This is a genomic window from Chryseobacterium sp. T16E-39 (assembly GCF_002216065.1).
Lineage (GTDB): Bacteria > Bacteroidota > Bacteroidia > Flavobacteriales > Weeksellaceae > Chryseobacterium.
Genome location: NZ_CP022282.1, coordinates 3,517,690 through 3,575,360 on the forward strand (window position 1 = coordinate 3,517,690; position 57,671 = coordinate 3,575,360).

At 34.7% G+C, this 57,671-nt stretch carries 54 protein-coding genes (1 of these 54 running past the window's edge); 11 read left to right on the forward strand and 43 right to left on the reverse strand.

Annotated elements, in window-relative coordinates; genetic code table 11:
* From CEY12_RS15935 to CEY12_RS15985, 11 genes are all read right to left on the reverse strand, one after another.
* On the reverse strand, window positions 1–1,449 hold the 5' portion of the coding sequence (locus CEY12_RS15935) for a T9SS type B sorting domain-containing protein (RefSeq protein ID WP_089028630.1). It extends 813 nt beyond the left edge of the window; 1,449 of the gene's 2,262 nt are visible here — the first part of the coding sequence; the start codon lies at window positions 1,447–1,449; its stop codon lies off the left edge, out of view.
* A 175-nt stretch (window positions 1,450–1,624) separates the two neighbouring features.
* The gene (gene rnhA / locus CEY12_RS15940; RefSeq protein WP_089028631.1) at window positions 1,625–2,101 is read right to left on the reverse strand and encodes a ribonuclease HI; all 477 of its coding nucleotides are present in this window, start codon (window positions 2,099–2,101) and stop codon (window positions 1,625–1,627) included.
* A 30-nt stretch (window positions 2,102–2,131) separates the two neighbouring features.
* A complete protein-coding gene (gene dnaB, locus CEY12_RS15945) occupies window positions 2,132–3,718 on the reverse strand; it encodes a replicative DNA helicase (protein WP_089028632.1) in 1,587 nt (528 codons plus the stop codon).
* A gap of 157 nt (window positions 3,719–3,875) precedes the next feature.
* A complete protein-coding gene (locus tag CEY12_RS15950) occupies window positions 3,876–5,945 on the reverse strand; it encodes a T9SS type B sorting domain-containing protein (RefSeq protein ID WP_089028633.1) in 2,070 nt (689 codons plus the stop codon).
* 113 nt (window positions 5,946–6,058) lie between these two features.
* Entirely contained in the window at window positions 6,059–8,164 is a 2,106-nt protein-coding gene (locus tag CEY12_RS15955; RefSeq protein WP_089028634.1) for a gliding motility-associated C-terminal domain-containing protein, read from the reverse strand.
* A 35-nt stretch (window positions 8,165–8,199) separates the two neighbouring features.
* A complete protein-coding gene (locus CEY12_RS15960) occupies window positions 8,200–8,808 on the reverse strand; it encodes a tetratricopeptide repeat protein (RefSeq protein WP_089028635.1) in 609 nt (202 codons plus the stop codon).
* A gap of 88 nt (window positions 8,809–8,896) precedes the next feature.
* Window positions 8,897–10,132, reverse strand: coding sequence for an MFS transporter (locus tag CEY12_RS15965; RefSeq protein WP_089028636.1), 1,236 nt, complete (start codon window positions 10,130–10,132; stop codon window positions 8,897–8,899).
* A 92-nt stretch (window positions 10,133–10,224) separates the two neighbouring features.
* Window positions 10,225–10,587: a hypothetical protein gene (locus CEY12_RS15970; RefSeq protein ID WP_089028637.1), complete on the reverse strand. Its 363-nt coding sequence runs from the start codon at window positions 10,585–10,587 to the stop codon at window positions 10,225–10,227.
* 69 nt (window positions 10,588–10,656) lie between these two features.
* Entirely contained in the window at window positions 10,657–12,156 is a 1,500-nt protein-coding gene (locus CEY12_RS15975; protein WP_089028638.1) for a GH3 auxin-responsive promoter family protein, read from the reverse strand.
* Between the two features lie 126 nt (window positions 12,157–12,282).
* Complete coding sequence (locus tag CEY12_RS15980; protein WP_089028639.1) at window positions 12,283–12,555, reverse strand: hypothetical protein; 273 nt, start codon at window positions 12,553–12,555, stop codon at window positions 12,283–12,285.
* 185 nt (window positions 12,556–12,740) lie between these two features.
* Window positions 12,741–13,136: a hypothetical protein gene (locus tag CEY12_RS15985; protein ID WP_089028640.1), complete on the reverse strand. Its 396-nt coding sequence runs from the start codon at window positions 13,134–13,136 to the stop codon at window positions 12,741–12,743.
* A 250-nt stretch (window positions 13,137–13,386) separates the two neighbouring features.
* Between CEY12_RS15985 and mfd the strand changes: the two genes are divergently transcribed.
* The 6 genes from mfd to pth all read left to right on the forward strand — a co-directional run bounded on the left by mfd (window position 13,387) and on the right by pth (window position 21,123).
* The gene (gene mfd, locus CEY12_RS15990) at window positions 13,387–16,749 is read left to right on the forward strand and encodes a transcription-repair coupling factor (RefSeq protein WP_089028641.1); all 3,363 of its coding nucleotides are present in this window, start codon (window positions 13,387–13,389) and stop codon (window positions 16,747–16,749) included.
* Window positions 16,750–16,888: 139 nt separating this feature from the next.
* On the forward strand, window positions 16,889–17,710 hold the full coding sequence (locus tag CEY12_RS15995; RefSeq protein WP_089028642.1) for a hypothetical protein: 822 nt from the start codon (window positions 16,889–16,891) through the stop codon (window positions 17,708–17,710).
* Between the two features lie 3 nt (window positions 17,711–17,713).
* Entirely contained in the window at window positions 17,714–18,529 is an 816-nt protein-coding gene (locus CEY12_RS16000) for a hypothetical protein (RefSeq protein WP_089028643.1), read from the forward strand.
* A gap of 3 nt (window positions 18,530–18,532) precedes the next feature.
* The gene (locus tag CEY12_RS16005) at window positions 18,533–19,276 is read left to right on the forward strand and encodes a hypothetical protein (protein WP_089028644.1); all 744 of its coding nucleotides are present in this window, start codon (window positions 18,533–18,535) and stop codon (window positions 19,274–19,276) included.
* A gap of 264 nt (window positions 19,277–19,540) precedes the next feature.
* Window positions 19,541–20,473, forward strand: a complete 933-nt coding sequence (locus CEY12_RS16010) for a hypothetical protein (protein ID WP_089028645.1) — start codon at window positions 19,541–19,543, stop codon at window positions 20,471–20,473.
* 86 nt (window positions 20,474–20,559) lie between these two features.
* Entirely contained in the window at window positions 20,560–21,123 is a 564-nt protein-coding gene (gene pth, locus CEY12_RS16015; RefSeq protein WP_089028646.1) for an aminoacyl-tRNA hydrolase, read from the forward strand.
* Window positions 21,124–21,167: 44 nt separating this feature from the next.
* Here the strand turns inward: pth and CEY12_RS16020 are convergent, their stop codons facing one another.
* From CEY12_RS16020 to CEY12_RS16055, 8 genes are all read right to left on the reverse strand, one after another.
* Window positions 21,168–21,590 (reverse strand): hypothetical protein, encoded by a 423-nt coding sequence (locus CEY12_RS16020; RefSeq protein ID WP_089028647.1) that lies wholly within the window; start codon window positions 21,588–21,590, stop codon window positions 21,168–21,170.
* Window positions 21,591–21,844: 254 nt separating this feature from the next.
* Window positions 21,845–22,480: a carbonic anhydrase family protein gene (locus CEY12_RS16025; RefSeq protein ID WP_089028648.1), complete on the reverse strand. Its 636-nt coding sequence runs from the start codon at window positions 22,478–22,480 to the stop codon at window positions 21,845–21,847.
* 56 nt (window positions 22,481–22,536) lie between these two features.
* Complete coding sequence (locus tag CEY12_RS16030; RefSeq protein ID WP_089028649.1) at window positions 22,537–24,129, reverse strand: SulP family inorganic anion transporter; 1,593 nt, start codon at window positions 24,127–24,129, stop codon at window positions 22,537–22,539.
* A gap of 145 nt (window positions 24,130–24,274) precedes the next feature.
* The gene (locus CEY12_RS16035) at window positions 24,275–24,574 is read right to left on the reverse strand and encodes a hypothetical protein (protein WP_089028650.1); all 300 of its coding nucleotides are present in this window, start codon (window positions 24,572–24,574) and stop codon (window positions 24,275–24,277) included.
* A gap of 21 nt (window positions 24,575–24,595) precedes the next feature.
* On the reverse strand, window positions 24,596–25,261 hold the full coding sequence (locus CEY12_RS16040) for a carbonic anhydrase (protein WP_089028651.1): 666 nt from the start codon (window positions 25,259–25,261) through the stop codon (window positions 24,596–24,598).
* A 312-nt stretch (window positions 25,262–25,573) separates the two neighbouring features.
* Entirely contained in the window at window positions 25,574–26,131 is a 558-nt protein-coding gene (locus tag CEY12_RS16045) for a serine acetyltransferase (protein ID WP_089028652.1), read from the reverse strand.
* A 37-nt stretch (window positions 26,132–26,168) separates the two neighbouring features.
* The gene (locus CEY12_RS16050) at window positions 26,169–27,362 is read right to left on the reverse strand and encodes a glycosyltransferase (RefSeq protein ID WP_089028653.1); all 1,194 of its coding nucleotides are present in this window, start codon (window positions 27,360–27,362) and stop codon (window positions 26,169–26,171) included.
* Entirely contained in the window at window positions 27,317–27,874 is a 558-nt protein-coding gene (locus CEY12_RS16055; protein ID WP_089028654.1) for an acyltransferase, read from the reverse strand. Before CEY12_RS16055 ends, CEY12_RS16050 begins: the two co-directional genes overlap by 46 nt.
* Window positions 27,875–27,931: 57 nt before the next feature.
* On the opposite strand from CEY12_RS16055, the gene CEY12_RS16060 reads away from it, so the two are divergent.
* The gene (locus CEY12_RS16060; RefSeq protein WP_089028655.1) at window positions 27,932–28,162 is read left to right on the forward strand and encodes an acyl carrier protein; all 231 of its coding nucleotides are present in this window, start codon (window positions 27,932–27,934) and stop codon (window positions 28,160–28,162) included.
* Here CEY12_RS16060 and CEY12_RS16065 read toward each other — a convergent pair.
* The 5 genes from CEY12_RS16065 to CEY12_RS16085 form a co-directional block, all read right to left on the reverse strand.
* Window positions 28,159–28,797, reverse strand: a complete 639-nt coding sequence (locus CEY12_RS16065) for a GNAT family N-acetyltransferase (RefSeq protein WP_089028656.1) — start codon at window positions 28,795–28,797, stop codon at window positions 28,159–28,161. The two genes, CEY12_RS16060 and CEY12_RS16065, sit on opposite strands and share 4 nt — an antisense overlap.
* A complete protein-coding gene (locus CEY12_RS16070; RefSeq protein WP_089028657.1) occupies window positions 28,797–30,236 on the reverse strand; it encodes an AMP-binding protein in 1,440 nt (479 codons plus the stop codon). Before CEY12_RS16070 ends, CEY12_RS16065 begins: the two co-directional genes overlap by 1 nt.
* 38 nt (window positions 30,237–30,274) lie before the next feature.
* Window positions 30,275–31,447 (reverse strand): glycosyltransferase, encoded by a 1,173-nt coding sequence (locus tag CEY12_RS16075; protein WP_089029900.1) that lies wholly within the window; start codon window positions 31,445–31,447, stop codon window positions 30,275–30,277.
* Window positions 31,448–31,510: 63 nt separating this feature from the next.
* A complete protein-coding gene (locus tag CEY12_RS16080) occupies window positions 31,511–32,344 on the reverse strand; it encodes a glycosyltransferase family 2 protein (RefSeq protein WP_089028658.1) in 834 nt (277 codons plus the stop codon).
* Between the two features lies 1 nt (window position 32,345).
* Complete coding sequence (locus CEY12_RS16085) at window positions 32,346–32,903, reverse strand: acyltransferase (RefSeq protein WP_228409713.1); 558 nt, start codon at window positions 32,901–32,903, stop codon at window positions 32,346–32,348.
* Window positions 32,904–33,042: 139 nt separating this feature from the next.
* Here CEY12_RS16085 and CEY12_RS16090 point away from each other — a divergent pair, with 139 nt between their 5' ends.
* Window positions 33,043–33,813, forward strand: coding sequence for a class I SAM-dependent methyltransferase (locus tag CEY12_RS16090; protein WP_089028659.1), 771 nt, complete (start codon window positions 33,043–33,045; stop codon window positions 33,811–33,813).
* A 19-nt stretch (window positions 33,814–33,832) separates the two neighbouring features.
* Here the strand turns inward: CEY12_RS16090 and CEY12_RS16095 are convergent, their stop codons facing one another.
* The 19 genes from CEY12_RS16095 to CEY12_RS16185 form a co-directional block, all read right to left on the reverse strand.
* The gene (locus CEY12_RS16095) at window positions 33,833–34,771 is read right to left on the reverse strand and encodes a glycosyltransferase family 2 protein (RefSeq protein WP_089028660.1); all 939 of its coding nucleotides are present in this window, start codon (window positions 34,769–34,771) and stop codon (window positions 33,833–33,835) included.
* A gap of 50 nt (window positions 34,772–34,821) precedes the next feature.
* The gene (locus tag CEY12_RS16100; protein ID WP_089028661.1) at window positions 34,822–35,763 is read right to left on the reverse strand and encodes a glycosyltransferase family 2 protein; all 942 of its coding nucleotides are present in this window, start codon (window positions 35,761–35,763) and stop codon (window positions 34,822–34,824) included.
* A gap of 5 nt (window positions 35,764–35,768) precedes the next feature.
* Window positions 35,769–36,704, reverse strand: a complete 936-nt coding sequence (locus CEY12_RS16105) for a glycosyltransferase family 2 protein (RefSeq protein WP_089028662.1) — start codon at window positions 36,702–36,704, stop codon at window positions 35,769–35,771.
* On the reverse strand, window positions 36,704–38,500 hold the full coding sequence (gene asnB / locus CEY12_RS16110) for an asparagine synthase (glutamine-hydrolyzing) (RefSeq protein WP_089028663.1): 1,797 nt from the start codon (window positions 38,498–38,500) through the stop codon (window positions 36,704–36,706). Before asnB ends, CEY12_RS16105 begins: the two co-directional genes overlap by 1 nt.
* 21 nt (window positions 38,501–38,521) lie before the next feature.
* A complete protein-coding gene (locus tag CEY12_RS16115) occupies window positions 38,522–39,277 on the reverse strand; it encodes a class I SAM-dependent methyltransferase (protein WP_089028664.1) in 756 nt (251 codons plus the stop codon).
* Window positions 39,278–39,314: 37 nt separating this feature from the next.
* A complete protein-coding gene (locus CEY12_RS16120) occupies window positions 39,315–40,235 on the reverse strand; it encodes a glycosyltransferase family 2 protein (RefSeq protein ID WP_089028665.1) in 921 nt (306 codons plus the stop codon).
* Between the two features lie 6 nt (window positions 40,236–40,241).
* Window positions 40,242–40,910, reverse strand: a complete 669-nt coding sequence (locus tag CEY12_RS16125) for an NAD(P)-dependent oxidoreductase (RefSeq protein WP_089028666.1) — start codon at window positions 40,908–40,910, stop codon at window positions 40,242–40,244.
* A gap of 21 nt (window positions 40,911–40,931) precedes the next feature.
* The gene (locus CEY12_RS16130) at window positions 40,932–41,864 is read right to left on the reverse strand and encodes a glycosyltransferase family 2 protein (protein ID WP_089028667.1); all 933 of its coding nucleotides are present in this window, start codon (window positions 41,862–41,864) and stop codon (window positions 40,932–40,934) included.
* 9 nt (window positions 41,865–41,873) lie between these two features.
* Entirely contained in the window at window positions 41,874–42,809 is a 936-nt protein-coding gene (locus CEY12_RS16135; RefSeq protein WP_089028668.1) for a glycosyltransferase, read from the reverse strand.
* Window positions 42,806–43,630 carry a glycosyltransferase family 2 protein gene (locus CEY12_RS16140; protein ID WP_089028669.1) on the reverse strand — a complete coding sequence of 275 codons (825 nt, stop codon included), beginning with the start codon at window positions 43,628–43,630 and terminating at the stop codon, window positions 42,806–42,808. The genes CEY12_RS16135 and CEY12_RS16140 overlap by 4 nt, the downstream gene beginning before the upstream one ends.
* A gap of 3 nt (window positions 43,631–43,633) precedes the next feature.
* On the reverse strand, window positions 43,634–44,533 hold the full coding sequence (locus CEY12_RS16145) for a glycosyltransferase family 2 protein (protein WP_089028670.1): 900 nt from the start codon (window positions 44,531–44,533) through the stop codon (window positions 43,634–43,636).
* Window positions 44,533–45,633, reverse strand: coding sequence for a DegT/DnrJ/EryC1/StrS family aminotransferase (locus CEY12_RS16150; RefSeq protein ID WP_089029902.1), 1,101 nt, complete (start codon window positions 45,631–45,633; stop codon window positions 44,533–44,535). Before CEY12_RS16150 ends, CEY12_RS16145 begins: the two co-directional genes overlap by 1 nt.
* Complete coding sequence (locus CEY12_RS16155) at window positions 45,626–46,405, reverse strand: N-acetyltransferase (RefSeq protein WP_089028671.1); 780 nt, start codon at window positions 46,403–46,405, stop codon at window positions 45,626–45,628. The genes CEY12_RS16150 and CEY12_RS16155 overlap by 8 nt, the downstream gene beginning before the upstream one ends.
* A gap of 36 nt (window positions 46,406–46,441) precedes the next feature.
* Window positions 46,442–46,837 carry a sugar 3,4-ketoisomerase gene (locus tag CEY12_RS16160; RefSeq protein WP_089028672.1) on the reverse strand — a complete coding sequence of 132 codons (396 nt, stop codon included), beginning with the start codon at window positions 46,835–46,837 and terminating at the stop codon, window positions 46,442–46,444.
* A gap of 6 nt (window positions 46,838–46,843) precedes the next feature.
* Window positions 46,844–48,097 carry an ABC transporter ATP-binding protein gene (locus CEY12_RS16165; RefSeq protein WP_089028673.1) on the reverse strand — a complete coding sequence of 418 codons (1,254 nt, stop codon included), beginning with the start codon at window positions 48,095–48,097 and terminating at the stop codon, window positions 46,844–46,846.
* Window positions 48,098–48,157: 60 nt separating this feature from the next.
* Entirely contained in the window at window positions 48,158–49,006 is an 849-nt protein-coding gene (locus CEY12_RS16170) for an ABC transporter permease (protein ID WP_089028674.1), read from the reverse strand.
* A gap of 173 nt (window positions 49,007–49,179) precedes the next feature.
* Window positions 49,180–50,043 (reverse strand): glucose-1-phosphate thymidylyltransferase RfbA, encoded by an 864-nt coding sequence (rfbA, locus tag CEY12_RS16175; protein WP_089028675.1) that lies wholly within the window; start codon window positions 50,041–50,043, stop codon window positions 49,180–49,182.
* Between the two features lie 26 nt (window positions 50,044–50,069).
* Entirely contained in the window at window positions 50,070–51,149 is a 1,080-nt protein-coding gene (rfbB, locus tag CEY12_RS16180) for a dTDP-glucose 4,6-dehydratase (RefSeq protein ID WP_089028676.1), read from the reverse strand.
* Between the two features lie 148 nt (window positions 51,150–51,297).
* Complete coding sequence (locus CEY12_RS16185; RefSeq protein WP_089028677.1) at window positions 51,298–52,611, reverse strand: UDP-glucose dehydrogenase family protein; 1,314 nt, start codon at window positions 52,609–52,611, stop codon at window positions 51,298–51,300.
* A 203-nt stretch (window positions 52,612–52,814) separates the two neighbouring features.
* Between CEY12_RS16185 and rimP the strand changes: the two genes are divergently transcribed.
* The 3 genes from rimP to infB all read left to right on the forward strand — a co-directional run bounded on the left by rimP (window position 52,815) and on the right by infB (window position 57,594).
* Window positions 52,815–53,282 (forward strand): ribosome assembly cofactor RimP, encoded by a 468-nt coding sequence (gene rimP / locus CEY12_RS16190; protein WP_089028678.1) that lies wholly within the window; start codon window positions 52,815–52,817, stop codon window positions 53,280–53,282.
* Between the two features lie 15 nt (window positions 53,283–53,297).
* Complete coding sequence (gene nusA / locus CEY12_RS16195; RefSeq protein WP_089028679.1) at window positions 53,298–54,533, forward strand: transcription termination factor NusA; 1,236 nt, start codon at window positions 53,298–53,300, stop codon at window positions 54,531–54,533.
* Between the two features lie 79 nt (window positions 54,534–54,612).
* Window positions 54,613–57,594 carry a translation initiation factor IF-2 gene (gene infB, locus CEY12_RS16200; RefSeq protein ID WP_089028680.1) on the forward strand — a complete coding sequence of 994 codons (2,982 nt, stop codon included), beginning with the start codon at window positions 54,613–54,615 and terminating at the stop codon, window positions 57,592–57,594.
* Window positions 57,595–57,671 lie beyond the last annotated feature (77 nt).

Here is a 57,671-nt window from a genome sequence, read left to right on the forward strand (position 1 = left end):
AGCTAATGCATCTGCTAATGTTATATAGTATTTTTTATTAACTCCCGCCTGTGATGTAACATTTGCTGTCGTTAGATTAAATACTGCTGAAGTTGTGTTGGTATCAATGAAGCATGAGCGTAACGTGTCATCATTAGCTGCTACTTCTGGAAGAAATGCCAATGTGATCTCTGCATTCCCGGTACATCCTTGTGGTGTCGTTACTTTCACATATACAGTTCCCGGAGCAGACAAATAACTTGTAAAATTTGTAATTTCATTAGTTCCGGCATTAAGATCACTTAATGTTTTATAATATTTTTTAATGGCTCCGGGTACTCCGGTAACAGCTGCGGTTGAAAGGTTAAATGTTGCTGTTCCTGCTTTATTGTTATTGCATTCAGAAATAGTGACATTGTTTGCAGTAAATGGAGCAAGAACCAGCAGGATTTTCCCATCAGGATTGTCACATAAAACTCCGGCATTATCTTTAATAACTACAGAAATAGTTGTGTTGGTATTAAATTGATAATTGGTTGGGTTTGCAATAGGAGTAGAGCTTCCTAAAACATAATAATTAAATGTATAATTAGCAGGAGTATTCACAAATTGTGAATTGAATGTAGTTAGGTTTATAGTGCCGTTTCCTGTAGAAGGGTTAGGGCATAAAGATTGAGTTACAGAATTCTGTAAAATAGAAACTTTATCAGTGTATATCTTTACATTTTTAATAGAACTTCTTACAGATGCAGCTCCTGTAGATGCAGAAAAACCGAAATATCCCTGTGTAATTGCTGCTGCAGCTCCTGCTGGAGCAAAAGATTGATTAATAACCGAATTTCCATCGATCTTTAAAGTAATAATCCAGTTGGCTGGAGTTGCCGGATCTACCTGCCCGGTTACTTCTACATGTTTGAATGTAGGCCCCACTAATGGAATTGTTGAGGTAAGGTCCGGAGAATGGAATGAGCTTCCAGCAGTATTAAAAAATTCTATGTTGTTATTATCGGTTGTATTTTGTACAACACCATAGGCAAGGTGTACCTTATTCATCTGGCCTGCCGTTGTGTTGTTGTAAAGGTCAAAGCCCATCATAAGGCCTATTGCATTTTGTGGAATTCCTAATCCTGAACCCAGTTGGCTTGTTATCGGGGGATTTTGTAAATACCAAAATGCGAAACCATCTCCTCTTCCGGAAGAAGTTCCGTTTCCATCAAGTCTGAAATCAAATTCAATTCTCCACTTATCGCAGTATTTCAAATTAATCGGGTCATTCAGCTTTATAGCTCCTGATTTATTGGTTAAATCATCAGTAAGCATAACGAAATCTCCGCTGGCTACTGCAGAAGGAACTACAGTCCATCCCGTAGTATTAATAGGATTTCCCGTGAGCTGATAAGTTTGCGAAAATAATTTTCCTGATAAGCAAAATAAGACTATAGTAAAGTAAAACAGTAATTTTTTATTCATTAATTAGGATGTTTAAAAATTGAACATGTAAATATATTAAATCCTAACTGATAAATATGTATTCGGTGTTAATTTTGCCGAAAATATTAATAATTTTTTAACAAAAGTTAATTTGCTTGATGAAATAGTTAATTTATCTTACCTAAAAATGAAGAATATTGGGTTTTGTATTTTTTTAGAAAAGGGAGTTATTTTCTTGATTTTCAAAGAAATTGTCAATCTCTAAATTAGCGGATGCAGCAGCTGCAACAGCAAGTTTATCGCATAATTCATTTTCAAAATGACCTGCATGGCCTTTTATCCAGTGCATTGTTGGATTATACTGATTATAGAGTACGATGAATCTTTTCCAGAGATCAGGATTTTTCACATTTTTCCAGCCTCTCTTTATCCAGCCGGCAATCCAGTTTTGATTGATGGCATCTGAAACATACTTACTGTCCGTAAATATGTGAATGTCGTTTTCCGACGATTTTAGTTTTTCAAGAGCTGTAATTACGGCCAGAAGTTCCATTCTGTTATTTGTTGTCTTACGGAACCCTTTAGAAAAGGTTTTTTGGTAATTCTTTTCAGGAACACGCATGAGAATTCCGTAGCCTCCTTTTCCAGGATTTCCACTGCATGCTCCGTCGGTGTATATTTCAATTCTCAAAACTTTGGATCTTATAAGAGTTTTATAGGATTAAAAAGGAAAATCATCATCATCATCAAAATCATTCATCGAAGATCCTGAAAGTTGGGAATTATCGGGAAGGTCAAATGCCGCTCCTGGTTGGATCGTTGTTTTTATCTTATCAAAACCACTTGGTTCATTAGAATTGAAATTGGACGGATAGCCAGGCCCTCCACCCATCGCGGCTTCTACATCACCGAATTTTGCAAAATGTTTTAAGAAAGATAACCTTACATCTGCTGTAGCACCATTTCTGTGTTTTGCGATGATAAGCTCGGCTTGATTTTCTGTTGAGGTTTCCTGTCCTTCTTCATCATTATCCCAAACAGCGATTTTATAATATTCTGGTCTAAAGATAAAGGACACGATATCGGCATCCTGTTCAATCGCTCCTGATTCCCTAAGGTCAGAAAGCTGTGGTCTTTTTCCAGGTCGGGTTTCTACACTTCTTGAAAGCTGAGAAAGTGCAATTACAGGAACATTCAATTCTTTTGCAATGGCTTTTAATGAACGAGAGATCATGGATATTTCCTGTTCACGGTTTCCAGTTCCCTTTCCACCGCCTCCGGCGGTCATCAGCTGAAGGTAGTCAACCATGATGAGTCTGACACCATGCTGCATAACTAATCTTCGGCATTTTGCACGGAAGTCGAATATAGAAAGTGAAGGAGTTTCGTCTATAAATAGGGGTGCGTTTTCTAATTCGGATACGTTAGAGAATAATCTTTGCCACTCTTCATCATCTAGTGTTCCTTTTCTTAATTTCTCGGAGGAAATTCTTGTTTCAGAAGCAATCATCCTTGTGATCAGCTGTACAGATGCCATCTCGAGGGAGAACAGAACCATTGGTATTTTATGTCCTACCGCAATATTTCTTGCCATTGAAAGAAGGAATGCGGTCTTACCCATCGCAGGACGTGCTGCAATAATAATAAGGTCGGAATTTTGCCAGCCTCCGGTTTCCTTATCTACATCTCTGAATCCTGAAGGGACTCCCGAAAGTCCTTCTTTGTCTTTTAAAGACTTGATGGTATCGATAGCCTGTTTTACTAATGAATTTGCAGTATCGAATCCTTTTTTAATAGTACCATTGGTAATTTCAAAAAATGACTGTTCAGCTTTATCCAGGAGTTCAAAAACGTCTGTGGATTCTTTATAGGACGAGTCAATTACATTGGCTGAAACATTGATCAAACTTCTTAAAATATATTTTTCAAGAATAACACGGACATGATATTCTATATGGGCAGAAGAACTTACCCCCATAGTCAGGTCTATAATATAGTGGTCTCCTCCTGCCAAATGTAATTTGTCCTCCTTTTTAAGATCCTGTATAATGGTCATTAAGTCTACAGGATGGTTAGCTTCATATAATTTCAGAATAGTTGCAAAGATAGTCTGATGTCGGGGATCGTAAAAAACTTCTGGCGTAAGTAGGTCAATGGAGTGGTCGAGACCTTTTTTATCAATTAAAAAAGTTCCTATAATCAATCTTTCAAAATCTACTGCATTGGGAGGCATTTTTCCGTCGGCAATTGATAATTCTTTCGCAAAGTTCCCGTGTGTAAGCGATGATAATGTTTCTTTCTGCGCCATTGTGCAAAGATAGTTTTTTTAAAAAATAATTGGAAAATAGTATTCAACAAATTATTCTCAATCTGCATTAAAATACCACTAATAAAAGATAAGATATGTTGATAAAAAAATCACCTCAATTTGAGGTGATTTTTTAAATTTTGATTAATTATATTAATTATTCTCTATTTTTTACCAATATCCATCCGCTGTATTTCGTCTGAGTACTGTTTTTATCATTTTCATTCCATGAAATCGTGTACCAATATGTTCCGGTAAGAATCTTTTTTCCACCTGATGTACCATCCCATCTGTAGCCTCTCGTCTTATCAGCTTCATATAGCTTATTTCCATATCGGTCATAAACGATAAAGACTAAGTTTTTCTTATATCCTAATTCTGTGTAATCTACATAGTCATTGATATTATCTCCGTTTGGAGTGATAGCATTGATTAAATTAGGAACTGTAACTTGTATGTCAATCGGTGTACAATCAAAAGAATCGATTACATAGATTTTGTTTTCTCCCCTTGGAAGTCCGCTGAATACATTAGAGTCTTGCCAGTTGATTCCGTCCAGTGAATATTTATATGGAGGGGTTCCACCTGAAACGTTTACTGTAATTGTATTATTTGAAATGTCTACACTACTGATCACAGGTTGTTGAGATGCTTTTACATTCACTTGCTGTAATGTAAAACATTTTCCTGTTTTCAATTTTACCCAATACGAGCCAATAGATACATTTTGGATTGATTGTGTTGTAGCCCCTGTGCTCCATTCGTAACCATCAAATCCTGGTCCTGCATCTAATGTTGTTGTATCTTCTGTACAGATAGTAACATCTTTTAGAACAGCAGATTTTACCGGAGGCAAAACTTTAAGTGTAATTTTTGCTATAGCATAACACATATTAGCACTGAATACACGAACATACACCTCGCCGTTAGTAGAAATGTATGCTAAAGGATTAGCTATTGGGCTGCTTCCACTAATGGCGTCAGCCATTGTAGTATAAAACTTCTTAGTAATTGGATTCTGATTTGAAACATTAGCCGTTGTTAAATCAAATGCCGCCGTTGTAATATTTGTATCAATGAAACAAGACTCGATCGTTGCATCGTTAACAACAACTATCGGGTGAAACTTTAATATGATTGTAGCAGTAGCAGAACAATTTTCTGGAGTTGTCACCTTTACATAAACTGTTTTTTCTCCTGAAACATATGCTGTAGGGTTCATAATCTGATTCGTCCCGGCATTCATATCGTTAAGCGTAGGGTAATACTTCTTAGTCGATGGACCAGAATAATTATTCGCTAATGTCAGATTAAATGTTGCCGTTCCGGCTCCATTATTATTACAGGCAAAAATAGTATCATCAGTTGCTACGATATTTCCCTGCTTGAATTTAAATTTCCCTGTCTGAAAACATCCGTTAATAGGATTGTTAGGGTCATTCGGATCAGTGTATTTTAATCTGTAATAGTAAATATCTGTTGCATTTACCAGCATTGGTGCTGTAATAGGAGCGTTCCCGGTAATCGCATCATTATTAGTGGTATGGTAGCTAACAGTAAAGTTCGGGTTACCATTGATGATACCAGCTGATAAAGTACTGAAATCAAACATTGTTGGCAATGCGCACTTACCTATTTCTCTTGGAGATGATGGTGTTGGCCCTGGGTCTCCTGGTGTAATAAATGGATTAGGAGTCAATGCAGGATCATTAAATGCTGAAGTTAAAGTTGCAGTTCCTCCCCAGGTTAATGAAAACCCATAAGGGTTATTAGGAATGTAGTTATCAACAAGAAGGTAATATGTTTCTCCGGCAATAACATCCAAAGGAGCTTCCCATTGATCTCCGGTTACAGTAGAACTTAGACCGGTTGTTCCATTTGTAGGAGAGAAATTACATCTGATTGCATTACCAAAGTCCCAAGTAGTACAATCAATATTCGGTCCATATACGGCAAAGTCATAATCATAGTAGGTTACACCGGGAACTATATTTGGATCTATACTAAACTCAATAGTCCCAGAGGTTGCAGCAGTAAACACATACCACACAGAAAAATGTTCCAAACCTAAGCAGGATCCTGATGTTGGCTCCTGGATAGTCCCTGAGTTACTTGGATTGTAAGAAATGTTCGAATTTCCGCACACAGGTATCGCACTGATACAATCCGATTGCGAGAAATAAAGTTGAGATAAAAATAAAATAAAAATAAGTAAGAATTTTCTCATTTTGAAATGAATTTTATGTAACAAAAATAGCGAAGGCAAAAAGTGATACATTTATTGTTCGCTAATATAAATGAAAATCGCTTGAAAAAGCGATTTTCATCAAAATTTATAAATTATTCTCTGTTTTTTACCATGATCCAGCTTGAGAATTTGATAGGAGTACTCTTCTTATCATTCTCATTCCAGGTTACAGAATACCAGTAAGTTCCCGTAGATACTTTTTTGCTTCCATTTGTAGTACCATCCCACTTATATCCATTTGTTTTATCAGCTTGGAAGATCTTAGCACCATATCTGTCATAAATGCTTAACACCAAATTTTGCTTGCTGGCTAATGCGGAATAGTCAACCACATCGTTAACACCATCATTATTCGGAGTAATAACATTAATTAAATTTGGAACTACAACCGTGATATCGATCGGGTCGCAATCGTATGAGTCTTTTACATAAATATGACTGTCACCTCTAGGGATATTGTTGAATACGTTAGAATCTTGCCAGTTAATATTATCTAATGAATATTTATAAGGTGGGGTTCCTCCATTTACTGTTACAGTAATTGTACTGGTTGAAATATCGACATTGGTTATTACAGGTTGCTCACTAGGAAACACTGTTACCGTTTGTGTAGTCACACATTCTCCTGTTTTTAATTTAACCGAATAAGTGCCTACTGCTACATTGGTTATCGCTTGTGTCGTAGCGCCTGTACTCCATAAATAAGAAGCAAATCCAGGTCCTGCATCTAATGTCGTTGTATCTTCCATACAGATAATCTTATCCACAAGAACTGTAGATTTAACTGGAGGTAGTACAATTAAAGTAATTTTTGCAACAGTAAAACAATTGTTTGCATTTGATACTCTCACATAAACCACTCCATTCGGAGCGATATATGCTACTGCCTGGGCAGGCAAAATTTCATTTGTACCGTTTACAGCATCCGTTGCAGATGGGTAATATTTTTTTGTTAACCCTGCTGGATTAGGAGTTACATTAGCAACAGGAAGATTAAATGATGCTGTTGAGGGGTTAGACTCGATAAAGCATGATCTTAAAACGGCATCCTGTACTACAACAATCGGATGGAAATTAAGTTTAATTTCTGCAATGGCTGTACATCCAAACTGATTTGTTGCTTTTACAAAAGCAGATCCTGCCGGAGCAATGTAAACGTAAGGGTTCGTAATTTCACTGGTTCCATTGTTGGCATCAGTTAATGAAGGGTAATATTTAAATGTTAATCCAGGAATAGCACCTGCGCCTACATCAGCTGATGTCAGATCATAAGTCCCTGTTCCTGAGTTATTATTGCTACAGGAAATAAGTGTTCCCGGAGTAAGAACAAATGATTTGTCAAGGAATTTTATGGTTCCATATTCTCTACATTGATTTAAGAAGCTGTTTGGACTGTTAGGATCAACATAGGAAATAGCATATGTGTAAGTGTTTGCAACGTTGATAGAAGTAGGAGTCGTGATCGCATTGGCATCATCCATAGCATCGGTTGCAGTCTTATAATATTTTACGATAAAATTGCTGTTACCGTTTATTATTTGTGCTGATAACGTGGAGAAATCAAAAGTCATAGGGTTGCTACATACAGTAATTTCACCATTTTGAGTAGGGCCCGGTTGTAAAAACGGATGGGTTTGATGGATCTGAGCAGAATTATAATCAAATGGAGTAAGCAGTGAAGCAGTACCGCCGAATGTTAATGAAAAAGGAGCAACATCACTTGAGAAGTTGTTTAGCATTAAATGATAAACCTGTCCAGGAAGAACATCAATATATTTTACAAAGCCATCTCCGCCGCCATCTTCCGTAGTATCTACTGAAGTCATATTAAGACCAGTTAGAGGAGGAGTGACAGATGAGAATAATCCTGCATAAGAGCATCTTAGAGGAGTTTCATTTATGTTAGCGCAACTATGGTTAGGACCATAAAGAGCAAAATCGTAGTCGATATTAGGAGCTAACGGACCCGTTGGGGTAATAAGAAAAGTCAGCGTCCCTGCCGTTTGTATACTAAATGTTAGCCAGATGGAATTACTTTCACTGGATACACAGCCGCTTCCCTCCGCTACATTTCCCGTTCCGTTAGGGGTGAGGGCAATATTAGCGTCATTACATATTGGTATAGCAGTAATACAATCTTGCTGGGCAAAGATCATTTGGCTGACAAAAAAAAGAAAAATCAGTATATATTTTTTCATTTTAATCAATTTTTGAATTTTAATCCGAAGATTATTTATTTAGCTTGAAGGATCTGTTTTCCCCAGCCAGGAGCCTGACTGTTTGAAGAAGTATAGGCGTCAAAATCTACTAAGGCTCTCTGGTATAGTTTTTCAGCACCAACCTTGTCACCCTGACGTTTTGCCATTTCAGCTTTAAGGATATTTAATCGTGGATTTCCTGGAGAACTGGCTTCAGCTTTTGAGATATATTCTGAAGCTGTTTTCAAGTCTTTCTGTGTATCTGAAGAAGCGTTCAATGCTATTCTTTGCAGGTAAATTAATCCTAAAAGGATATCCAGTTCAGCATTGTTCGTTTGAGCGTTCAATGCTCCTACTGCGAATTTTCCTGCTAGAGCATTAGATCCTGCAACAGGTTGTCCTCCTGGAGTCTTTAATGCTATGTCACTTTTTAGATATTGGCTGACCGCTGCATAATAAAAGGCTAATCGCTTTTCTTCAGTTTTAGCAGTTGAGAACTTTTTGAAAAGTGCATCGTATTCAGTTGCTGTTTTGGCAGTATTCAATTGTAAAACAGACTGTTGTAGTGCTTTTTCTGTAAAGGTCTGGGAGCTTGCCCAAAAGCCTATTGCGAAAAAGCAAAAAATTAATAGAATTTTTTTCATAAGGGGAAATTTATAGGACAAATATAAAAAATTATTAACCTTCAATTAAAGTTTTTAAGATTTATTTAATAGAACGGTAAATATGTGTTTAATATTGCATTTTCCTCAACTTAGGATTTGTACTTCCTACAATAAGTGCAATAAGTACCGTCATGCTTCCTCCAAATATGACGGAACGTACGACTCCAAGAAGCTTTGCGGATAATCCGCTTTCAAATTGTCCCATTTCATTACTTGACATAATAAATATTGAATTTACACTTAATACACGTCCCCTTATGTGATCAGGTGTTTTCAATTGAACTATCGTGCCGCGGATCACCACGGAAATTCCATCCAACATGCCACTTAGAACTAGAAATATAAATGATAGCCAGTAAATATTAGATAATCCGAACCCTATGATACAAAGCCCGAATCCCGTAACAACTCCAAGTAATATTTTTCCCTGGTTTTTTCTTAGTGGAATAAGTGATAAAATGGTAATAATACACATGGCTCCAATATCTGAAGCTGCGTTTAATAATCCAAAGCCTTCGGCACCAACCTTTAATATATCAGTTGCATATACCGGAATCATTGCGACAGCACCTCCAAAAAGAACAGCAAACATGTCTAAGCAAAGTGCACCTAAAATTTCCTTAGTCTTGAATATATAAGAAATTCCTTCCCGCATGCTTTCTACAACATTAATATTTTCTTTTTTATATTCTGAGTATTGTTTTTTTAGCTGCCAGAAAAATAGAGATGCGGTAAAAATGAGTGCTATGATAACAATTAATGTCCATTTTACACCAAAAAAGCCAATAAGAAAGCCTCCTACTGCATGACCACAAACGGAAGAAATCAAAAAAGTTGCCTGATTAAGAGTCACAGCATTGGGTAAATTTTCTTTTTTTACAATTTTTGGAATCATGGAAGGAACGATCGGCCCTATGAAAGCTCTCGCTATTCCGGTAAAAAAAATCACACTATAAATAAAATAGGTGATCTGGTGTCCTGTGAAATGCATTTCAACATTAAAAAAAGCGGGAATAAGTAAAAGGCCTATGAGAAAAATATAAGCATAATTACAGATCAGTAAAAGCTTCTTTTTTTCGTTCGTGTCAATTACATGTCCTGCATATAATGCACAGCTAACAGCCGGGATAACTTCTGACAGACCTATCAGTCCTATTGAGAATGGATCTTTTGTTAATTGGTACACCCACCATCCTAATAATGTAGCGAGCATTCTGAAGGCTAAAACAATGAAAAATCTTCCTGTAAGTAGATTTCTGAATTCAATATTTTCTAGAGTTTTTAACGGGGTAAAGGAAATCATACGCAAAAATAGCTCTAAATATTTATTTAGAGCTATTAAGGAGTTGATTTTTCAAATGATAAATCAAATGTATTTTGAAAGATAAAATCTATTTAGTCTGCTCTCGAAGCACTCACTACGATTGCCGCAGCTGCTGCAGCTCCTATGATAACAGCACCTCCGGTTACTCTTGCCCTTGATCTGTCTTTAACGGCTGCAATATTTGCTTTAGGGATAATTACCTCTGTACTGTCTTTTTTTCCTACTGTTCCTACAATATTGTCTCCCTGGATATTACGGAACAGCATTTTTTGTTTTTTAGAACCGTCTTTCATTGTGACAATATATATTCTTCCAGCTTCCAGATTAGAATAGTTATTTTTTGAAACATCTTCACTGTATTTTGTGGTGGCACATGAAGAGATGAAAAATAAAGATGTCAGTAAAGATGATTTTAAAAGTACAGATGCTTTCATTATTTTTATTTAGTTTTTCAAATTTATAATTTTTTTTGAATATTTGTTTTTGGAATTAAAAAAAAGTGATTAAAATTTATAGATTTCCAATAAATCGGCAATTTTTCTGTCGTTTGCTAATCTGGGAATCTTATTTTGACCACCAAGCTTACCCTGAGATTTTGCATATTCCTGAAATGCATTTTTTTTCAGTAAGCTGATATGGAGTTTTTGCAGGATATTCCCTGAAATAAGATCGTCGTAATAAGTGTTGCGTTTTCTCAATTGGTTGTCCAGTTCATCCCTGAAAGACTGTAAATTGGCAGGTTCTTTTTCAAACTCAATGAGCCACTCGTGATAAGGGAGTCCTTCTACGGGGTTTACCTGTGGTGCAAGATGGAATTCAGTGATTTGGGCAGGATGTTTTTCCACGGTAGCTTTCATCGCTTCTTCCACTTCGAAAGCGATAACATGTTCTCCAAAAGCAGATGTAAAATGTTTGGTTCTGCCACTTACCAAAATACGATGAGGTTTTTTATCTATGAATCGCACGACATCGCCAATCGAATAGGCCCATAATCCCGAGTTAGTTGTTAATATCAAGGCGTAATCCTTATTAAGTTCGACGTCTTTTAAAGTTAATCTTCTTGCGCCTGGTTTTCCATATTCTTCCAGAGGAACAAACTCATAAAAAATACCGTGATTGGTTAAAAGAAGAAGACCCTCTTTGGTATAGTCATCCTGAAATGCAAAAAATCCTTCAGAGGCAGGAAAGGTTTGAATAATGTCAACGCTTCCTCCCAAAAGGTCCTCCATTTTTTCTCGGTATGGTTCATAGTTTACTCCGCCGGTAACAATAAGTTGAAGATTTGGAAAGAGTTCTTTAATCTTTTTACCACTTCTTTCAGTGAGCTTTTCAAAATACATGATCAACCAGGGTGGAATTCCTGAAATAAGTGTCATGTTTTCTTTTTCCGTTTCTTTTACGATTTTATCAACCTTAGTTTCCCAATCCTCTATGATATTGGTTTCCCAACTTGGAAGACGGTTCTTCTGGAGGTAATTAGGGATGTGATGTGCGACAATCCCTGAAAGACGTCCTGTTTTTATTCCATACACTTCTTCGAGTACTGGGCTTCCTTGCAGGAAAATCATTTTTCCTTTAACAAAATCAGCATTTCCCTTTTGGGATATATAATGAAACAAAGCACTTTGGGCTCCTGCAATCTGATAAGGCATACCTTCTTTTGAGATAGGGATATATTTTGATCCTGAAGTTGTCCCGGAAGTTTTGGCAAAATATTCGGGTGTTTCTGTCCAAAGAATGTTGGCTTGCCCTTTTTTTATTCTTTCAATATAAGGTTTCAGCTCCTCATAGTCTGCAATAGGAACGTTTTCCTGAAAATCCTTTATAGAATGAATATTTTCAAATTGATGCTCTCTCCCAAAAAGCGTTTTTTTTGCGGTATCAATTAAGGATAAAAGTAATTTCTCCTGATCCTTCTCCGGGTTTTTCTTAAATTCTTCGGCTTTTTGGACATGCTTTTTTGCCCAGGCCAGTGCAATATTTTTCTTGAGAAAGCTTAACATGGTTCAAATTTATAAATAACTAAAGAATCTAAGCGCATTTTTGTAAAATATGCAATAAAAAAAACCGATGATGAGTTCATCGGTTCTTCGAAATTTGATTATGAAAATAACAACTATAAGTTGATTTTACTTATTGGCTTTGTACCTTTTATCAGGTGTGCCATCTTTTTTTAAATGTTTATTTGCCTTATACCTTTTGTCTGGAGTTCCGTCTTTCTTCATTTTCATTCCGTCAGAAGAGGTAGAAGCAGTCGCTGGCTTAGCCATTTTAGCTTCTGTGGTCTTCATTGTCTTTGGAGCTTGTTGAGTGGTTTTAGTGGCAGTTGCCGGAGCCGTTTGCTGAGCGGTAGCAAGGCCTAGTCCTAAGACTAATGACATTGCAGTTAATAATTTTTTCATAGAGATTATATTATTTTGTTTTTGTTGAGTAAAGGTATGCAAAAAGCGGGCTGAAAATTCTAGCGTTGTGAAACTTAACTAAAGTTTATTACAGATTAAAAAAAGATTAAAGTAGCTCGTGATACAAAGAAAAAAACCTGTTTCTGAAATGTCAGAAACAGGTTTTGTTAAAAAAATAATTTTAATTATCGTGTACAATTGGCAGTCCACGTTTTACCATCTTTGATATACAGGATTTTTAATTCGTTATTGTCTATTCTTATATAAGATGTAGCGGTTGAACCTATCATCACTAAAGTATTATCCCCCTTTTTTTCAAACTCAATTCCATTAAGGTTGGGAATGCCGTTCGAAAAGCCAAAATTATATTTTGTACCGCTTGCGATCTTGGTAACGAATACGCTTCCGTCATTTGTACTTGTATTCGTGGAACCACCATCATTATAAGAAACGCTTCCACGATACGTACCCGCGAAGAAGTCATTATTCGCTGGATCATCATCCCTGCTGCATGATGATATTGTAATAGCTGTACAAAATATCAACATGAAAATTCCTAAAACTTTAATTGCTTTTTTCATAATACTACTTTTAGGTGTTTGTTGTCAATGAATTTTCAAACACTGTGCCATGAGGTAAAAAAGGGCTTTTTTTAACTTTTTATTAAAAAAATTGGCAAAAAGTTATTATATGAATTATTATTGGTTATTTATTTTAATTATTAAATAATTCGCAATTTTATTCAATTGGAAAAAATATGGTTACCTTTACATATTGAACGGTTTCGGATAATTCCCGAAATCGATTTTGTCGTTTATACCGTTATTAATTATGCAGTTAAAACCTATTCATGAAAAATTTCTTCCGGATTTATTAAAGCAGGAGTTTGGAAAAGAAATTTTTATCCAGTTGGATGCGCACCAGCATATTTCTGTTAAAGGAAATGCCGGATCTTCGGCATCTGTTTTTGTAGCTGAGCTTTTTCTGACACAGAAGAAAAGTATTCTTTATTTGATTGACGATAAAGAAGATGCTCTGTATGCCAATACAGAAATGGAAGATTTATTAGGTAAGGATAAAGTCCTTTATTTTCCGGCAACTCATTTGGAACCTTACCAGGTTGAAAAAACTCAGAATGCAAATCTTGTTTTAAGAACCGAGGTATTAAATAAAATAAATTCAGGGAAATCCCCAAAAGTAATCATTGCTTACGCGGGAGCTTTATCAGAAAAGGTCCTTAAAAAAGAAGACTTTAAAGCGATTTCGCATCAAATAAAGGTGGGAGATCAGCTGGATTTCGATTTTGTAGATGAGCTGCTTTCGCATTACCAGTTTCAACAGGCAGATTTTGTCTCTGAACCTGGAGAGTTTTCGGTACGTGGCGGGATCGTAGATGTTTTTTCTTATTCCAACGAGAAGCCTTATAGGATTACCTTCTTTGGAAATGAAGTTGAGAATATTAAAACCTTTGATATCGAAACCCAGCTTTCAGTAGATAAGGTGAAGGAGTTTCAGCTGGTTTCCAATATGAATTTTTCCGTTACAGGAAGCAGGGTTTCATTACTTCAGCTTTTACCAAAGGAAAGTTTTGTCATTTCCAGAAATGGAGTTGTTGGCCTGCAAAAGATAAAATCATTTTATGAAAAGTCGCTTGAGAAATATGAAGCTTTAAGTAAAGATATAGCTCACAGGACTCCACAGGAATTGTTTATTTCTGACCAGGAGTTTTTATTTGATTATAAAAAATTCAAAACAATAGATTTCAGCAGCGTTGGAATCGAAGGATTGAAAACATTTGATATCAGTATAGAGCAGACCTCACAACCTTCTTTCCATAAGAATTTTGAACTGCTTATTCAGGATCTGGAAGAAAAACAGAGTAACGGTTTTGATACCTGGATATCCTTTTCAACTGAAAAGCAAAAAGAGAGACTGGAATCTATTTTTGAGGAGTTGGAGCACGAAATGGTTTTCAAAAGCTTTAAATCTGAACTGCATGAAGGGTTTGTAGATAATAATCATAAAATTTCTGTGTATACCGACCATCAGATTTTTGATAGATACCAAAGATATAAGGCTAAAAATACATTTGCAAAATCTGAACAATTGACTTTAAAAGATCTGATGTCTTTAAAAGTAGGTGATTATATAGCCCATATTGACCATGGAATCGGAAAATTTATGGGACTTGTAAAAGTAAATAATGATGGTAAAATTCAGGAATGTTTTAAACTGACTTATAAAAACGGAGATTTGCTTTATGTAAGTATTCATTCTTTACATAAAATATCCAAATATAATGGACCCGATGGGAAAGAGATTGTTTTAAGCAAATTAGGTTCGCCGGCCTGGAAGTCTTTGAAACAGAAAACTAAGGCGAAGGTTAAGCAGATCGCTTTTGACCTGATACAGCTCTATGCACAACGGAAAACAGCACAGGGGTTTGCCTATACCCCTGATTCTTATTTGCAAAATGAATTGGAAGCCAGTTTTATTTATGAAGATACTCCGGATCAGGAGAAGGCTACAATCGATGTGAAAGCAGATATGGAGGCCAGTACAGTAATGGATCGTTTGGTGTGCGGAGATGTAGGTTTTGGAAAGACTGAAGTGGCTATCAGGGCTGCATTTAAAGCGGCAACAGATGGTAAACAGGTGGCTGTTCTTGTGCCAACAACAATTCTGGCGTTTCAGCATTACAGAAGCTTCAAAGAAAGATTAAAAGATTTTCCGGTGACGGTTGCGTACGTGAATAGATTCAGGACGGCAAAACAAAAATCGGAGGCTTTAGACGGACTGAAAAACGGGAAGGTCGATATTATTATCGGAACCCATCAGTTGGCCAGCAATAGTGTTAAATTTAAAGATCTTGGACTGTTGATTATTGATGAAGAGCATAAGTTTGGAGTTTCGGTCAAAGATAAATTGAAGACGCTTAAAAGCAATGTAGATACGCTTACGTTAACAGCTACACCTATTCCAAGAACCTTGCAGTTTTCTCTTATGGCGGCAAGGGATTTATCCGTAATTAAAACTCCTCCGCCAAACAGACAGCCTGTAGATACCCAGCTCATTGGTTTTAATGAAGAAATTCTTCGTGATGCGGTTTCTTATGAACTACAAAGGGATGGGCAGGTCTATTTTATCAATAATAGGATTGAAAATCTAAAAGATATAGCCGGCTTAATTCAGAGATTGGTTCCTGATGCCAGAGTAATAACGGGCCATGGACAGATGGAAGGAAAACAGTTGGAAAAGAATGTTCTTGATTTCATGGAAGGTAAATATGATGTATTGGTTTCAACAACGATTGTAGAAAGTGGAGTGGATGTTCCCAATGCGAATACAATTTTCATCAATGATGCTCAGAGATTTGGAATGGCAGATCTCCATCAGATGAGAGGAAGGGTAGGCCGAAGCAACAGAAAAGCTTTCTGTTATCTGATTACTCCTCCATACGACATGATGACTTCGGATGCCAGAAAGAGGTTAGAAGCTATTGAGCAATTTTCAGATCTGGGAAGTGGTTTCCAAATTGCGATGAAGGATTTGGAAATCCGGGGAGCAGGAGATTTGCTGGGTGCTGAACAAAGTGGATTTATCAATGAAATGGGATTCGAAACCTATCAGAAAATGATGCAGGAAGCATTGGAGGAATTAAAAGATGATAAAGATTTTGAAAATTTATTTGAAAATGAAGAAGACAGGCAGAAACTTTTTAAATCAGTAAAAGAAGTCAATATTGATACTGATCTGGAGTTGATGCTCCCTGATTTCTATATTTCAAACACTGAAGAAAGGTTATTGCTATATCAAAAGATCGCAGAAATTGATAATGAGAAAGATCTCCAGAAATTTGAATCAGAATTAGTGGACCGATTCGGAGCTTTACCTAAGGAAGCTGTTAATCTTTTAAAGAGCGTTTCTTTGAAATGGTTGGCTGCCGATATTGGATTTGAGAAAATTGTTATGAAGAATGGGGTGTTTTTAGGATATTTTCCGGGTAATCCACAAGATAAATTTTATCAGACAGATCAATTCAGACATATTATTAATTATTTAACTCAAAACCCATCAGAAGCACAGCTTAAAGAAAAAATAGGAAAAGAAGGAAATCAATTAATGATGAGGAAAGATAAGGTTAAAAATGTAGATGAAGTAAATATTTTATTGAAATCTATATTGGAGTTATAGCCCCGTTATCCCCCTGTTTTAAAGATAATTCTAACTTTACATGCAAAGAATTCTATCCGTATATAGGCATATTTTTATGTGATAAATAATTAAATAATAGGGTTTTATATTAAAATTGTGTACCTTTGCCGCGCTTATTATGAAAAAAACTATATATTTCTGTATAGCGGGGCTTTGCTCTGTCTATGCGCACGCACAGGTGGGAATTGACACAAATGTCCCTAACTCGACTCTCGATGTTAATGGGAAAACCACTCTAAGAAAAGAATTAAGAGTAGGAGGAACTCCAACTCTTGTAGGAAATGCCGGACTAAACGGACAAGTTTTAGTTTCGCAAGGAGAAAATCTACCTCCGGTTTGGAAATCAATCAATGTATCTTTTATGGAAGAAGGACAGTACAAATTAATTAATTCGTACCTGTCATTGGATCAGAAAGGTATTACGACTTTATCCAACGGTGTGGCGGGTGATAATATCTATACCAATACTGTCGGTGACAATATTACAGACACCGGTAAAGGTAAGTGGGTGAAAATTGAAGGTCTGGAAAATAACTTTACAGTTAAAAATCCAAGAAACAGAATTACCTATCAGTTTCAGACAGGAATTGAAATGAAAGCTCCTGCAGCTACTACTTCTCAGAATATAAGCTTTACGTGTGGAGTATTCAGAGGTGGTAAGCTTGTTGCTGTTCGACCAGATAAGGTTTCGTCAACAAACAATACAGACAAAGGTGGATTCCAGGATTATATCTTTACCCTTAATTATACTGAGCAAAATGTTCCTTTAGGTGCTCAGAAAATTGAAGTTGCTTGTAGGAAAATTACAACATCGGATCTTGCTAACCAGTTTTCAATTGGACGTAACATCTCGAATACCAACACCGTTTCCAATGCCTTTACTTTAGAATCAGATCTAAAGATTGATATTATTGAATACGTAACCTACAAAGCCAATTAATTCATGAAAAATATATTATCGTTCCTATTTTTATCAATAGGGCTTTCCCTTTCTGCTCAGATAGGAATAAAAACAGTAACTCCTAAAGCAAAATTAGATGTGAACGGAGATGTAAATCTTCGTAATAAACTTGTTGTTTTAAATACAACAGACAATAGTCTTGTTCAAGGGACTAATGGTCAGATCTTAGTTTCACAAGGAGAAAACTATCCACCAATATGGAAGACTCTTAGAATTCCTGAGTACGAACCAAATCAGTTTTATCTGATTTTTAATAACTCTTTCTCTGATAGAACCGGAGTTACTTTTACAGGTACTGAAGAATCAACTACTAAATCAACAAGATCTACGAGTTTTGTAAAGGGAAGTGATTTTAGTACTTTCAATAACTTTAAAAAAATTACTTCTTTATCTCAGCCTTTCCAGGTAAACAGTACAGACAGCAAAACCTATTTTCAGTTTGAAACTGTAGTTCACACTAATTTCCCGGCAAATACAGCTACAGATACTTCAATTGACTATGCCTGTGGAATTTTTGTAGATAACAAACTGGTAAATCTAAGACAGGGTAATATTAAGGCAAGTAGTGCAAGTAACACTTTCTTGACTCATAACCAAATTGGAATAGCTTCCAACCTTACAAAGGGAACACATACTATCAGTGTAGCTTGTTCAAGACTACAATCTTACAATACAAGTAATGCTACTTTAGGAATCGGGATCAATGTGGCAACCAATATCGATAGCTTCATTGCTCAATCTTCTTTGAAAGTAGATGTTTACGAAATCCCTCAAGTGTTTAACCCAATTATAAACTAAATTATGAAAAAAATATTTTTAATAACATTACTATTGGGTATTGGCTTGTCTAAAGCTCAAGTGGGTATAAATACTACAACTCCTGTCAATACACTTGATATTAACGGAGATTTAAATGTCAATAAAGAACTAAGAGTAGGCGGAACGAATACAGTAAAAGGGAGTGCCGGAAATGCAGGAGAGATTTTTCATAACAACTCCGATATAGTAGCCAATGACTGGAAAAGTATAAAAATTGCTGATGGGCAGGGAAGTATGGCTTTGTTTTCTATAAATACGGTTTCTGATAAAGTAGGAGCTACTTTTAATGGGGCAAACGGATCAACCGCACCTTATACTGAAAATGCTACTTTAGATGCAACCTGGACCGTTCTGTCGGGAGCAGTAGATACTTTTTCTATTACCAATGCAACCAATAAAGTAGTATTTACTTTCCAGACTACAACTCAAAAAACGGCTAATGCAAACTCTTCAATTAGTTATGCGTGTGGGATTTTCGTTGATAATACCCTTAAAGCTGTAAGAACAGACGTTTTGGTAGGAGGTGACGGAACGAATAAGATTTTTAATCTTAACGCAACCCTTACTAATCTTGGTCCTAAAAATAATTATAGCGTTAAAGCAGCTTGTACAAAGAGGAATCTGAACGCTGGAACACTAGGAACCGGGAAAGCAGTTAATACGACTTATTTGAATGATGATATGGCTCAGTCAGTTTTGACGACGCAAGTATTGCAGCCTTACTAGACCTGCAAATTTTTCAAAATATAAAAAAAACTAAAAGCGAACCTTTTAGTTTTTTTTGTAAAATTATTTAAAATATTTTAATGCATTATAAAGTGATGGTTTATTGGATTATAAAGAATTCAATTAAACTTATGCTTATAATGTATCCAATATAAGGTGTAATATGGATATCTTATTATTAGTTTTATTATAATATGAATAAATATATACTTTTTATTTAAAAAAAAATTATATTTGTGAAAAAATAAATAATCCCCTTTAGAAATGAAACAACTTTTCTATTTTATTTTACTGTTTGCTGGTTTTTCTTCTATTCATTCCTGTAAAGATCTGATCGATGAGGATGGAAATCCACTGATCGATTTAAATAATAATTCCGGATTAATAGGTCCGAGAGCATTATATAGAGAAATTACTGATGCAGATACTATTGCTGAATATCACTATAATGGATTGCTTTTATCCAGAGTGCTTACGGACAGTGCTTCCATTACAGATGTAATGTATAGTGGTGATAAAGTGAGTAAGATTGACTTCAGAGGTTTTCTGGATTTAGATAATAATGGAAAATTAGATAAAGACAGTGTATCATATTCTCAGATTTTCACATATGGAGTATCTGGAAAGATTGATAAGATCTCAGAAAGTCGTTTAGTGTATAGAAGAACACCTCCGGTTATTCCTGGTGACCCTCCTGGTCCTCAGACTCTTTTCAGAAAAAGTAAAACACTTTATGATTTGAAGTATGCGGCATCAACAAGCAAGCTGGATTCTATTATCATGAGAACAGGGGAGGATGTAACTGGGGTACCATTTACTTATAAAAACTATTCTAAAACAGGATATACTTATTTAGGAGATAATGTTGCTAAAGCAGTAAGACATTATGGGGCTATGAGTAATGGAGTTTTTGGTGCTGCCACGGCTAAACTGGGATATGACTATTCTGATTTTGATGCGCGAATCAGTGCGTATACATTGCTTCCATTTGCTTACAAAGTATCTGTGATTTTATCAACGGAAGTTAATGATAAGAGAAGCTTGATTTTATCTCCAAATAGTCCTAAAAGAATGGCTATAACTGATCTTACGACACCTATTCCGGCACCTGCTATATTCAGTACGGATTATCATTATGATCCTCAGACTTATGTAACCAAAGGATATGGGATCAACTATATTTATAAACCTTTATAAAAATTTTTTTAAACCATATATGAACTCAATTCTTCATCGGATTGAGTTTTTTATTTTTAATCGCTTAATTTTGCAAAAAATTTCACATGAAATATTTAATAGTAGGCCTCGGTAATAAAGGAGCTGAATATGAAAATACCCGTCATAATATAGGATTTAAAGTTGCAGAGAAGATCGCTGAAACGATTGAGGCTTCTTTTAATACAACTAATTTTGGGTGGATGGCAGAAGGAAAATATAAAGGAAGAAAAGTATTGGTTTTAAAACCGGATACTTATATGAATCTTTCCGGAAATGCTGTGAAATATTGGATGCAGAAAGAAAATATCCCGCTGGAGAATGTACTGATTGTTACCGATGATCTGGTGCTGCCTTTTGGAACCCTCAGAATGAAGATGAAAGGTTCTGATGCGGGTCACAATGGTCTTAAAAATATCAATGAAGTATTACAGACCCAAAATTATGCGAGACTTCGTTTTGGGATATCTGCTGACTTTTCTGAAGGAAGGCAAGTGGATTATGTACTAGGAACATGGAATGAAGAAGAAAAGGAAAAACTTGCTGAAAGAATTGAAACATTTTCAAAAGCCTGTTTGTCTTTTGTATTTGCAGGAATTAATAATACCATGTCTGCTTTTAATGGAAAATAAAGAAATTGAATATAAAAATAAAACCTCCTAAAATGGAGGTTTTGTTATTTGTAGACCGTAATATCTTTCACTATTTTCTTTTCAAAGAAGTTTCTTTCATTAACCGTAAAGCGATAGTTATGTTCCTGCTCAAAAAATTCTATTGGAGTTGTTGGAGAACTGTCTGGCTTCCATTTGATCACCAGCGTTACCTCGCCATCCGAATTGATATCTTTATTCGAAAATCTAAATAATGTACTTGGTAAAGGATTATCCTGGTTATCTTTAATGTCAGATTTTGCTTTTTGTGGTTGTAGCTGGACCATATCCTTCAGCAGAAGAGAGAAAGGTTTTCCAATATATTTTTCTTTGTTGGTTTCAAATTTTTTAGCATAAGCAAGAGTGTCGCTAACCGGTTTCTGAGCTTGAAGAAATCCGCTTAAGAAGAGCAGGATGCTCACCCAAAATATATTTGCCTGTATTTTCATATGTTTTTATGCAGTGAAATTTTCGGAGATCAAAATTAAGTGTTTTTACAATGAATTGGAGTTTGCATTTAGTTAAAACTGTATTAAATCATCATCTTAATGTCTGAATCTATAACTACAGCAAATTTCTTACAGAAGATAATAGTCGAAAAGAAAAAGCCATCGAATATCGATGGCTTTAATCTTTATCCTCGTTAGAATTACTTTCCAATCCGTTTTTCTAATCCGTCACGAAGAAATAAAATCTTTATGGTTTACAGCCAGCTTACAGCACCGGTTTCAACGTCATAATTAGCTCCAACAATTTTAATTTTCCCTTCGTCTTCAAGGTTTTTAAGCGTTGAGCTTTGATTGCGGATATCTTCAATTGCTTTTCTTACGTTTTGTTGATTTAGCCTTTCCAAAAGAGAGCTGTTTTTGGATGAACGTTCTTCATTTCCTTCGATCACTTCATTAATAATCGGGTCAAAATGGTTGATAAGGTGGTTCAGGTTATCCATTCCCATTCCTTCAATTTGGGCTGCATCTAATCCGCCTTTTAAGGCACCACATTTAGTATGACCTAAAACTACAATAAGCTTAGATCCTGCAACATTACAGCCAAATTCCATTGAACCTAAAATGTCCTGATTGACAAAATTACCTGCGATTCTGATACTAAAAACATCTCCCAGACCCTGATCAAAAATAAGTTCCGCAGAAGTACGGCTGTCTATACAGCTTAAAACAACTGCAAAAGGCCATTGTCCCTCACGTGTTGCATTTACCTGCTCCAAAAGGTCTCTGTTTGCTTTAAGATTGTTTACAAATCTTTGGTTTCCCTCTTTTAAAAAATCCAATGCTTTTTCAGGAGTAATTGTAGATTGAGTTTCAGATGTATGTGCTTTCATATAATTGAGTTGTTGTTTGAATTTTAAAGTTAAAAAATAATTGTTAATAAATGAGCTTACATCGCTCTTCTGTGAGTAACCAGAATGTGAGAATCTTCATTGGTCTCATAATCTCTATAGGATGTTTTGAAACCTAAAAGTTCTACCGTGATATCTTCTTCCTTTGCACGGATATTGGCAAAATCCTGGATCATTTCCAGTACATCGGTTGCAATATACGACGTGTCTCTGGCATCGATGGTTACTGATGAATTTGGTTTTATATTTTTAAGTGTTTTTTTGATCGCTGCTTTATTTAAAAATGAAACTTCTTCAGCTAATTTGATATTAATTCCATCTGCATCGTCCAGCTTTTCTCTGCTTAAATAATAAGCTCTTTTCATATTTCCCTGAAGGATATAGAAAATAGAAATAGCAAGACCTATTCCAACTCCCTTCAATAAATCTGTAGCTACAACAGCAACAACAGTTGCTACAAACGGAATAAACTGGAATTTCCCCAAATGCCAGAAATGTTTAAATGTAGCAGGTTTTGCTAGTTTATATCCTACTAAAAGTAATACTGCTGCTAATGTAGCTAATGGAATTAAGTTTAAGATTAAAGGAATAGAAAGAACACATATCAGTAAGAGAATACCATGAATTATAGCTGATATTTTAGAAGTAGCTCCCGCGTTTGCATTAGCAGAGCTCCTTACTACAACTGAAGTCATTGGAAGTCCACCGATAAATGAACTGATAAGATTTCCTATTCCCTGTGCTTTTAATTCTAAATTGGTGTCGGTAATTCTTCTCTGTCTATCCAGCCTGTCGGATGCCTCTATACAAAGCAGAGTTTCAATAGATGCTACAATAGCAATTGTTGCTCCTACGATCCATACCTTTGGATTAGTAAAGCCATTGAAATCCGGTGTCGTAATCAAATTTTTAAAATCATTAAGAGACTGAGGAACGGGCAGTGAAACCAAATGCTGCGTTTGAATAGCTAACGGGCTATCCGTCATTTTAAATACTTGATTTAAAACAATACCTGCAATTACAGCAACTAAAGCTCCAGGTAACATTTTTATTCTTTTCAGAACATGAATTTTATCCCATGCGATAAGAATAGCTACTGAAACTAATGTCACAAGAATAGCACCGGGATGAATTGCTCCAAATAATTCAGTAAAATATCCGAAGTTTAACCCATTATCAAAAATAGATTCATGACCCTCGTAATCTTTGTCAAATCCCAGGGCGTGTGGAATCTGTTTTAAAATAATAATAATTCCTATCGCTGCAAGCATCCCTTCAATTACGTTGTTTGGGAAATAATTGGAGATACTTCCCGCTCTTATAAACCCTAAAACTAATTGGATAAGTCCTGCAATGATTCCTGCACAAAGGAAAAGCTCAAACGCTCCCAGATCTGTAATTGCTGTTAACACTATCGCTGTCAAACCAGCAGCAGGACCGGAAACTGAAATATTTGAGTTACTGATCGTTCCTACTACCAGACCTCCTACAATACCCGCAATAATTCCGGATAATGGGGGAGCACCTGATGCTAAAGCAATTCCTAAACATAAAGGAAGTGCTACTAGAAATACTACGAGGCCTGAAGGGAAATTCTCCTTGATTCCTCCTATTAATGATGTCTTTTTCATGATATAAAGCTGTGAGAAATAACCGACTTATTTATCCTTAAATAAATCAATTATAAAAGATTGGAAATTTAATTGTAAAGCACGTTTGTATTCAATATCAAGAACCTTGATAAGGAATAGTATCAAAAAAATCTAGCAATAAAAATTAAGCTTCCGGAGGAGGGGAAAAAACTGACAGTAATGGTGAAAGGTGAAAGGAATCATCTATCAATACAAAAGATTTGTCTTCCAGAGATGGTTCGAAAAATTTCAGATAATCAAAGACATCTAAAGTTTTTGGAAGGGTCTTTTCGTAAACCGTAAAAGAGGTAGGGTGGGAATGAGGTTCTTCTTCGTTGAGTATTATATTAGTTCTCAACAGATCCCAACCAGCAATGACAGCAATGCTTGGCAGCGCTGTAAAGTTTAGGAAAACCGTTAATACAATAATACTCCAGAATTTCATCTTACATTTATTTAGAAAAAACTAGCTCTTTCTATTCATTACCCAATCCGATTCCGTGAGGTTATAGATTTTCTGGATATCTTTCAATACTTTTTCGAAATCTATCTCTAAATCAATAATTTTTCCGGTTCTCAGATCGAACACCCAGCCGTGAACAATAGGATACTCTTCTAAAATATATCTTTCCTGTACACAAGCCATTTTAATAACATTAATACACTGTTCCACAACATTAAGCTCGACAAGCCTGTCGTAGCGCTTACCTTCATCCTGAATAGAATCAAGCTCAGCCTGATGTAACCTGTAAACATCGCGGATAGTTCTCAACCATGGATTTAATAATCCTAAATCCTGAGGAGTCATCGCTGCTTTTACACCACCACAATTGTAATGTCCACAAACAATAATGTGTTTTACTTTTAAATGCTCAACTGCATATTGAATGACAGCTGTAGAGCTCATATCCAAAGTATTAACAACATTGGCAATATTTCTGTGAACAAAAACTTCTCCAGGTTTAGCTCCCATTAATTCTTCAGCTGTGGCTCTACTGTCCGAGCATCCGATATAAAGATAATCAGGGTGCTGGGTTTTAGCTAATTCTTCAAAGAATCTGGGATCCTGCGAAATTTTGGATTCTACCCATTTTCTGTTGTTTTCGAAAATAACTTCATACGATTGAGACATAAAATAAATTTTTAAGGTTTATGATTATTTATTTCGTTTAAATTATTTTCGAATCCAATAGACTAAATCAATAATTATGCAAAAATATAATTTTTGATGAAAAGTTGATCTCTTTTAACAAAGTTTAATATTAAAATATGCTTAAAATCATAGATTAATTTAGAACTAAGCTTTTAAAATTGTGAATTGGTAATACTTCATGATAATTTAAAATACACGAAATCAATATAAAAGTACAAACAATAAATTATAAAGAAATAATTTATCAATTAAAATATTCTTAAATGGTAAGGAGACTCTCGGCAGCTGTTCTTACACTTTATTATTGATGTAACCTTCTGTAGCGTCCTGCTTGGGATATACTTTTCCAGGATTGCCCATCACAACAGAATTGGAAGGGACATCAAAATTGATGTAGGAATTAGGTGCAACTAATACATTGTCTCCAATAGTGATACCTCCTACAATTACAGCATTAGCCCCAATCCATACTTCATTTCCGATGGTTGGGATTCCTGTATTTTTTCCACGGTTTTGCTGTCCAATAGTGACCCCCTGAGCAATGTTACAGTTGATTCCAATTTTTGTTTTTGGATTGATTACCAGACTTCCCCAGTGTCCCAGATAAAAGCCTTCTCCGATCTGAGTTTCGGGATAAATCTGAAAACCATATTTTATCTGATGATGTCTCAGGATATATCTCCAAAATATTCCAAGGATGGATTTTTTTTTGTGTTTCTGAGTTTTTCTCAAAATGTATATGAAGTGAAGATTGGGATTTACACATTTTGCCCATATTTCATACCTGGAAAGCCATTTCCCATTTTCTCTGTAAAAATCCTTTTGAATGATGGTGTGTAGATCTGACATATCGTAAGTCTGTATAAGTTTAAAATTATGAATTTAATTACAAATCATCTAGAACGCTAGTTATCTTATCTACTGAATTTTCCAGATTAAATGGCATTTTATAATCATTTAATACTTCAGTGTAATTCAAAAAGGTTTCAGGCTGCAATAAAGCCTTTTTCATTCCTGAATAAATTCCTTCTTCTGAGTTTTCTATAATTAAACCCAGCTCTCCGTTATTCAACATTTCCTGTACTCCGGAGACCTCTGTCGCAATAATTTTCTTTTTTAATGTGATGGCTTCAAATAAGACTGTTGGGAATCCTTCATATCGGGAGCTTAAAATATAAAAATCAGCATTTTTGAAATAAGGATAAGGATTATCACTAAACCCCAGCATGGTAGCGGTCTTATCAATACCAAGTTCGGTCTTTAATCTTTTGATATTGTCAAAATCATAACCATCACCGATAATCAGGACTCTATGTAATAATCCTTCATTTAATAATCTCTTGTGAGCCTGCAAAAGCCTATCGAAGCCCTTTTGTGGAAAAACTGTTCCTACGGAAACAAAAGTAGGAATTGTATTTTCAAAATTATACTCTTTGACAGGTTCTTCAGATTTTGTGAGAATTTCGCCAGTATCTAAAGGATTATAAATCTTAACGATTTTTTCTTTTTCAGAATCATTTTTTGCCAGAGAATGAAAGAGCTGTTCAATTTTTTCTGAGATAACCATAATCTTGTCAAAGCCGAAGAATTTTCGAATTTCTTCGTCGGTATATCCTTTTACTTGTGACAGGTCATTATGAATCCAGACTACTTTTTTAGATGATGTGAGAGGAGAGTTTAAAATTTCATCCCGCATTCCATGGATGGCAGCAAACTCAATATCATATTTTTTATTTTTTAATTTTCCCCTATAAAGAACACCCGGGAATTTTTTCAGGAATTTTTGATAGACTACTCTTGCTATTTTTTCAGGAATATCCTGGATTCTATTGGTAGTAATCATTTCTCCTTTGTTGAGATAAATGATATTGATCCATTCCGGAACTTCGGATAGGTATTTTCCTGAATATAAATTTAAAAGCAAATCAATTTCATATTGGTCAGGAGACAGGTTTTTCAAAAAAGTAACCAATACTTTTTCAGCACCACCATGGCGAAGGGAACCGATTCGGATAAGGATCTTTTTCTTTGGCACTATTTTGTAGTTTTGAATTTTCGAGGTAAATTCAATTTCAGCCATTGATTAAGCTCTTTTCTGTTTTTTTCCAGATGAATAGGATAATCAATCGTTGTTTTCTTCAAAACATCAGCGTAATCTTCTATTTCGCAAACATATTTTGCAGGGTTACCCGCATAAACGGTGTGCCCAGGCATTGACTCCGATAGTACAGAATTGGCACCAAGAACACAATTGTTACCTATTTCAACGTTTTGTAATATGACGGAATTACTTCCTATTGCACAGTTTTCACCTACTTTTATCCATCCAAAATTTCTTACCTCTTCGTAGCCTTCCAGCTTTCTTATATTGGTGGTTGCTCCCGAATGGGTTACAAAAGTTACCCCGGAAGCAATTCTTGTATCATCACCTATTTCTACTAAAAAAGGTTCAGAGCCAAAAGAAACATTATTTCTTACCACTACATTTTTACCGAGCTTCAAGCCACTGTTCACACAGATTTTAAGATAAACAGAATGTTGGAAATCCTGAGTAAGGGTAGATATTTTGTTAAGAATTTTGTATATCATCATAGTAAAACAAAGTTAGAAATTATTTTATAAATTTGCCTTTCCAAATATTATAACACAATGAAGATCGAACATTTTTGTGAACTGCTACAACAAGAACTTAACGAAAAAACAACAATAACTCCGGACACTCATTTTAAAGAATTGGAAAGTTATGGCTCCTTATCAGCTGTGTTGGTCATGCAGTTGGTTGAAAACCGGTTTGATGTAAGCCTTAATCCCAGATCTTTCAGAAGTATAAATACAATTGACGATTTGGTTGGAGCTATTGGAAAAGAAAAATTTGACTAATTGTTTAATTTTTTTCTTAAGATATTTTTTCTGATACTGGGATAGATTTTATTTTCAGGAGTATCGATAACGATCGTGATGTATTCCTCAAAACCAAATTTGGCGTAATATTTTACGAGATGTGGACTGCTCTCCAATACGTCTATGTATAGATCGCTAGACAGACCTTCCATTTCAGAAATGATATGATTTAGTAAATATTCTGCGATCCCTTTATTTCTAAAATCATCATCTACAAAGACATATTGAATACTGTATTTATTTTCAGATTCGTTTTTGGTCTCTGGCAATGTACTTACATTATTAACGAATGCAGTTAAGTGATCTTTTGTTAAATGGATGGGGAATAATTCGCTTTTATTTTGATAATAATTTGCATTCGTAAAAATAAGCGCACAACAACCAGCAGGTTTACCATCTACTTCTACAATGTGGTATGTGTTTAACGAAAGCTCTGTGTCAAAATTTTCTTCGTCTAAAAAGAACTCATTTAAATATTCCTTTGTTGTAAGAATATCAGTGCTAAATAAATTGGTGTAGGTGTCAGATAGAGATTTCGGATTGGTTTCAATAGCCAAAATTCCTTTTATAATCAAAGGGATATCTTTCTGGGTTGCTTTTCTGACATGAATCATTATAACGTCTTTTTTAGTTCATTACGATCTATTTTACCTGAAGTATTTACCGGAAATTTTTCAAGTTTTATAATTTTTGACGGGATACAGTATTCCGGAAGGTTATCTTTTAAATGGGAGATAATTATATTCTCGTCAGCATTTATATCATTTACAAATAGAACCAGAATATCATTGCTGTTTTTATCTTTATGAATGAGCGCTGTACTGATCGCATTTTCCAGTTTTTGATTTGAAAAATATTCAATTTCAGCCAGCTCTACCCGAAAACCGTTTATTTTGGCTTGAAAATCGATTCTGCTCAGGTAAAAATAATCACCATCAGCATCTTTCATACACCAATCACCTGTTCTGTAAAATACTTCCTGATCTTTTTGGATAAAAGCTTCTTTTGTCTTTTCTTCATTCTTCCAATAGGAATTTGCAAGTAATTTGCCCGATAATAGTAATTCTCCTTCATTGGTTTCAGGATCGGAAAAACTCATCATTGAGTTCGTCATAGACTTCCCGATACTTATGATCCCATTTTTTTCTTTCACCGGCTTTTCCACTTTATAATGGGTGCAAAAAATGGTGTTTTCAGTTGGACCGTACACATTGTAGATATCTGCATTGGGGATGAAATTTTTCCAACCCTCAATTTGTTTTGTTAATAGTGCTTCGCCACAGAATAAATTAAGTCTTAAGCTTTCATTTTTTATTTCAGGATCCAGGTAAGGGATGATCAGATTTAAAATACTTGGTACCATCAGTGCTACAGTGACTTTGTTGGCTTCCAATAAATCCAGGATCTGTAAGAATTTAGTTTCTTTTTTATGAAGACCTACAACTCCCGATCCATTTAACCAGGGAATAAGATAACTCATTACCGATAGGTCGAAAGTAAGCTCAAACATCTGTAGAACGGTATCCTCAGGATTTAATTTTCCAAAGGTTGAATGAAAAGCTTCTGCAAAATAATATAAGTTTGAAAACTGAATCGGGACTCCCTTCGGATTTCCGGTACTTCCTGACGTAAAAAGTATGTAAGCGTTGGTTTTAATTGATGAATCGATCGGAGGAATCAAATCTATATCATAAACATTTTTTGTGTCAATACAATTGATCCCAAAATTTTCCTTTATGTCAACCGATGTTAAAATAAACTCTATTTCAGCTTGTTGAATAACATTCATGTTTTTGCTGAGTGGAAAATCAGGATGGATAGGAACATAAGTTTTACCATTAAACCAAACAGCAAGAATTGAAGCGTACATGTATGCATCATCTGTAAGATAAATCCCGATATTCTGAGAGTTGATATCCTGTAATTGATGTCTTATGTCATTTGAAAGGTCTAAGATTTCTTTATAAGTGTAATTTTTATCCTCAATACTAAAACAGGTTTTTGTACTGTTTTGGAGAAAAGATTGGTATAAATTTTCAATAAAGGAATTCATTTATTCGGATTTGTGTTGTATTCTGAAATTAATGGTAATTATGGGGTATGCATTTTATTTTGAAAAACACCTTCAATAATATTTTCTACACCTTTAAAAATTTTCTCATTATCAAATTGTTTTTCAATGTCTTTTAGATTGTGCTGAATATGTTGAATCAAATCTTTATTCGTTAAAAACTCCTGAATGCCATTATATAAACCCTCTTCAGAATAATCCGTTAAATAACCGGACTCTTTATGGGTGATCATTTCTGGAACACCTCCAACATTGGTTGCTAATATAGGCTTTTGAAGAATTAGGGTCTCTGCAATAATCAGAGGCCAGCCTTCACTTTCTGAGGGCATGATATAGAAATCTGCATTCGCAACGTATGGATACGGATTCATCTGAGTACCCAAAAGCTTGAACGAATCCTGCACTTTTAATTCTTCAATTCTTTTGGAAAGAAGATTATAGTCTTCTCCATCACCAATAATGATGATCTGATGATTAAACCCATTATCAATCAGTTTTTTGTGAACCTCCAGTAAGGTCCTGTATCCTTTTCTGTAGTGTAATCGTCCAACAGATACAAATGTAGGGATGGTGTTGAATTCAGGTTTGAATGCCTTAGCCTTTTCTTTTAATTCTTTTATTGGAATCGCATTTAAGATGACTTCTCCAGGTGGAAGCTTAAGATCCGGAAATTTTTCGCTAAGTACATCTTTGCATTGTTGTGAACCATAAATAATATAATCAAACTGCTGCATGTTTTTGAATATTTCTTCCCGATACGGGGCAAAACCTTCTAATGATAAATCAGAATGCAGCCAGGCTATTTTTTTTGATTTTTTATTGGTCGATCTTAAAACGGTTTTGTAAACTGCATAGGTCGTTGCAATTTCTACATCAAATTCATCTTTCAGAATGCGGTCTGTAATTTTTGGATTTTTATCAACCTTATCTAATTTTATTTTTCTTTTCGCAAGTTGAATTTTTTGAATAACAGGGTTTTTAGAAAAATCTTCTTTCCCATCAGCAATATATACCTTTCTAATATCATCAGGAAACTCATTTCGGAGTTCTCCCTGGTTAAGATTAAGACATATAGTTAATTCAAATTTATCTTTGTTGAGGTGGTTGAGCATACTTAATACGACTTTTTCCACACCCCCCATTTCCATAGAACGGTGTCTGAAAAGAACCTTTATTTTTTTTTGATGCTTCATTTTTGTTTGAATATTTTTAAAAGTACTTAATTTTTTTTCTTTTGTGTTCAATATATGAATCTATTATTTTGCCTGAAAAAAAGTTAATATTTTGACTTTCAATCTATAAGCTTTTTCTGTTTGGTAGTCAAGTAATTTGAAGATCTCCTCGGCATTATGATAGTTTTCAGGAACTGCTTTTTTATTAATAACTCTGATATTTCTTCTTTTGAACGTTTTGAAGATAACTTTTGCAAAAGACTCCTTAGCTTTTCCCTTAGATGTTGCCTGAGAGACACCGTTGGGATGAAGCCGATATTTATAAAGATCTTTGGGAATAAACAGAGCATCACCAAAATCAAGTATTTTTAGATAAAGGTCCTGGTCAACAGCACTTTTTAGAAGAGGATCTATACCTTCTCCTTTCAAATATATTTCTTTTCTAAATGCTACAAAATGGGCAATTTGAATAGGGTAGTTAAAGAAAAGAGGGTCATTATTGAGAACCTGTTTTGCTGCTTTAAAAGGATAAAGTGGGTTTAAATTCTCATCACACGCCATAAACCTCGAATAGGTAAGGACTACATTTTTTTTATGTTTAAAGGCTTCTACGGAATCTTCAATTGCTGTTGGAAAAATAGCGTCATCAGGATCTACAAATCCACAAATATCTCCATTCGCTAGCTCTACGCATTTTCTTTTTGTATATCCTACACCTTTATTTTCTTCGTTTTCATAGAAAATAAATCTGCTGTCATCGGCTATTAATGACTTTACCTTTGCTTTTTCAGTGTCATTTGAATAGTCATCCACAATAATTGCCTCCCAATCGGTGTACGTTTGTTTCTGAAGACTCTCAAAACAATCTTTAAAGTAATCACCATTATTATAATGGGCTATAAGAACTGAAAATTTCATTTTAATAAGATTTGAAAATTAATTCCTGTTTATTCATAACGGTTGTATTGGCAGGAATGTCTTTATAAACAATGCATCCTGCACCAATAATACAATTGTCACCAATGGTAACGCCTTTCAGGACAGTAACATTGCTGCCTAACCAACAATTTTTTCCAATTTTTATAGGTGCTTTGGTAAACTCGTTGTGGAAAATTTTAAAATCAGGAGAACTTTGATGGGCATGGTTGTGGTCATATAATTTTACATTTTCACCAAACAATGTATTTTCACCAATAGATATGTGATCCAAACAATTTATAGAACAAAAATTATTCATGAAGACATTATCGCCTATTTCCAGGGTTGCTCCATCCTGAACCAGAATATGAATGTAGTTTCGAAAACGGATGCCTTTTCCTAAGATGATTTTTTTAATGTTCTTATAGATGACAAAATGGTTGTTAATACCTAGTTTGATTTCCCCCAAAGAAATTAGAGGGTGCTTATGGAGGATAGAGATTTGTTTTTTTCTCTGAAAAGTTTCAAAAAGTTGGGAAAGCATATTTTTAATCATCATTGTTTGTGTTCACACAAAATTATTGGCAAAAATTTTGCAAGTACCATAAACTAAATTTAATCATTTAAATACAAAAAATGATTTTAGTTTAAACAAATGTAGCTAAAAAAAAATATATTTTTGCAGTAAAATAAACACGATGGGTGAATTAGAAAGAGTTTTTAAAACGTTTATAGCATACCTTAAAAGACCTGATCTTTATCCTGAACTGGGAAGAAAAATCTTGAAAAATACGGTCAATAGAAACAACGCCTTTAAAGGAAAGGAAAAAACAAATATCTGGGCGCAATCTAAAGCAGTTTCACAGAAAGAGGCCATATCCAGGCTTTTTGGAGTAGATGCATCTTTATTCAAAATCGAATATAAAGATGTTTTGGATAACGCCGCACAAAAAGAAAAAGAGTGTCCCATCAAAATGGGTGGTCCCGGAGCATTAGAGCTTATTTATTATGCATGCGAGTTCTCCGGAGCAAAGAATGTGATAGAAACGGGTGTTGCATACGGATGGTCTTCTTTAGCATCTTTATTATCTCTAACAAAGAGAGAAGGGACTTTATATAGTTCGGATATGCCTTATCTCGGCCAAAATGGAGATCAGTATGTAGGATATGTAGTTCCGGAAGAACTAAAAAAGAACTGGAAACTCTTTCGTTTCGCTGACAAAGAATCTTTGCCTAAAATCTTCGTTGAAAATAAGATTTTTGATGTTGTTCATTATGACTCGGACAAAAGCTATGACGGTATGTTCTGGGCGTATAATGAATTATATGCTCATTTAAAAAAAGGAGGTGTATTTATCAGTGATGATATTGGTGATAATTCTGCTTATCAGGATTTTTGCGAAAAGAACGCTATTGAAAGTACCATTATTGAGATTGATGAGAAATATGTCGGTGTTTTTGTAAAGTAAAATACTTATCATTAAGAGCCTATAGCAGGTACTTCCTAAAATTAATATTGTACAACCCGGATTGAATACTGCGGTAATCCGTAAACAGGTATTTGGTTATTAATCCCCATTTCTTAGGGACAGAAGCTTCAGCTATTTGATAGCTGCGGAGTGTTCTTTCGATGTGTACTTTTATGTTGTGGGGAATTGATTTTTCATTTTTTGCCCAATTATTCACCTCATTCCAAAGGAGGATTCTCGTAGAAGAGGGTTTTATTTTCCCAATGTCTACTTGAGTAATTCTGTTATTTTCGTGAACTCCTCTGATTGCAATGGCTTGATCAAGTGTTCCTGAGTAAAGACGAAGGTAATAAGATAATCTGAAAATAAATTCCGTGTCCTGGTGAAGTCTTAGATCCGTTTTGAAAAAGTGACCGACTTTAGCTAAGGCGCTTTTTCTTATGGTTAGTCCGTCAAGGCTAAAAAGGCCAAAACTTCCTCTCATGTTAAGAAGTCCGGGAAAGACATCTTCCGGAGAGTGTTTTTGATATACAGTCGTTAGCCGGTCTTCAAAGACTTTATAATATTGCTCTTTTGCTTTTTGCGAATAGTAGTGTACGCCAATGGCTCCATATACTCCTTCGACATCAGGGTTCTGAAAAAGTTCCTTTTCAGCATCAAAACGATTAGGCAGATAATAATCGTCTGCATCTAAAAATGAAATGAAATCTCCGGATGCTTTTTGAATTCCCAAATTTCTGGAAGCTCCGGCACCATGATTTTGCTTATCAGGGTGTTGGTAAAGTTTTACTCTGTCATACTTTTTAGTTAAGCTTTCACAGACCAGCAATGCATTATCAGGAGATTTATCCTCTACAAGAATTATCTCCAGCACTTCATCAAATTGAAGGGCTGATTCTACAGCTTGAGAAATATAATTCTCTGCATTATAAACTGGAATGATGACAGATATTTTCATTGTTATCAATTAATTAGTCGGATAAAACGGTAAGGTACAAAGATACAAGATTATGAAATTAATGAGTACCTGAAGTTGATATTATATAATCCAGATTTTATGCTTTTGTAATCTGTAAATAAATATTTTATGATCATGGCCCATTTTTTTAATGTAGGTGCATTGGCGATCTCAAAACTACGCTGCATTCTTTTGATATGGGTTTTGACATTTTCAGGAATGGTCTTCTCATTTTTTGCCCAATTATAGGCTTCATTCCAGAGGATAACTCTTGAAATGGAAGGTTTCATCTTATTAGAATCTACTTTGGTAATTCTATTGCTCTCATGTACTCCCCGCATAGCAATTGCTTCGTCAATGATCCCCGGGTACAAATCAAGATAATAGGACAGCCGAAATAAAAACTCTGTGTCTTCATGGAGTTTCATTGGTTTGAATAATGGATCTACCTTCCTCATCAGTGATGCTCTCCTTACAGTTAATCCATCCAGGCTAAAAAGCCCAAAGCTGCCCAGCATGTGAATTAATCCTGGAAAAACCTCTTTAGGCTCGTGTTTTTTATATACGGTAGTAAGTGAGTCTTTAAACAAACTATAATATTGTTCTTTTGCCTTTTCAGAATAATAATGTACACCGAGAGCCCCGTAAACTCCTTCGACTTTCGGATTATTGAAAAGCTGTCTTTCGGCATCAAAACGATTGGACAGATAATAGTCATCCGCATCTAAAAAAGCAATGAAATCTCCCGTAGATTTCTCTATTCCAAGATTTCGGCTTGGACCGGCACCATGATTTTCTTTATCTGGATGCTGATACAGTTTTACCCGATCATAGTGTGCAGATAATTTTTGACAAACCTGCAGGGATTGATCCGGTGACTTATCTTCAATCAGAATCACCTCAAATACTTCATCTTGCCTCAAGGCAGATTCTACAGCCTCTGAGACATAGTTTTCAGCGTTATAAACAGGAATGACTACTGAGATTTTCATTTCATCTATTTTTGATAGTTAAATCGATATTGTGTTTTTAATATGTTAGGATTTTTAATTGCCTCAATAAAGATATTATAATATTTTGTTACTCCGGTTTTCTGGGATAAATCGAAGGATTTGTATCTTAAATAGATCTTTTCTTTATATTCAGAAGCGATCTTTAGCTGATTTGCCCAATCATTCAAAGATTTCCAGAACAGAAGCTGCCTCTGGTTGTATTGAGGAGAATATTTTATAATTTTAGTAATCCTGTTATCATCATGTATTCCCCGTATCGCTACAGCCTGATCGATAATGCCTGACTTCAGATGACAGAGATAAGCTAATTTAATAATAAAGTCTGAATCCTGATGGACCCGAAGAATTTCATTGAATTGCAAATGATTTTTTTCAATAGAAGCTCTTCTTATAGTTAATGCGTTAAGGTGAAAAAATGTGCCAAAAGTTTTGGCTGTCAGTCCTAAAAGTCCTTTGAAAACCTCTTCACCTTCAGCAGGATAGTTCACTGTGGTAAGGTGCGTATCATTAAATTTGGATTGAAACTCCTGCTTTCCTTTTTCAGTTAAATACTCTATACCAATCGCCCCAAAAATACCTTCGATTGTAGGGCCATTAAATATTTCTTTTTCAGCATCAAAACGATTCGGTAAATAATAATCATCGGCATCTAAAAATGCAATAAAATTTCCGGTTGATTTTGTAATTCCCAGATTTCTCGAAGCTGCAGCGCCATGATTTTCTTTATCCGGATGCTGGAAAAGGATAATTTTTAAATTTTGAGAGGCTAATCTTTGACAGATTTCAAGTGAATGATCGGTTGATTTATCTTCCACTAAAATAACCTCTTTAACTTCTTCAAACTGTAATGCTGACTGCACTGATTTTTCTAAAAACTCAGCAGCATTATATACCGGAATAATAACAGAGATTTCAAGCATTAGAGTACAGATTGATTGTTATGCGCCCAAAGAGCAAGTTGCAACAAATTCCAATGTTTATTATCCTTATTCAGAAATTTTTGGGTGTTGTTAAAATCAATATAATTGAAGACTTTTTGGTTAGGGTCTTTAAGCAGATCATTGGAAAGACTCATCATCGTATCTTCTTCAAACCAGGTTTTAACGCTCATCCCAAATCCTTGCTTATGACGGTTTCTAATTGTTTCAGTCCAATATGCTCCCATCGTTTCGCGAAGTATAATTTTATCATTGTCATTCTCCAGTTTTAGCTGTTCGGGTAATTGTATACAAAATTCTGCAAAATCGATATCGAGAAATGGAGTTCTTACCTCCAGTGAATTCGCCATTGCCATCCTGTCCGATTTCATCATCATATCTCCCGGAACATAGTTTTCCATATCCACTCTCATAATGTCGTTCAATGAGTTAGGATCGGGTGTGAAACTGTAAGGTTGCTGATAATCCACCAGAATTCCTAGCAAGCTTTTTTCTTTTTTATTAAATGCAGTTCTTACAGAATTCTGATGAAAGTCGAGAATGGAAGAATACTGCAAATTCTTTTGGGTAACAAATGACGTTTCCCTAAACTTTTGATAAAGCTTTAATCCAAATTGAGCGATCATGTTTTTATAGCTAAAATGATTACGCAATTGATTTTCGACCTTATAAAAATGATAACCGCCAAATAACTCGTCACCTACATCTCCTGAAAGCACCACTGTAAGGCTTTTTTTTGCATTTCTACAAATTTCATAGTGTGGGATATAGGATATATTTTCAAAAGGCTCATCCAAGAACGGAGAGACTTTTAGAAGTGAAGCAGCGATATCCTGTTTTTTCTCGTGAACTTCAATATGATTAGTTTGGTATTTCTCAGCAATTTCCTTTGCGTATTTGAGTTCACTATCTTTATGATCATACCCGAAACTGATTGTAGTTTGTTTAGGCAAGAACTCATTTACTAATGCAACAATAGAAGAAGAGTCCAGTCCACCACTTAAGAAACTGCCGACTTCTACATCTGCAATAAGCTGTTTTTTAACAGCGTTTTTTAGAAGGTACAAAAACTCTTCCTTTGCATCTGATAAGCTTATGTGCCTATCTTTTGAGGGTAAACTGTAATAACGGGAAACTTCATGTCTGCCATTTTTCCAGATTAATTGATGCGCGGGAGGAAGTGTAAAAATATTGCTGTAAATGCTCTGATAGGTGTTCACATATCCATATTGCAGATAATGGGATAAAGCTTCGGAATTTACCTTTGGATGAATTAAACCTGAAGCAAGAATGGCTTTAATTTCTGAAGCAAAGATAAATTCACCATTATCTCCAATGGCATAAAAGAACGGTTTTTCTCCAAAACGATCTCTGGCACAGAATAATTGTTGTTTTTCATCGTCCCAAATAGCGAAAGCAAACATTCCAGGTAGATCATGAATCAGATGTTCCTGTTTTCTTTGATACATCGCCAAAATTACTTCTGTATCGGAGCTTCCATGATAGGGATATTCGGGATGCTTTTTTTTAATATCCAAGTATCCATAAATTTCACCGTTCAGTACAATACATTCATTTTTATTATTTGAAAACATGGGTTGTTTCCCATTTTCTGAAAGGTCTATAATTGAAAGCCTGCGATGCCCTAAAGCTACTTTTTCATAAAATTCATGATCTGAAGAATCCGGACCGCGATGTACTAAAGCATCAGTCATTTTTTTGATTTCACTGGCATAATTTCTAGCGTTTTGAGCTACTATTCCGGCTATTCCGCACATACTATTCTTTTTATTATTAAACTATGAAATTTCTTTTTTACAAAAGAAAATATCTTCTTCAGGATTTACTCCGAATTTTTTATATTTATCAGAAATATTCAGTCGTTCTACGATAAAACCCACATTTTCCAAACGGGTAACATAATCCTGACCATAAAGCCTTACATGATCAAACTGCCCAAAAAACTCTTTTCTTTTTTGAGGATCGGAAATTGTTGAATCTTCATGGGTTTCCAGGTTATTCTTAGAAATAGGAACTTGTAAAATGGCTTTGCCTCCAGGTTTTAATACTCTTAGAATTTCTCTCATAGCTTTTTGGTCATCATCAATATGCTCTAACACATGATTGCAAATCACCATGTCAAAATAGCTATTTTCGTAAGGGATATTTAAAACATTGATATTTTTTACATGTGCAGGATAATGATAGCTTTCTGTAAACAGGTCTCCGCAAATGTATTCTTTTAAATTATAATTCAAAAGGATCTTTGATAGTCTGGGCTCTGGTGCGATATGCAATATGCTATTGTTTTTCGGCAGATTTAATTCTTTAATAATAAAGGCATATAATAGTCTTTCCCGGTCTCTGGAATTACATTTATAACATCCTGCAGCTCTTCTTCCCCCTCCTATGACATGTTTTTCGATTAATACGGGTAAGTCATGTCCAACTATTTCCAGGTCTTTCGAATCATAACCGCAGAATGGGCAGTGATAATTTGAACCAGCATGGGAAAAGAGGATTAATTTTTTTTTAAGTCTTTCTAAAATTTTCATTTGTGTGTTTTATATTTTATGGGATTTTTAGATAAAATTACAAATTCAGAAAGGTGGGTCCTACTTGTGTTACTTTATTTCGTATTTCAATTAATTTTTTTTCTTCACCAAAAACTTCTTTATACTTTTGAGATAGTCTTTTGTATGTGTGGAAATTTCCGGTAATAAGGTTTTTGACAATACTTTGTTTGAGAGATTTCTTTTCTAATCTTGGAGCATCAGGGAGACCAGGGTTAATGATATTGGTTTCAATGCGTAGATTTTTATATTTGTTGTAATCTATTTTGTTCAAGGATTGTATACCATCATGTACCACTTTACTACCTGGAACCAGAATCGTTTTCTTTTTATGAAATAGCAGTCTGTTTGTATATTCAATATCCTCACCATAATGAAAGAAGTAAGGGTTGAATCCGCCCACGACTTCTATCGTTTTTTTAGGAAGAAGCCAATGCGCGGCATTTATAAAATTGAGTTCATAGAAAGGTTTAAGTGTCTGAAAATAAAGATCTGATATTAACCTTGTTTTCTCGCAGTTCTGGGCGATGTATTTGTCTAAAAAGATATCCAGATACTTTTCTGAACCATCTACATGCATTGGGCTTATAATTCCAATTTCTTCATGATTGGGATGGTTATTATATACTCCCAGAAGCTTTTCGAGACTGTCCGGATATATCCAGGCATCCTGGTTCATCAGATAAAAAAAATCGGCACCCTCTTTATATGCTTTTTCAATTCCGATATTATTGGCCTTACCAAAGCCTAAATTTTCTGAAGACTGGATGAAATCAATTTCAGGAAAATTTGATTGTATATACTCCTGTGTATTATCAGTAGATCCATTATCTATGACGATGCATTGTATGGGAATGGAAGATTGTCTTAAGCTGGTAAAACATCGTTCTGCCCATTTCATGGCATTATAAGTAACAATAATAAAATAAATCTTAGGCATCAGTGTTTAGATATATTTTTCAGTTAAAATTCTTAAATAATCATCTGATTGTATTCCTGAGAAAAAGGTGTCCGTACTATCATCAAAAAGAACTTTATAAAAATCACCTTCATCTTCTTCGTCATAAACGGCTTTTTTATTTATTTTCTCCTCTATCGCAGAGATAATTTCCTTTAAATTATAATAATAAGGGTAGGCAAAGTTGATGGTCTCATTCTTTATAGGCCTGCACGTACTATCTAAAAAATTAGAAATATCATCAATGTCCAGTAATAGTCTTCTTGCATTCCGATGCAGTATAAATTTTCCGTTATCTTTAATTTTTGTCTTTAAAAAATTAAAAAGAGTATTCGGATTTCCTCCTTTTCCTACGATATTTCCAATCCTTAAGATAAGGTAGTTGTCAGAATTGTCTTTGATATAGTTTTCCATTTCAAGTTTGTGCAGGACATAATGACTATTCTGTTTCGACTGGTCCTGAACACTTAATGTTGAGAAATAGATGATTTTTTTATCTTTATTATTTTCAAGGACATTGCTTAAAAGGCTGAATTCTCTTTTGAATTCTGCTTCTTTGGTTTCAAGCGAATTTGAAACTCCCGATGCAAAGTATACGATTTCATTTGTATCAATATTCCTTAATGAATTGGCAATAAGTCCTGTTCCTATGATCATTTATTTGTGTATTTATAGCTTCTATACAAAACTATTATTTTGTTTTTTTATCTGATATTTTTGTTTAATTGTACGTTGGCTCCATTTAATAGCATGATATAATTTTCTTGGCGTAAAAGAAAACTTCGACAAAACATTATAAAAAAAGTAACCTGCACTGGCCTTAAAAAAATCAAACTTAGAAATAACATTCGAATAACTCATTAACGTATAATAAAAATAACTGTTAAGTTTCAGATTACTATAATCTGAATTGTATTTTTTTATAAATGGAATAATGGCAAAGTCCTTTTTCATGACTTCGGATGTTACATTTTTTGAAATACTGGCACTAAACTGCCTATAAGTGCTCATTTCCTCGGGGAGTATTTTTATTTTGCCATAGCAGCCTGCTAATAAATAAAGACATCTGTCTGCTGAAATAATGTCTGTTGGGAAATCATCTTTTAAAATGTCCTTTCTGAAAAAGAAAGTGGAGGTCTGGCATATTTTTAAATCCGTTAAATCATCTTTTGATAATTCGTCTCCGGGATGATCGGAAAAACGGTGACTGGGAGTAGGGGTGTCTTCATATATGACTTTGGAATCCGTTCCTACAGCTGAAAAATTAGAGTGTGATTCCAAAAAATCAAATTGCTGTTGAATTTTTGAAGAATTAATCCAAAGATCATCACCATCTAAAATAGCGATATATTTTCCTGAAGCTTTTGAAAAAGAGAATAATGTATTTTTTACATATCCTAAATTGGGAACATTGTTAAAATACTTTATACGATCTCCTTTTGGGTGGGTGTTGATTAAATCCTGAATTACAGATTCTGTGTTATCCGGAGAATTATCATTACACACAATAATTTCGTAGGTACCGGAAAATTCCTGAGCGAAAATACTCTCAAGACATTCTTTGATATACCTTTCATGCTTATATGTTGTAATGCAGATGCTTATGTCCATGTAATTCTTTTAGATTATGAATAAATCAGTCAACTTAAGATCTAAATATTTATGACGGATACATTTCGCCATGTATATTTTTTTATCAACGAAATTCATTGTATTTAAATACAAATTCCTGTATTTAATGAATAATGAATATATTTCAGTTTTGTTTAATTCTTCTTCAGGATTTATTTCCTGGAATCTTTCGATAGCCTTTAAATAGGGCCAGACATGGTCCTTGAAATATTGCTGACTCTTTGAAATATTTTCTGTGTTTTGATTTTCTTCGGATTTATATCTTAAACCATATACCTGTCCGGGATGTAATCTGTAAGTAGATAAAGCTTTAGGAATAAATCCCAATTTATTTTTAATACTTAATTTTTGAACGATAAAATAATCGTGGGCAATAGGGAAATTTCTAATCTTATATTTTTCCAAAGCCGTCTTTCTTACAGCAAGTGCACAACCTAAGATAAAGCTGCCCTTATTAACGAGGGAAACAAAAAGATTATTTCTCTGGATATCTTTAATAACGTCATCATAAGTGATATGTTTCCAGTTTAAATATGATGGTTGTATGGTTTCGCCATCCATTAATTGTAAATCATGGAATACTCCGTCGAATTGCGGATTGTTATTGAAAAAACGAACAGTTTCCTCTACCTTGTCCTTGCTCCAAACATCATCCTGATCACTGATGATAATGATTTCATGAGTACAAAGAAATATTGCTTTTTCGAAATTTTTTATAAATCCCAGATTATTTTCACTCCTGAATATTTTTATCTGAGGATATTTTTTCTGATAGTCATTAAGAATTTCAATTGTCCGGTCAGAAGATCCATCATCACAAACAATAAGTTCATCAGGCAGCAGAGTTTGATCCAGAATTGTATCTAACTGCTGTGATAAATATTTTTCTCCATTATAGGTGCATAATGCTACTGATACTTTCATAGCTTGAAAAAATTAAAAATTTTATTTGCTAAAAGATATCTTTTACTATTTAGAAGGGATCTCAGGTGACTATTTTCCGAAGTTAATTTTTTATTGTCATCATATAAGCTTTCAAAACTTCCCAATTCCTTCGTAAAAAATTCTATATGTTTTCTATAAATGATATTATGAGTCTTTAATTTTTTATGATCACCATTTGCAGTCATTTCCTTGATCATGGATGTCTCTTTGATCCTATAAAAAAAGCCAATGTGTTTGAGTTGAAGTACTTCTCCACCATTTTTCAGAATAGAAATCCAAAAATCCCAGTCTTCCCAGCCGTAAATTAAGCTGGTATCATAGCCTCCGGCTTGTACCCAATTTTCTCTGTTAAAAAAAGCTGTGCAAAAGATCATATTTTTTACAGCCAGCGTTTTCCTGCTGTAAACAGGAAGCTCCCATTTCCCATGTTCAGATCCAAACTTTTCAGCTTCACAATAAACGACAGTATATCCTTTGTCGAATTCTTTTTCTGCCAATTCCAGATATTGATTGCTTACTTTATCATCGGCGTCCAGAGGTAATATCCAAGTGCCCTTTGCAATTTCTATTCCGGCATTTCTCGCAGAAGACAGCCCTCCATTTTCTTTATAAAGATATTGAAAACGAAGATCTTTCTGAATCCATTTTTCCACTACCTCTTCCGTGTTATCTGGCGAACCATCATTTACGATGATGCATTCCCAGTTCTGATAAGTCTGATCAAGAACGGATTGAAGGCATTCATCAAGATATTGAGCCTGATTGTAACAAGGAACGATGATGGAAATTTTTGGATCCATTGTTTACATGATTTTATTTAAAAATTTATAGAGAGACACCGGAACTTTATACTGCAATGCAATACTTAATCTTTTTATATTAAAAGGATATTTTTTGTAAGCTTCAATATACTGTGAAGATATCTTTTCTCCGGCGATATACTTTTTCTGGGTTATACCATTTAATTTATCTTTTACATCTCCATCCTTATCAAACATCATTTGAAGGATTAGGGTTTCTATATCAATTCTCTCTTTTTTAGAAGAAGAAAGATTGGAGTCATGAATTCTGTAATAGGCTAATTTTTGAGGAATATAGGCGATATAGTAAAGAGCGTTGATCTTTAACCATCTAAAGTAATCCTCTACAATAAAATCAGATTTATATTCTCCTGTTTTTGTGAGCGCTTCCTTTCGCATAACAACAGTCAGAGCTGCTATTCTATTTCCCTTAATTAACTGTTTTCTAAAAATATCTTTATCAATATTCCCAAGAGAATCATAATCTGCAATATCCGCGATCCTATTTGAATTTTCATCTACTCCATAAGTGTCTGTAAATACCATTCCAAAATCATCACCTAATTTTTCTAATTCGTCAACACTCTTTTCTATAGCTTCAGGGTGAAGAAAATCATCAGCAGCAATCAATTTTATATACTTACCTTTTGCAAGTTTAATACATTCGTTAAGCATCTCTGCCAAACCCGTATTCTTAGAATGAAATTTTTTTTCTGCTAAAAAATTATTATCAGATAACCAATTTTCAAAGATTGAGACAGAGTTATCTTGTGATGCATCATCTCCTACGATCAATTGGATATTACTATACGTTTGATTTTTTATACTGTCCAGACATTCTTTAATATAAGAAGAATGATTATAAGAAATGACAACAACAGTTACTAAGGGAAGCTCCATCATTAATATTCATTTAGAGCCTTAATAATAGTGTCAATTTCTTCGTCTCTTAAAACAGAAGAGATCGGTAAACTTAATACTTCTCTATGTATTTTTTCACTAATAGGAAAAGAAAGCATATTCATTTCTTTATAAGCCTCTTGATGATGAGGGGGAATAGGATAATGAATAATCGTGTGAATTCCTTTTTCAGTTAAATAGGTCTGAAGTTCATCTCTGTTTTCAGTTCGTATTACGAAAACGTGCCAAACATGTTCTTTTTCGTTGGATGGATTTTCAGGTAAAATGATTTTTGGATTGGTGATCTCTTTGATAAATCTTTTAGCAATTTCCCTACGGGCATCATTTTCTTCATGGATATATTTTAATTTTATATCCAATACAGCTGCCTGTATCTCATCGAGTCTTGAGTTAAGACCTTTGTATATATTGACATATTTTTGGTTTGATCCGTAATTTCCTAAAGCACGAATAGTTTCAAATAACTCTTTGTTGCTGGTCGTCACAGCACCCGCATCTCCCAAAGCACCAAGGTTCTTTCCCGGATAAAAACTAAATCCTGCAGCATCCCCAAGGTTTCCAGATTTTATATTATTCCATTCTGCGCCAATTGCCTGAGCATTATCCTCTACAATTTTTAATTGGTGTTTTTCTGCAAGACGTTGTAATTCTTCTGAGAAAATAATTCTTCCTTGTAGGTGAACGATAAGAATTGCTTTGGTTTTTGACGTGATTTTTTCTTCAATTTTTGAAATATCAATATTATAAGTATTGATTTCCGGTTCAACCAAAACTGGCACTAATCCATTGTCAGATAAGGCAAGAATAGAGGCAATATATGTATTGGCAGGGACAATTACTTCATCGCCCGGCTTCATAATTCCCAATTCTATATAAGCGCGAAATATTAAACGTAATGCGTCTAAACCATTTGCTACTCCTAAAGCGTATTTTGAACCAATATAATTGGTTAAGTTGGCTTCAAAATTTTTAAGCTCATTTCCTAATAGATACCACCCGCTTCGAAAAACTTCCAGAAGCTTATTTTCAATTTCTTCTTGATATTTTAGGTTTATCTTTTTTAAATCTAAAAAACTAATCATTTTCGTAACCATTTTTTAATTTCCAATTCTCAAATCCTTCTTGTTCCCAAGGCATATTTCTGGAGAAGTTAATTGGCCAGGGGTAATGAGATGCGTCTGTTCCTTTTAACTTAAGATCACGAACATCTTTTATTCTTTTAGCTGGATTTCCTATAACCAAAGAATAATCTTCATATTTTCCACCTACCAATGACTGAGCTCCAACGAGACAGTGTTTTCCTATTTCTGTGGCAGGAAGCAAAACAGTTCCTACAGCAATTTGAGAAAAATCACCAACGGTTGGCCCAATACATACATCTGAAGGTGGGGTAGGGTCGTTCGTAAAAACAACATATGGATAGATGAAAACATAGTTTCCTATTTTAGACTTTTGTCCTATGTGTACATTACTATGTAGCCAACAGCTATCTCCAAATTCAACATGTCCTTGTATATCAGAAACTGTTCCAACTCTACAGTTATTTCCGAATTTAGAATTTTCCCGGATCGTTACACGGTGACCGGTTGAAAATTTCTTTCCAAAGCTGGAACCTGCATATATAATAGAATGGCTTCTTATAAAAGCTTCTTCTGCTATAATAGTTTTGGGGTTTTCATAATTACTATTAAAATAATAATCATTTAATGGTTCACCTATTACACAATCATTACAAATAATTGAATTGTCACCAATGATCACATTATCGTATATAACTGTATTGTCACCTATTTTTACGTTTTTACCTATTGTAGCTTTTTCGCTAATATATACATTGATATTGTTGAACTTCATACTTAATATATGTTTTTTGTTATGGTAGCTTGGTGTTTAGTAATCTTTAAAATCTGCGTAGTCTCTAAAATAATCGTTTTCATCATAAAACTGTGAAGCTAAACATAATAGAACAGCATTATGTGAAAATTTGATGTCTCTCCAAATTAATTTAGGAATATATAACCCTTGTGAAGGATTGTCAAGGATAAAAGTTTCTTTGTTTCCTTCCTTATCTTCAATATTAAATTCTATCATGCCTGAAACGGCAAATATTATTTGTTCAAGGTTTTTATGAGCGTGTCCTCCTCGCATAATATCCTGAGGAGTATAATAAGTCCAATATACTCGCTTAATTTCAAACGGAATGTTTTTAAGGTTCTCAGCTACAGTGATAAAGCCTAGTGACGAGCTACCTATCTTTTCTAAATTAAAATATTGCACTTTATTCATTGCTACCTATTTTATATCATAATTAAAATTGGGCCTAATAATTCCCGGTAAAGCATTAATGTTTTTTCCCATTTTAACATTCTCAATCTCAAATCCAATTAATTCATTAGCAATAAAAAGAGGGATCTTTTGGTCTTCTCCGAACATGAGCTTAAAATAATAATTACCTGTGTTTAATAAGTTTGCAGGAAGTTCAAACTCCACCATATATTCTTTTCTTTGCGAATTATTATTCGTTGTAATAAAGGCTCCTGTATGAAAAACAACTACTTCTTCATAAGTTCTCAACTCAAAAGTAGTATCAAGGTTAATATTTTCTTTAAAATTATAGAACCTCAATTTTATTTTTATACCAGATTCAATGTCTAAAAATTGTCCTGTTATTGGTTTTGCCGAAAATTCTAAAATTCTAATATTTTCATTTCCCAGGGCTGTCTCTAGTGAGCCTTCATGAATATAGCTGCTTTGTCTCTCAGAATTTTTTTGATATTCTGTAATGGTCTCTATAATATTTCCTGCATAATCTAGTCTACCCTGATTCAATAAAATCCCACTTCTACAAAGTTCTTTTATTGCGGTCATATTATGGCTTACAAATAAAATAGTTCTTCCTTCTCCTTTGGTAACATCTCCCATTTTACCGAGACATTTTTTTTGAAAATCAGCATCTCCCACAGCAAGTACTTCATCTACAATTAGGATTTCTGATTCCAGATGGGCTGCTACAGCGAAGGCAAGACGGACGTACATTCCTGATGAATATCTTTTGACAGGTGTGTCGATGTATCTTTCTACACCAGAAAAATCCACGATTTCGTCAAATTTACGTTTGATTTCCTTGCGGGTCATTCCTAAAATTGCACCATTTAGAAAAACATTTTCCCGCCCTGTCATTTCAGGATGGAAACCCGTTCCCACCTCTAATAGGGATGCAATCCTTCCCTGGGTGTATATTTTCCCTGTAGTAGGTTTAGTTACTTTACTTAAAAGTTTTAATAAGGTGGATTTACCTGCGCCATTACGACCAATGATTCCTACGGCATCCCCTTGTTCGACTTCGAAATCGATATCACGAAGGGACCATACATATTCAGAATCACCTTTTGTTGTTCTGTCATTGGAATCACCAATTTTTAAATAAGGATCCTCTTTTCCTCTCACACTATGCCAGAATCTATTAAGGTCATGAGAAAGAGTTCCCGTACCCACTTGTCCTAAACGGTACTGTTTTGATATGTTTTCAGCTTTTAAAGCCAGCATTTTTTTTAATTTAAAAGTTAAACGTTTATTGTAGATTTCAACAGTTTTCTACTATTTAAATTAAACAGTATCCATGAAAGTTTTTTCAACCCTGTTGAAAATTACAACTCCTAGTGCTAGAAGTACTAGAATTATACCAGTACTAATTCCTAACATGAGTGGAGAAAAGTTACCAACGCCCAGCCATGCATATTTAAAGCATTCGAAAATACCAGTTAGCGGATTATAGTAAGCTAGGCTTTTAAATCCAGAAGGAAGAGAAGATGTTGGATATATAACCGGAGTAGCGTACATATACAGACTTACTCCGAATCCAAGTAACATATTTAAATCCTTATATTTTGTAGTAAGTGAAGAAAAAATCATGCCGACACCTAATGCAAAAAGAGCCATAAGAATGACAAGAAAAGGAGTAGCAAGTATCCAAATATTGGGATGTGCTTCACCTTTAGCGAAATAATATGCCCAAACTATCAGGAACAGTAAGAATTGTACACCAAATTTCATTAGGTTTGAAATGACGATTGATAGAGGAGTAACAAGTCTAGGGAAATATACTTTTCCAAAGATACCTGCGTTTCCGGCAAAAGTATATGATGTACCTGTTAGTGAAGTGGAAAAATAATTCCAAAGGGTAATTCCTGCCAAATAGAATAACAATGGAGGAGCGCCATCAGTTGGTAATTTAGCTATTCTTCCGAAAACAATTAAATAAGTAATCGTAGTGAAAATAGGATTGATAAAAAACCAAATAGGTCCTAATATGGTTTGCTTAAAGCTTGATACAAAATCTCTCTTTACAAACATATAAATAAGATCTTTATATCTCCATACTTCTTTGAGCTTTAAATCAAATAAAGTATGATTAGCTTCAATAGTTTCTGTCCACTTTTGTTGTGGTTCATTCATTTGTGTTAAGTTTTTGCAAATTTATAATAATTAATTTTTTCATAGCTTATCATATTATGAATTATTATTCACGTAAAAACGAAAAATAAAAACTAATATATTGATATTTATTATTATAAACAAAAGCTGTAGCCCATGAAGACAACAGCTTTATGAAATTTTTATGATAGGAACTATTTATTTACAAGTTGAGTGAGATATTTTCCATATCCACTTTTTCCGTATTTTAATGCAGTGTTGAGTAGTTTTTCCTCGTCGATAAATTTATTCCGAAAGGCAATCTCCTCAATACATCCGATTTTAAAACCTTGTCTTTTTTCAATAACGCTTACGAATTCTGAAGCATCATGAAGGGAGTCAAATGTTCCAGTATCAAGCCACGCTGTTCCTCTATCCAAAACTCCTACCTCAAGTTTACCTTTTTTGAGATAAACATTATTTACGTCCGTAATTTCCAGCTCGCCACGAGGTGAAGGCTGTATGCTTTTAGCAATTTCTACGACTTCATTATCATAAAAATACAAACCGGGAACTGCATAATTTGATTTCGGATGAGTTGGTTTTTCTTCTATTGATACCGCTTTGAAATCTTTGTCGAATTCTACTACTCCGTATCTTTCAGGATCTGAAACATGATAGGCGAAAACAACACCTCCGTCCGGATTGGTTTTATTTTTTAGTAAAGTTCCCATTTCCGAACCATAGAAAATATTATCACCAAGTACTAATGCTGCAGGATCATTTCCAATAAAAGCGTCCCCCAGAATGAATGCCTGTGCAAGACCATCCGGACTTGGCTGTACAATATACTCTATATTACATCCTATCTGAGAACCGTCTCCCAATAGTTTAATAAATCCTTCCTGATCATGAGGGGTAGTAATAATAAGTATGTCTTTAATACCGGCTAATAATAAAGTTGATAGAGGGTAATAAATCATTGGTTTGTCATAAACCGGCATCAATTGCTTACTTACTGCAATTGTAAGGGGATAAAGTCTTGTTCCGGAACCTCCGGCAAGGATGATACCTTTCATCTGTTTTTGTAGTTTTTATTTATGGATTAGTTATATTGATTTTCATAATATCTTTGATAATCCCCTGAAGTCACATTTTCAAGCCACTCCTTGTTTTCCAAATACCAATCGATGGTTTTTGATAGCCCTTGTTCAAAAGTTACAGAAGGTTCCCACCCTAAATCTTTGTTTAGTTTTGTGGCGTCTATGGCATAACGTTTATCATGCCCTGGTCTGTCTTTTACAAATGTTATCAGCTTTTCAGAATAGCCTTCAGGTTTTCCAAGTTTCGAATCCATTTGATTAATGAGCTCCCTTACAAGGTCTATATTCTGCCATTCGTTAAATCCACCGATATTATAGGTTTCTCCTGTTTTGGCTTTATTGAAGATCTCATGAATAGCTTTCGCATGATCAATTACAAATAACCAATCTCTTGTATATTTTCCATCTCCATAGATCGGTAATGGCTTTTCATTGATAATGTTGGAAATGCAAAGAGGGATTAGCTTTTCCGGGAAATGATTGGGACCATAATTGTTTGAGCAATTGGATACGATAAAAGGCATTCCATATGTATTTCCGTATGCCCTTACTAAGTGATCTGAAGCTGCTTTTGATGCAGAATAAGGAGACTGTGGATCATAAGATGTTGTTTCCAGAAAGAATCCTGTCTCCCCTAAACTTCCATACACTTCATCAGTGGAAACATGATAGAATAAGTTTTTTCTTGTTTCATCAGGGAATCTTCCATGGGTGTGATCCGGATTTAATGTCCAGAATTCTTTGCATAGGTTAAGAAGGTTTGCCGTACCATTTACATTAGTATTAATAAAAGCCATAGGATCAGTAATACTTCTGTCAACATGACTTTCAGCAGCTAAATGGATGATAGCATCAGGGTTATATTTTTCAAAAACAACCCTTAGTTCTTCAGGTTTTGTTATATCTGCTTTTTCGAAAACGTAATTGGGTTCATTTTCGATATCTTTTAGATTTTCGAGATTTCCGGCGTAAGTAAGGGCATCTAAATTGATGATTGTTGAATTAGGATTATTTTTTACAAATTCTCTTACAACATGGGATCCGATAAAGCCAGCCCCTCCAGTAATGATTATATTTTTCATTTTAATATTTTGAAAAAATTAAGTGTTAAAGATAATAAAAGTATTAAGATAAGCATTATTCATACGTCTTTATGGTGTATGAAATTTGGTTATCCTGATATTTAAAAAGTAATAGCTATGGCTATGATCAGATCGTTTTTTAAATCTGTTAATTCTGTACCGTTTGTCTTCCTATGCTTTTATAATAAAAACCATTTTGTTTAGGGACTTCTAAAGGATACATATTTCTTCCGTCAAAAATAGCTTTGTTACGCATTTTTTCTGCCATGAGTTTAAAATTGGGGTTCTTAAATTCTGGCCATTCTGTAGCAATAAATAACGCGTCAGCTTCCTCTAGCGCGTCATACATATTCTTTGCATATTGGATTTGATCGCCAATGATTTTTTGGACATTATTTTCTGCGACTAAATCATATGCGATTATTTCAGCTCCTTTCTTCAGTAAAAGCTCAATATTATCCAAAGAAGATGCTTCGCGGATGTCATCTGTATTTGCTTTAAATGCCAGACCCCATATTGCTATTTTTTTTCCTTTTAGATCACCTCCAAAATATTTCTCAATTTCAGAGACCAAAATTACTTTCTGGGAAACATTTACATTTTCGGTTGCTTCTAAGATCTGGAAATTAAAGTTTTCTTGCTTTCCTGATTTGATCAAAGCTTTCACGTCTTTAGGGAAACAGCTTCCTCCATATCCTATTCCGGGAAATAAAAATCGATGTCCAATTCTGTCATCACTTCCCATACCCAGTCTCACTTTATCTACATCTGCACCCACTTTTGCGCAATAATTTGCGATCTCATTCATGAATGTAATTTTTACAGCTAAAAAGGAATTAGAAGCATATTTAGTAAGTTCAGACGATTTTTCATCCATGAAAATAATAGGGATTCCTGTATTTGTAAAAGGCTGGTAAATTTTTGACATAATGTCCTTTGCTCTTTCGGAGCTAGAACCTACGACAACTCTGGCAGGATTCATGGAGTCTTCCACAGCAAAGCCCTCTCTTAAAAACTCTGGATTAGAGACAACGTCAAAAGGAATATTTGTTTTTGAAGAAATAACTTCTCTTACTTTATCTGCAGTACCTACCGGAACTGTACTTTTATTCACGATGACTTTATAATCGGTCATCATTTCTCCAATATCATTGGCAACTCCTAATACATAAGAAAGATCTGCTGATCCGTCCTCTCCCGGGGGAGTTGGTAGTGCAAGGTATATGACTTCACTTTTGTCTAAAGCTTTTTTTAAATCGGTCGTGAAAAATAATCTCTCTGCCTGAATGTTTCTATTAAACATTTCCTCCAGATTCGGCTCATAGATGGGAACTACGCCGTTTTTCATGCCTTCTACTTTTTTTTCATCAATATCAACACAGTAAACTGAATTGCCAAGTTCTGCAAGGGTTGTTCCTGTAACTAATCCTACATAACCTGTTCCTACAATTGTTATATTCAAAATATATGTTTTTAAAAATTCAAGACAAAAATAATAAAAATACTCTCAATACCTTGTTAAATTTAATGTTACTTATTTATCTGATAATAAGATGATTTTGCTTTTTTAGAAAAAATATCTTATATTTGCAGTGGATTTACGGAAAAAAATGAGAAGGCTTCGGAAGAAAGCCTTTTTTCGTACTGTAAATCAAGCATAAAATTATGGAGTTTAGAAAGAGAATTGAAGAATTATTAAATGAGTTTCTTGAAACCAGAAAAGATTTGTTTCTTACAGATCTGAAGATTTCTGCAGGGGATGATATTACAGTGATTTTAGATGGTGATAATGGAGTTTCATTGCAGGATTGCCTTGATGCAAGCCGCGCAATAGAATTCAATATGGATCGTGAAGAGCATGATTTTAGTCTTCAGGTAATGTCTGCAGGATTAAGCGAACCATTATCGACTCCGAGACAATTTAAGAAAAATATAGGAAGAGAAATTGAAATTTTACTTGAGGACTCTTCAAAAATAGAAGGTGAATTGTCAAAAGTAGACGAAGAGAAGATCACGCTTGTTTTGCGTTACCGAAAGCCAAAAGATATTGGAAAAGGTAAAGTAGATGTGGAAGAGGAAAAAGAAATTCCTTATTCTGAGATTAAAAAAGCATTAGTAGTAATTAAATTTTAAAAAGAAAAAAAATAAATGGATAATATAGCGTTGATTGAATCCTTTGGTGATTTTAAAGACGAAAAGGGGATCAGTAAGATTGATCTTATGGCAATTATTGAGGATTCACTGAAAACTCTTTTGAGAAAAAGATTTGATTCAGATGATCATTTTGATGTGATTGTGAACCCCGATAAAGGAGATTTTCAGATATTTTTAAATAAAACGATTGTTGAGGACGAAATGTCGGAAGATGATGATTTGGAGATTGAAATTTCTGAGGCAAAAAAAATCGACCCGACTTTTGAAGTAGGTGAAGACTTTACTATGGAGATTCCTGTTGCACAACTGGGAAGAAGAAATATCTTAACTTTGAAGCAGATACTTGCTACAAAACTGCAGGAGCACAATAATGCAATGTTGTATGAGCAGTTCAGAGATAGGATTGGAGAGATTGTAGTTGGAGAAATCCACCATATTCGTCACAAACATGTAATTTTGCTGGATGATGAAGGTAACGAATTTATTTTACCAAAAGAAAATCAGATTCCATCTGACTTCTTTAAGAAGGGTGAAAATATTAGAGCTATTGTTGAGACAGTTGACTTTAAAGGTTCTAAGCCGCAGATTATCATTTCCAGAACAGCTCCAAAGTTCTTAGAAAAATTACTAGAACTGGAAATTCCTGAAATTCAGGATGGAACAATCATGTTGAAAAAGGTTGTTAGAATTCCTGGAGAGAAAGCAAAAATTGCAGTAGATGCTTATGATGATAGAATTGATCCTGTTGGTGCTTGTGTGGGTGTTAAAGGATCCAGAATTCATGGAGTTGTAAGAGAATTGAAGAATGAAAACATAGATGTTATTCAGTGGTCTAAAAATCCTGAGATTTTAGTGAAAAGAGCATTAGGAAATGTGACAATCAATAAAATTGACATCAATGAGAATAGTAACTATGCATTGGTTTATACCCCTGTAGAAGAAATCTCTAAAGTGATCGGAAAACAAGGTCAGAATATTAGATTAGCTTCATGGTTGTCAGGATATGAAATTGATGTGTATAGAGAGTCTAGTGAGGATGACGATGTTGAATTGAGAGAGTTTAATGACGATATCGAACAATGGATTTTAGATGAATTTAAGAAAGTAGGTCTTACTACTGCGAAATCAGTGTTAGATAAAGATACTGAGAGTCTTTTAAATATGGTTGACTTAGAAGAAGAAACCATTGAAGATGTAAAACGCATCCTAAGAGAAGAATTTGAAGATTAAAATTTTAAATAAATTTTAATAAAAAGTAGAAAGGAAATACTTTAATTTTAGAAATTAAAAAAAACAGTAAATAATATAAATGCCAAAAATAAGATTAAATAAAGCGGTTAAGGAATTCAACATTTCGATGTCCAGATTAGTAGAATTTTTACAGTCAAAGGATTTCGAGGTTGAAAACAATCCTAACGCTCAATTAGAAGAAGCGGCATATTCTGCATTGGAGGCTGAGTTTGCCAAGGATGGTGAACAACGTAAAGCTTCCCATGAGGTGGTGATCATCAAGGTTCCGGAAGAAAAACTGGAAATTGAGGAGAAGAAAACCCCTGAAGTAATAAGAGCTAAAGCTAATAAACCAGAAACTAAAATTTTAGGTAAGATAGATTTGGATTCTAAAAAACCTGAGGCTGAAGAAGCTCCTGAGGCTCCTGTTGTTCCTGTAACTCCTCCTGTTGAAGAAGCTAAGGAAGAAAAAGTAACGGAAGTGGAACCTGAAGTTAAGGTGACTCCTGAAAAACAGGAATTTAAAGTTCTGGACAAAATCGATTTGTCACAAATCGAGACAAGAAATAGACCAGTAAAAAAAGATAAACCAAAAGTGGAGGAGAAAAAAGTGGAAGAAAAACCAATTGAAGTTGTGAAAGAAACTCCGAAACCAGTTGTTGAAACTGAAACTAAACCAATTGCTGAGGTGAAAGAAGAACCTGTAAAAAATGATGAACAGCCCCAAGAACCTCAGAAAATTGAGACGGTTTATCAAAAATTAGACGGTCCTAAAATTGTTGGTGAAAAAATTGATTTGACTCAGTTTGCACCAAAACCAAATTCGGGAGCGAAAAAGAAAAGAAAAAGAATTGAAAAGCCAGGCGGCCCTAATCAACAGAATACAGGGAACAACCAGCAAGGTGGCGGAAATAATAACCAACAAGGAGGTGGTCAAGGAAACCGTCCGCAAGGACAAGGTGGACCAGGTGGAAACCGTCCGCAAGGTCAGGGAGGTCAGGGAAACCGTCCTCAAGGACAAGGTGGGCAAGGAGGAAACCGTCCTTTTAATAACAATAATCAAGGGAATCGTCCTGCGGGTCAGGGAGGTGGATTCAAAAAAGGTCCTGGTGGCAATAACAACAGACCTGGGCAAAGAACTATGCCAGTTGAATTAACTGACGAGCAAGTTAAGAACCAGATCAAAGAAACCCTTGAGAAATTAACAAACAAAGGTGGTAAATCTAAATCTGCCAAACACAGAAAAGATAAGAGAACTTATCGTAGAGAGCAGGATGAGCGTCAGCAAGAGATTGACGCACAAGATAGAACATTAAAGGTTACCGAATTTATCACGGTAGGAGAATTGGCGAGTTTGATGAACGTGTCACCGACAGAAGTTATTTCTGCTTGTTTCTCCCTAGGGGTAATGGTAACAATGAACCAAAGACTTGAAGCCGATACTCTATTATTGGTGGCTGATGAATTTGGATATAAAATTGAATTTTCTGATGCGGATCTGGAAGAGACGGAATCTGAAGAGGATATGGATACAGAGGAGGATCTTTCTCCAAGAGCACCAATTGTAACTGTAATGGGTCACGTTGACCATGGTAAAACATCTCTACTTGACTACATTAGAAAAACGAATGTTATTGCTGGTGAATCAGGAGGTATTACACAGCACATTGGAGCTTACAATGTAAAATTAGAAAACGGACAGAGAATAACATTCTTAGATACTCCAGGTCACGAGGCGTTTACAGCGATGAGAGCTAGAGGTGCTCAAATCACGGATATTGCAATTATTGTAATTGCTGCAGACGATGATGTAATGCCTCAGACGAGAGAAGCTATCTCTCACGCTCAGGCTGCTGGTGTACCGATGATTATTGCATTAAATAAAGTTGATAGACCGTCGGCGAATCCGGATAATATTCGTCAACAGCTTTCTGGTATGAACATCTTAGTAGAAGAATGGGGTGGAAATGTTCAGGCTCAGGAGATTTCAGCGAAGTTTGGTAATAATATGGATGTCCTATTGGAAAAAGTATTACTTCAGGCTGAAATGCTTGACTTGAAAGCTAATCCTGATAGAAATGCTCAAGGTGTTGTAATTGAAGCTTCGTTGGATAAAGGAAGAGGATATGTAGCTACCATGTTGGTGCAAACAGGAACCTTAAGAGTAGGTGATTATGTACTTGCCGGAAAAAATCATGGTAAAGTAAAAGCAATGCTTGATGAAAGAGGAAGAAACCTTAAAGAAGCGGGGCCTTCAATTCCGGTTACGATCTTAGGTTTAGATGGAGCTCCTACAGCAGGGGATAAATTTAAAGTATATGCAGATGAAAGTGAAGCTAAAACGATCGCAAATAAGAGAGAGCAACTTCAAAGAGAACTTTCAATCAGAACTAAGAAGCACACTACACTTGAAGAGCTTGGAAGACGAATTGCGTTAGGTGAATTTAAAGAATTGAATATTATCTTAAAAGGTGACGTGGACGGTTCTGTGGAAGCATTATCAGATCAGTTACAAAGATTATCAACTGAAGAAATCAGCGTAAATATCTTACACAAAGGAGTTGGTCAGATCACTGAATCTGATGTTAACCTTGCTACTGCTTCTGATGCTATTATCATTGGATTTAATGTTAGAGCGGGTGGTAATGCCAAAGAATTAGCAGATAAAGAAGAAATTGAAATCAGAACTTATTCTGTAATCTATGCTGCTATTGATGAGGTTAAAGAAGCGATGGAAGGTATGCTTTCTCCTGAAATTAAGGAGCAAGTAATCGGTAATGTTGAGATCAGAGAAGTATTTAAAATTTCTAAGGTTGGAACAATTGCAGGATGTATGGTTCTTTCAGGAAAAGTTACGAGAAGTGCAAAAGTAAGAGTTTTAAGAGATGGTATCGTTAAATTCGATGGCGAGCTTGAGAGTTTAAAACGTTTTAAAGATGATGTGAGAGAGGTGACAAAAGGTTACGAATGTGGATTGAATTTAAAAGGTTATAACGATATTGAAATTGGTGACATTCTTGAAGTATATGAAGAAGTTGCCGTTAAGAAAAAGTTGAAATAATTCACTTTTATGATATATAAAACCACTTTGAAAAAAGTGGTTTTTTTTGTGTTTGTTAAAAAAAAGTTAATTTATAA

Coding starts and splice junctions, on each gene's coding strand:
- CEY12_RS15970 (WP_089028637.1), bottom strand. CDS start 10,587: ATGAAAGCATCTGTACTTTTAAAATCATCTTTACTGACATCTTTATTT.
- dnaB (WP_089028632.1), bottom strand. CDS start 3,718: ATGGCGCAGAAAGAAACATTATCATCGCTTACACACGGGAACTTTGCG.
- rfbB (WP_089028676.1), bottom strand. CDS start 51,149: ATGAAAAATATAATCATTACTGGAGGGGCTGGCTTTATCGGATCCCAT.
- CEY12_RS16010 (WP_089028645.1), top strand. CDS start 19,541: ATGAAACAACTTTTCTATTTTATTTTACTGTTTGCTGGTTTTTCTTCT.
- CEY12_RS16120 (WP_089028665.1), bottom strand. CDS start 40,235: ATGCCTAAGATTTATTTTATTATTGTTACTTATAATGCCATGAAATGG.
- CEY12_RS15980 (WP_089028639.1), bottom strand. CDS start 12,555: ATGAAAAAATTATTAACTGCAATGTCATTAGTCTTAGGACTAGGCCTT.
- infB (WP_089028680.1), top strand. CDS start 54,613: ATGCCAAAAATAAGATTAAATAAAGCGGTTAAGGAATTCAACATTTCG.
- CEY12_RS16085 (WP_228409713.1), bottom strand. CDS start 32,903: ATGATGATTAAAAATATGCTTTCCCAACTTTTTGAAACTTTTCAGAGA.
- CEY12_RS16080 (WP_089028658.1), bottom strand. CDS start 32,344: ATGAAATTTTCAGTTCTTATAGCCCATTATAATAATGGTGATTACTTT.
- CEY12_RS15985 (WP_089028640.1), bottom strand. CDS start 13,136: ATGAAAAAAGCAATTAAAGTTTTAGGAATTTTCATGTTGATATTTTGT.
- CEY12_RS16025 (WP_089028648.1), bottom strand. CDS start 22,480: ATGAAAGCACATACATCTGAAACTCAATCTACAATTACTCCTGAAAAA.
- CEY12_RS16075 (WP_089029900.1), bottom strand. CDS start 31,447: ATGAAGCATCAAAAAAAAATAAAGGTTCTTTTCAGACACCGTTCTATG.
- CEY12_RS16000 (WP_089028643.1), top strand. CDS start 17,714: ATGAAAAATATATTATCGTTCCTATTTTTATCAATAGGGCTTTCCCTT.
- CEY12_RS16050 (WP_089028653.1), bottom strand. CDS start 27,362: ATGGCTGAAATTGAATTTACCTCGAAAATTCAAAACTACAAAATAGTG.
- CEY12_RS16115 (WP_089028664.1), bottom strand. CDS start 39,277: ATGAAAATTTTAGAAAGACTTAAAAAAAAATTAATCCTCTTTTCCCAT.
- CEY12_RS15975 (WP_089028638.1), bottom strand. CDS start 12,156: ATGTTAAGCTTTCTCAAGAAAAATATTGCACTGGCCTGGGCAAAAAAG.
- rfbA (WP_089028675.1), bottom strand. CDS start 50,043: ATGAAAGGTATCATCCTTGCCGGAGGTTCCGGAACAAGACTTTATCCC.
- asnB (WP_089028663.1), bottom strand. CDS start 38,500: ATGTGCGGAATAGCCGGAATAGTAGCTCAAAACGCTAGAAATTATGCC.
- CEY12_RS16090 (WP_089028659.1), top strand. CDS start 33,043: ATGGGTGAATTAGAAAGAGTTTTTAAAACGTTTATAGCATACCTTAAA.
- CEY12_RS15955 (WP_089028634.1), bottom strand. CDS start 8,164: ATGAAAAAATATATACTGATTTTTCTTTTTTTTGTCAGCCAAATGATC.
- CEY12_RS16165 (WP_089028673.1), bottom strand. CDS start 48,097: ATGCTGGCTTTAAAAGCTGAAAACATATCAAAACAGTACCGTTTAGGA.
- CEY12_RS16170 (WP_089028674.1), bottom strand. CDS start 49,006: ATGAATGAACCACAACAAAAGTGGACAGAAACTATTGAAGCTAATCAT.
- CEY12_RS15995 (WP_089028642.1), top strand. CDS start 16,889: ATGAAAAAAACTATATATTTCTGTATAGCGGGGCTTTGCTCTGTCTAT.
- pth (WP_089028646.1), top strand. CDS start 20,560: ATGAAATATTTAATAGTAGGCCTCGGTAATAAAGGAGCTGAATATGAA.
- CEY12_RS16095 (WP_089028660.1), bottom strand. CDS start 34,771: ATGAAAATATCTGTCATCATTCCAGTTTATAATGCAGAGAATTATATT.
- CEY12_RS16125 (WP_089028666.1), bottom strand. CDS start 40,910: ATGATCATAGGAACAGGACTTATTGCCAATTCATTAAGGAATATTGAT.
- CEY12_RS16045 (WP_089028652.1), bottom strand. CDS start 26,131: ATGTCAGATCTACACACCATCATTCAAAAGGATTTTTACAGAGAAAAT.
- CEY12_RS16160 (WP_089028672.1), bottom strand. CDS start 46,837: ATGAATAAAGTGCAATATTTTAATTTAGAAAAGATAGGTAGCTCGTCA.
- CEY12_RS16035 (WP_089028650.1), bottom strand. CDS start 24,574: ATGAAATTCTGGAGTATTATTGTATTAACGGTTTTCCTAAACTTTACA.
- CEY12_RS16100 (WP_089028661.1), bottom strand. CDS start 35,763: ATGAAAATCTCAGTAGTCATTCCTGTTTATAACGCTGAAAACTATGTC.
- CEY12_RS16150 (WP_089029902.1), bottom strand. CDS start 45,633: ATGATTAGTTTTTTAGATTTAAAAAAGATAAACCTAAAATATCAAGAA.
- CEY12_RS15960 (WP_089028635.1), bottom strand. CDS start 8,808: ATGAAAAAAATTCTATTAATTTTTTGCTTTTTCGCAATAGGCTTTTGG.
- nusA (WP_089028679.1), top strand. CDS start 53,298: ATGGATAATATAGCGTTGATTGAATCCTTTGGTGATTTTAAAGACGAA.
- CEY12_RS16140 (WP_089028669.1), bottom strand. CDS start 43,630: ATGGATCCAAAAATTTCCATCATCGTTCCTTGTTACAATCAGGCTCAA.
- mfd (WP_089028641.1), top strand. CDS start 13,387: ATGCAGTTAAAACCTATTCATGAAAAATTTCTTCCGGATTTATTAAAG.
- CEY12_RS16135 (WP_089028668.1), bottom strand. CDS start 42,809: ATGAAAGTATCAGTAGCATTATGCACCTATAATGGAGAAAAATATTTA.
- CEY12_RS16030 (WP_089028649.1), bottom strand. CDS start 24,129: ATGAAAAAGACATCATTAATAGGAGGAATCAAGGAGAATTTCCCTTCA.
- CEY12_RS16005 (WP_089028644.1), top strand. CDS start 18,533: ATGAAAAAAATATTTTTAATAACATTACTATTGGGTATTGGCTTGTCT.
- CEY12_RS16020 (WP_089028647.1), bottom strand. CDS start 21,590: ATGAAAATACAGGCAAATATATTTTGGGTGAGCATCCTGCTCTTCTTA.
- CEY12_RS15965 (WP_089028636.1), bottom strand. CDS start 10,132: ATGATTTCCTTTACCCCGTTAAAAACTCTAGAAAATATTGAATTCAGA.
- rimP (WP_089028678.1), top strand. CDS start 52,815: ATGGAGTTTAGAAAGAGAATTGAAGAATTATTAAATGAGTTTCTTGAA.
- CEY12_RS16040 (WP_089028651.1), bottom strand. CDS start 25,261: ATGTCTCAATCGTATGAAGTTATTTTCGAAAACAACAGAAAATGGGTA.
- CEY12_RS16060 (WP_089028655.1), top strand. CDS start 27,932: ATGAAGATCGAACATTTTTGTGAACTGCTACAACAAGAACTTAACGAA.
- CEY12_RS16055 (WP_089028654.1), bottom strand. CDS start 27,874: ATGATGATATACAAAATTCTTAACAAAATATCTACCCTTACTCAGGAT.
- CEY12_RS16130 (WP_089028667.1), bottom strand. CDS start 41,864: ATGGACATAAGCATCTGCATTACAACATATAAGCATGAAAGGTATATC.
- CEY12_RS16105 (WP_089028662.1), bottom strand. CDS start 36,704: ATGCTTGAAATCTCTGTTATTATTCCGGTATATAATGCTGCTGAGTTT.
- CEY12_RS15950 (WP_089028633.1), bottom strand. CDS start 5,945: ATGAGAAAATTCTTACTTATTTTTATTTTATTTTTATCTCAACTTTAT.
- CEY12_RS16145 (WP_089028670.1), bottom strand. CDS start 44,533: ATGATGGAGCTTCCCTTAGTAACTGTTGTTGTCATTTCTTATAATCAT.
- CEY12_RS16155 (WP_089028671.1), bottom strand. CDS start 46,405: ATGAAGTTCAACAATATCAATGTATATATTAGCGAAAAAGCTACAATA.
- CEY12_RS16070 (WP_089028657.1), bottom strand. CDS start 30,236: ATGAATTCCTTTATTGAAAATTTATACCAATCTTTTCTCCAAAACAGT.
- CEY12_RS16065 (WP_089028656.1), bottom strand. CDS start 28,797: ATGATTCATGTCAGAAAAGCAACCCAGAAAGATATCCCTTTGATTATA.